The sequence below is a fragment of the Pseudomonas sp. MNR3A genome, assembly GCF_009650575.1.
Taxonomy (GTDB): Bacteria; Pseudomonadota; Gammaproteobacteria; order Pseudomonadales; family Pseudomonadaceae; genus Aquipseudomonas; species Aquipseudomonas machongensis.
On record NZ_VZZS01000019.1, the window covers coordinates 112788 to 168866 of the forward strand.

Annotated in this window: 54 protein-coding genes (2 of these 54 running past the window's edge); 15 read left to right on the plus strand and 39 right to left on the minus strand. The window is 63.5% G+C overall.

Going from position 1 to position 56079, the window contains the following annotated elements:
- Positions 1–1022 carry the 5' portion of an FMN-binding glutamate synthase family protein gene (locus F6X62_RS14995; RefSeq protein ID WP_125930579.1) on the minus strand. Its footprint begins 598 nt before the window's first position, so only the first 1022 of its 1620 coding nucleotides appear in the window; the start codon lies at positions 1020–1022; the stop codon falls past the left edge of the window.
- 184 nt (positions 1023–1206) lie between these two features.
- Here F6X62_RS14995 and F6X62_RS15000 point away from each other — a divergent pair, with 184 nt between their 5' ends.
- Positions 1207–1464, plus strand: coding sequence for a type B 50S ribosomal protein L31 (locus F6X62_RS15000; protein ID WP_054891864.1), 258 nt, complete (start codon positions 1207–1209; stop codon positions 1462–1464).
- A 6-nt stretch (positions 1465–1470) separates the two neighbouring features.
- Here F6X62_RS15000 and F6X62_RS15005 read toward each other — a convergent pair whose 3' ends face one another.
- A complete protein-coding gene (locus F6X62_RS15005) occupies positions 1471–5754 on the minus strand; it encodes a DEAD/DEAH box helicase (protein ID WP_153774002.1) in 4284 nt (1427 codons plus the stop codon).
- Positions 5755–5895: 141 nt separating this feature from the next.
- Between F6X62_RS15005 and F6X62_RS15010 the strand changes: the two genes are divergently transcribed.
- On the plus strand, positions 5896–6309 hold the full coding sequence (locus tag F6X62_RS15010) for an NUDIX domain-containing protein (RefSeq protein ID WP_054891811.1): 414 nt from the start codon (positions 5896–5898) through the stop codon (positions 6307–6309).
- Here the strand turns inward: F6X62_RS15010 and metR are convergent.
- A complete protein-coding gene (metR, locus tag F6X62_RS15015; RefSeq protein ID WP_054891810.1) occupies positions 6293–7210 on the minus strand; it encodes a transcriptional regulator MetR in 918 nt (305 codons plus the stop codon). The two genes, F6X62_RS15010 and metR, sit on opposite strands and share 17 nt — an antisense overlap.
- Before the next feature lie 197 nt (positions 7211–7407).
- On the opposite strand from metR, the gene F6X62_RS15020 reads away from it, so the two are divergent.
- Positions 7408–8403 carry an alpha/beta fold hydrolase gene (locus tag F6X62_RS15020; protein WP_054891809.1) on the plus strand — a complete coding sequence of 332 codons (996 nt, stop codon included), beginning with the start codon at positions 7408–7410 and terminating at the stop codon, positions 8401–8403.
- A gap of 21 nt (positions 8404–8424) precedes the next feature.
- On the opposite strand, the gene F6X62_RS15025 is transcribed toward F6X62_RS15020, so the two are convergent.
- The 10 genes from F6X62_RS15025 to F6X62_RS15070 all read right to left on the minus strand — a co-directional run bounded on the left by F6X62_RS15025 (position 8425) and on the right by F6X62_RS15070 (position 20493).
- Entirely contained in the window at positions 8425–9750 is a 1326-nt protein-coding gene (locus tag F6X62_RS15025; RefSeq protein WP_054891808.1) for a sigma-54 dependent transcriptional regulator, read from the minus strand.
- A gap of 13 nt (positions 9751–9763) precedes the next feature.
- The gene (locus F6X62_RS15030) at positions 9764–11668 is read right to left on the minus strand and encodes an ATP-binding protein (RefSeq protein ID WP_063543422.1); all 1905 of its coding nucleotides are present in this window, start codon (positions 11666–11668) and stop codon (positions 9764–9766) included.
- A gap of 60 nt (positions 11669–11728) precedes the next feature.
- Positions 11729–12463, minus strand: coding sequence for an amino acid ABC transporter ATP-binding protein (locus F6X62_RS15035; protein ID WP_065863099.1), 735 nt, complete (start codon positions 12461–12463; stop codon positions 11729–11731).
- Positions 12460–13131 carry an amino acid ABC transporter permease gene (locus F6X62_RS15040; protein WP_054891805.1) on the minus strand — a complete coding sequence of 224 codons (672 nt, stop codon included), beginning with the start codon at positions 13129–13131 and terminating at the stop codon, positions 12460–12462. The genes F6X62_RS15035 and F6X62_RS15040 overlap by 4 nt, the downstream gene beginning before the upstream one ends.
- Positions 13131–13877 (minus strand): amino acid ABC transporter permease, encoded by a 747-nt coding sequence (locus F6X62_RS15045; protein WP_054891804.1) that lies wholly within the window; start codon positions 13875–13877, stop codon positions 13131–13133. Before F6X62_RS15045 ends, F6X62_RS15040 begins: the two co-directional genes overlap by 1 nt.
- A 148-nt stretch (positions 13878–14025) precedes the next feature.
- Positions 14026–14943 carry a glutamate/aspartate ABC transporter substrate-binding protein gene (locus F6X62_RS15050; protein WP_054891803.1) on the minus strand — a complete coding sequence of 306 codons (918 nt, stop codon included), beginning with the start codon at positions 14941–14943 and terminating at the stop codon, positions 14026–14028.
- A 466-nt stretch (positions 14944–15409) separates the two neighbouring features.
- Positions 15410–16948 (minus strand): glycerol-3-phosphate dehydrogenase, encoded by a 1539-nt coding sequence (gene glpD / locus F6X62_RS15055; protein ID WP_153774003.1) that lies wholly within the window; start codon positions 16946–16948, stop codon positions 15410–15412.
- 201 nt (positions 16949–17149) lie between these two features.
- Positions 17150–17905: a DNA-binding transcriptional repressor GlpR gene (gene glpR, locus F6X62_RS15060; RefSeq protein ID WP_063543424.1), complete on the minus strand. Its 756-nt coding sequence runs from the start codon at positions 17903–17905 to the stop codon at positions 17150–17152.
- Positions 17906–18076: 171 nt separating this feature from the next.
- Positions 18077–19576 (minus strand): glycerol kinase GlpK, encoded by a 1500-nt coding sequence (glpK, locus tag F6X62_RS15065; protein WP_063543426.1) that lies wholly within the window; start codon positions 19574–19576, stop codon positions 18077–18079.
- Positions 19577–19641: 65 nt separating this feature from the next.
- A complete protein-coding gene (locus F6X62_RS15070) occupies positions 19642–20493 on the minus strand; it encodes an MIP/aquaporin family protein (protein ID WP_153774004.1) in 852 nt (283 codons plus the stop codon).
- Positions 20494–20798: 305 nt separating this feature from the next.
- On the opposite strand from F6X62_RS15070, the gene ybaK reads away from it, so the two are divergent.
- On the plus strand, positions 20799–21269 hold the full coding sequence (gene ybaK / locus F6X62_RS15075) for a Cys-tRNA(Pro) deacylase (protein ID WP_063543428.1): 471 nt from the start codon (positions 20799–20801) through the stop codon (positions 21267–21269).
- A 20-nt stretch (positions 21270–21289) separates the two neighbouring features.
- Here ybaK and F6X62_RS15080 read toward each other — a convergent pair whose 3' ends face one another.
- Together F6X62_RS15080 and argF are read right to left on the minus strand one after the other, a co-directional pair.
- Complete coding sequence (locus tag F6X62_RS15080) at positions 21290–22399, minus strand: ABC transporter ATP-binding protein (RefSeq protein ID WP_054891798.1); 1110 nt, start codon at positions 22397–22399, stop codon at positions 21290–21292.
- Complete coding sequence (gene argF, locus F6X62_RS15085; RefSeq protein WP_054891797.1) at positions 22396–23316, minus strand: ornithine carbamoyltransferase; 921 nt, start codon at positions 23314–23316, stop codon at positions 22396–22398. The genes F6X62_RS15080 and argF overlap by 4 nt, the downstream gene beginning before the upstream one ends.
- A gap of 365 nt (positions 23317–23681) precedes the next feature.
- Here argF and F6X62_RS15090 point away from each other — a divergent pair, with 365 nt between their 5' ends.
- Positions 23682–25790: a molybdopterin oxidoreductase family protein gene (locus F6X62_RS15090; RefSeq protein WP_153774005.1), complete on the plus strand. Its 2109-nt coding sequence runs from the start codon at positions 23682–23684 to the stop codon at positions 25788–25790.
- A 116-nt stretch (positions 25791–25906) separates the two neighbouring features.
- Complete coding sequence (gene grxD / locus F6X62_RS15095; RefSeq protein WP_039575941.1) at positions 25907–26242, plus strand: Grx4 family monothiol glutaredoxin; 336 nt, start codon at positions 25907–25909, stop codon at positions 26240–26242.
- 71 nt (positions 26243–26313) lie between these two features.
- On the opposite strand, the gene bfr is transcribed toward grxD, so the two are convergent.
- Both bfr and F6X62_RS15105 read right to left on the minus strand, forming a co-directional pair.
- Positions 26314–26787, minus strand: a complete 474-nt coding sequence (bfr, locus tag F6X62_RS15100; protein ID WP_054891795.1) for a bacterioferritin — start codon at positions 26785–26787, stop codon at positions 26314–26316.
- Positions 26788–26988: 201 nt separating this feature from the next.
- A complete protein-coding gene (locus F6X62_RS15105; RefSeq protein ID WP_082420909.1) occupies positions 26989–27210 on the minus strand; it encodes a bacterioferritin-associated ferredoxin in 222 nt (73 codons plus the stop codon).
- Positions 27211–27424: 214 nt separating this feature from the next.
- Between F6X62_RS15105 and F6X62_RS15110 the strand changes: the two genes are divergently transcribed.
- Positions 27425–28027 carry a peroxiredoxin gene (locus tag F6X62_RS15110; RefSeq protein WP_054891793.1) on the plus strand — a complete coding sequence of 201 codons (603 nt, stop codon included), beginning with the start codon at positions 27425–27427 and terminating at the stop codon, positions 28025–28027.
- A gap of 86 nt (positions 28028–28113) precedes the next feature.
- Here the strand turns inward: F6X62_RS15110 and rnt are convergent, their stop codons facing one another.
- Both rnt and pyrC read right to left on the minus strand, forming a co-directional pair.
- The gene (gene rnt, locus F6X62_RS15115) at positions 28114–28788 is read right to left on the minus strand and encodes a ribonuclease T (protein WP_054891792.1); all 675 of its coding nucleotides are present in this window, start codon (positions 28786–28788) and stop codon (positions 28114–28116) included.
- Positions 28785–29831 carry a dihydroorotase gene (pyrC, locus tag F6X62_RS15120; RefSeq protein WP_151925379.1) on the minus strand — a complete coding sequence of 349 codons (1047 nt, stop codon included), beginning with the start codon at positions 29829–29831 and terminating at the stop codon, positions 28785–28787. Before pyrC ends, rnt begins: the two co-directional genes overlap by 4 nt.
- 130 nt (positions 29832–29961) lie before the next feature.
- Here pyrC and F6X62_RS15125 point away from each other — a divergent pair, with 130 nt between their 5' ends.
- Both F6X62_RS15125 and F6X62_RS15130 read left to right on the plus strand, forming a co-directional pair.
- The gene (locus F6X62_RS15125; protein WP_153774006.1) at positions 29962–30933 is read left to right on the plus strand and encodes an OmpA family protein; all 972 of its coding nucleotides are present in this window, start codon (positions 29962–29964) and stop codon (positions 30931–30933) included.
- A 128-nt stretch (positions 30934–31061) separates the two neighbouring features.
- Positions 31062–32279 (plus strand): argininosuccinate synthase, encoded by a 1218-nt coding sequence (locus F6X62_RS15130; RefSeq protein WP_054891789.1) that lies wholly within the window; start codon positions 31062–31064, stop codon positions 32277–32279.
- Positions 32280–32339: 60 nt separating this feature from the next.
- On the opposite strand, the gene F6X62_RS15135 is transcribed toward F6X62_RS15130, so the two are convergent.
- Positions 32340–32765 carry a hypothetical protein gene (locus tag F6X62_RS15135; protein WP_153774007.1) on the minus strand — a complete coding sequence of 142 codons (426 nt, stop codon included), beginning with the start codon at positions 32763–32765 and terminating at the stop codon, positions 32340–32342.
- Positions 32766–33140: 375 nt separating this feature from the next.
- Between F6X62_RS15135 and F6X62_RS15140 the strand changes: the two genes are divergently transcribed.
- The gene (locus F6X62_RS15140) at positions 33141–33767 is read left to right on the plus strand and encodes a response regulator transcription factor (RefSeq protein ID WP_054925636.1); all 627 of its coding nucleotides are present in this window, start codon (positions 33141–33143) and stop codon (positions 33765–33767) included.
- A gap of 39 nt (positions 33768–33806) precedes the next feature.
- Here F6X62_RS15140 and F6X62_RS25210 read toward each other — a convergent pair whose 3' ends face one another.
- The 8 genes from F6X62_RS25210 to metG form a co-directional block, all read right to left on the minus strand.
- Positions 33807–33977 carry a PA3496 family putative envelope integrity protein gene (locus F6X62_RS25210; protein WP_054891786.1) on the minus strand — a complete coding sequence of 57 codons (171 nt, stop codon included), beginning with the start codon at positions 33975–33977 and terminating at the stop codon, positions 33807–33809.
- A gap of 104 nt (positions 33978–34081) precedes the next feature.
- Positions 34082–34720: an endonuclease III gene (gene nth, locus F6X62_RS15145; protein ID WP_153774008.1), complete on the minus strand. Its 639-nt coding sequence runs from the start codon at positions 34718–34720 to the stop codon at positions 34082–34084.
- Between the two features lie 4 nt (positions 34721–34724).
- Complete coding sequence (locus F6X62_RS15150) at positions 34725–35246, minus strand: Rnf-Nqr domain containing protein (protein ID WP_153774009.1); 522 nt, start codon at positions 35244–35246, stop codon at positions 34725–34727.
- Positions 35239–35841 (minus strand): RnfABCDGE type electron transport complex subunit G, encoded by a 603-nt coding sequence (locus F6X62_RS15155; protein ID WP_153774010.1) that lies wholly within the window; start codon positions 35839–35841, stop codon positions 35239–35241. Before F6X62_RS15155 ends, F6X62_RS15150 begins: the two co-directional genes overlap by 8 nt.
- Complete coding sequence (locus F6X62_RS15160) at positions 35838–36809, minus strand: RnfABCDGE type electron transport complex subunit D (protein WP_153774011.1); 972 nt, start codon at positions 36807–36809, stop codon at positions 35838–35840. The genes F6X62_RS15155 and F6X62_RS15160 overlap by 4 nt, the downstream gene beginning before the upstream one ends.
- A complete protein-coding gene (locus F6X62_RS15165) occupies positions 36796–37575 on the minus strand; it encodes an RnfABCDGE type electron transport complex subunit B (protein ID WP_153774012.1) in 780 nt (259 codons plus the stop codon). Before F6X62_RS15165 ends, F6X62_RS15160 begins: the two co-directional genes overlap by 14 nt.
- Positions 37572–38105 carry an Rnf-Nqr domain containing protein gene (locus F6X62_RS15170; RefSeq protein ID WP_153774013.1) on the minus strand — a complete coding sequence of 178 codons (534 nt, stop codon included), beginning with the start codon at positions 38103–38105 and terminating at the stop codon, positions 37572–37574. Before F6X62_RS15170 ends, F6X62_RS15165 begins: the two co-directional genes overlap by 4 nt.
- Positions 38106–38219: 114 nt before the next feature.
- Positions 38220–40259 carry a methionine--tRNA ligase gene (gene metG, locus F6X62_RS15175; protein WP_153774014.1) on the minus strand — a complete coding sequence of 680 codons (2040 nt, stop codon included), beginning with the start codon at positions 40257–40259 and terminating at the stop codon, positions 38220–38222.
- 160 nt (positions 40260–40419) lie between these two features.
- Here metG and apbC point away from each other — a divergent pair, with 160 nt between their 5' ends.
- Complete coding sequence (apbC, locus tag F6X62_RS15180) at positions 40420–41514, plus strand: iron-sulfur cluster carrier protein ApbC (protein WP_153774015.1); 1095 nt, start codon at positions 40420–40422, stop codon at positions 41512–41514.
- A gap of 129 nt (positions 41515–41643) precedes the next feature.
- On the opposite strand, the gene F6X62_RS15185 is transcribed toward apbC, so the two are convergent.
- Positions 41644–41853 (minus strand): cold-shock protein, encoded by a 210-nt coding sequence (locus F6X62_RS15185; RefSeq protein WP_003254922.1) that lies wholly within the window; start codon positions 41851–41853, stop codon positions 41644–41646.
- Between the two features lie 324 nt (positions 41854–42177).
- Between F6X62_RS15185 and dcd the strand changes: the two genes are divergently transcribed.
- Together dcd and F6X62_RS15195 are read left to right on the plus strand one after the other, a co-directional pair.
- Complete coding sequence (gene dcd, locus F6X62_RS15190; RefSeq protein ID WP_003258001.1) at positions 42178–42744, plus strand: dCTP deaminase; 567 nt, start codon at positions 42178–42180, stop codon at positions 42742–42744.
- Between the two features lie 96 nt (positions 42745–42840).
- Positions 42841–43077, plus strand: coding sequence for a hypothetical protein (locus F6X62_RS15195; protein ID WP_054891778.1), 237 nt, complete (start codon positions 42841–42843; stop codon positions 43075–43077).
- Here the strand turns inward: F6X62_RS15195 and pdeM are convergent, their stop codons facing one another.
- The 10 genes from pdeM to F6X62_RS15245 form a co-directional block, all read right to left on the minus strand.
- Complete coding sequence (pdeM, locus tag F6X62_RS15200; RefSeq protein ID WP_153774016.1) at positions 43078–43734, minus strand: ligase-associated DNA damage response endonuclease PdeM; 657 nt, start codon at positions 43732–43734, stop codon at positions 43078–43080.
- A 2-nt stretch (positions 43735–43736) separates the two neighbouring features.
- Positions 43737–46223, minus strand: a complete 2487-nt coding sequence (locus F6X62_RS15205; protein WP_153774017.1) for a ligase-associated DNA damage response DEXH box helicase — start codon at positions 46221–46223, stop codon at positions 43737–43739.
- A gap of 68 nt (positions 46224–46291) precedes the next feature.
- Positions 46292–47407, minus strand: coding sequence for a succinylglutamate desuccinylase/aspartoacylase family protein (locus F6X62_RS15210; protein ID WP_153774018.1), 1116 nt, complete (start codon positions 47405–47407; stop codon positions 46292–46294).
- A 93-nt stretch (positions 47408–47500) separates the two neighbouring features.
- Positions 47501–49165, minus strand: coding sequence for an ATP-dependent DNA ligase (locus F6X62_RS15215; protein ID WP_153774019.1), 1665 nt, complete (start codon positions 49163–49165; stop codon positions 47501–47503).
- Positions 49162–50178 carry a ligase-associated DNA damage response exonuclease gene (locus F6X62_RS15220; RefSeq protein ID WP_153774020.1) on the minus strand — a complete coding sequence of 339 codons (1017 nt, stop codon included), beginning with the start codon at positions 50176–50178 and terminating at the stop codon, positions 49162–49164. The genes F6X62_RS15215 and F6X62_RS15220 overlap by 4 nt, the downstream gene beginning before the upstream one ends.
- A 107-nt stretch (positions 50179–50285) precedes the next feature.
- Entirely contained in the window at positions 50286–52733 is a 2448-nt protein-coding gene (locus F6X62_RS15225; RefSeq protein WP_153774021.1) for a penicillin acylase family protein, read from the minus strand.
- Positions 52734–52835: 102 nt separating this feature from the next.
- Entirely contained in the window at positions 52836–53039 is a 204-nt protein-coding gene (locus F6X62_RS15230) for an SEC-C metal-binding domain-containing protein (protein ID WP_012313055.1), read from the minus strand.
- Positions 53040–53045: 6 nt separating this feature from the next.
- Positions 53046–53522: an LEA type 2 family protein gene (locus F6X62_RS15235; protein ID WP_153774046.1), complete on the minus strand. Its 477-nt coding sequence runs from the start codon at positions 53520–53522 to the stop codon at positions 53046–53048.
- Entirely contained in the window at positions 53522–54001 is a 480-nt protein-coding gene (locus F6X62_RS15240; RefSeq protein ID WP_063543470.1) for a YchJ family protein, read from the minus strand. The genes F6X62_RS15235 and F6X62_RS15240 overlap by 1 nt, the downstream gene beginning before the upstream one ends.
- 4 nt (positions 54002–54005) lie before the next feature.
- Positions 54006–54500, minus strand: coding sequence for a DUF6231 family protein (locus F6X62_RS15245; RefSeq protein ID WP_065863070.1), 495 nt, complete (start codon positions 54498–54500; stop codon positions 54006–54008).
- 160 nt (positions 54501–54660) lie between these two features.
- On the opposite strand from F6X62_RS15245, the gene F6X62_RS15250 reads away from it, so the two are divergent.
- Together F6X62_RS15250 and F6X62_RS15255 are read left to right on the plus strand one after the other, a co-directional pair.
- Positions 54661–55356, plus strand: coding sequence for an OmpA family protein (locus tag F6X62_RS15250; protein ID WP_054891768.1), 696 nt, complete (start codon positions 54661–54663; stop codon positions 55354–55356).
- Positions 55357–55413: 57 nt separating this feature from the next.
- Positions 55414–56079: the 5' portion of an OmpA family protein gene (locus F6X62_RS15255; protein ID WP_054891767.1), read on the plus strand. It continues 57 nt past the right edge of the window; 666 of the gene's 723 nt are visible here — the first part of the coding sequence; it begins with the start codon at positions 55414–55416; its stop codon lies beyond the right edge, outside the window.

The following is a 56079-nucleotide window of genomic DNA, read 5'->3' on the forward strand; positions in this document are numbered from 1 at the left end:
TCGACGACGATGAAGTCGGGCAGGATGCCGGTTTCCAGCATGGCCTTGGCGATGCCCATGAATTCCCACGGATGACCCAGGCAGAACTTGAAGCCTACCGGCTTGCCGCCGGACAGCTCACGCAACTGGGCGATGAACTGCATCATTTCGATGGGCGTGGAGAACGCGCTGTGGCGAGACGGCGAGATGCAGTCCTCGCCCATGACGATGCCGCGGGTGTCGGCGATTTCCTGGGTCACCTTGTGCTTGGGCAGGATGCCGCCATGGCCGGGTTTGGCGCCCTGGCTCATCTTGATTTCGATCATCCGCACCTGTGGGTTGGCGGCCTGCTCGGCGAAGCGCGCGGGGTCGAAGCGTCCGTCCGCGGTACGGCAGCCGAAGTAGCCGCTGCCCAGTTCCCAGACCAGGTCGCCACCGTGCTCGCGGTGGTAGGGGCTGATGCTGCCTTCGCCGGTGTCATGGGCGAAGTTGCCGAGCCGGGCACCTTCGTTGAGGGCACGGATGGCATTGGCACTGAGCGAACCGAAGCTCATGGCCGAGATGTTGAAGATCGATGCCGAGTAAGGCTGGCTGCACTGCGGGCCACCGACGGTGATGCGGAAACCTGTCGGGTCGGCCAGTGGCGCGGGGCGCATGGAGTGGCCGATGAACTCGAAACCCGACTCATACACGTCGATCAGGGTGCCGAAGGGTTTGTCGGAGGCTTCGTTCTTGGCGCGGGCGTACACCAGCGAGCGCTGGGCGCGGGAGAAGGGCAGGGCATCGCTGTCGGATTCGAGCAGGTACTGGCGGATCTCCGGGCGAATGCCTTCGACCAGGTAGCGAATGTTGCCCAGAATCGGGTAGTTGCGGCGTACCGCATGGCGTTTCTGCAGCAGGTCGAACAGGCCGATCAGGCTGAGCACGGCGGTGGTCAGGGTAAAGGGCCACAGCCATTCGTGGTGCAGGAAGGGAAGGCTGGCCAAGGTGAACAGCACGCAGGCGGCGAACACGGCGTAACGGCTGAGGAGTGACAGACTCATGCGAAAATCCTTGCGAATGCTTCGGTCAATCAGGCTCAGGGGCCTGGGCAAACCCCGACCATAGCCCGGTCGGGTGACAAATGGCCAGCGGACGAAAGGCGAGGGAAAATGAAATTTCGGGTATCGAAAATCATTCTCAATGTAGTATGTTATAAAGTATCAATTTATGACCGAGGTGATTTTCATGAAAGCAGGTATCCATCCCGAATATCGTCCCGTGCTGTTCCACGACACGGCGGCGGATGTGTTCTTTCTGATCGGATCGACCGTGGAAACTGATCGCACCCAGGTTCACAGCGACGGCCAGACCTACCCCTACGTGGCGCTGGATGTGTCCAGTGCATCGCACCCGGTTTACACCGGTCAGCAGCGCAAAACGACTGTCGAGGGGCGAGTGGCCGGGTTCAACAAGCGTTTTGCAGGGTTTGCCGCGAAGGTTTAGGTGCGCTCAGTTGTCGCGCAACAGGCGCTGGCGCCAGGTTTGCTGTTCCTCGGCCGGTCCCTCGATCAGAAACCGGTAGTTGCCCGCGATCCGCACTGCCACCGGCACGCCGTCGCGATACAGCAGGCGGTTGCCCCCCGCAGCCGGTAGCTTGCTACCAGGCAGCAGGGTGCCGACCAGGTTCAATGGATCGCTGGCGCTGATCACCACCAGCGCCCCGTCCACTTCCCGCCGCCGCACCTGGCGCAATAACCCCACGGCTTCGGGCAGGGCGAACTGTTCGCCGGCCAGCCCGGCAATGAACCGCCCGCCACGGATTTCCCCGCGTGCCTCCAGCCGGTGATAACAACGCAGGAGTTCGCGCCATGGCGGTAGTGCTGCGCTTTCGCGCTCCAGCAGGCGCCAGCAGATCACCCCATAACGACGCAACAGGCTGCGGGCTATATGTTCCAGGCGCTGGTCGCTGTCCTGTTCGCCAGTGCTGCGCCGCAGCAGCGCCCAGCGACCGGCCTGCACCATGCTGCTGGACAGCGGTGGATGACCGCGGCGGCTATTGCGTGACGAACGTTTGGCCGCCGGCGTTATCAGGCTGCGCAGACCGCTGAAGCTGTCGGCGCCCGCCAGCCCCGAGCCGACCAGTTCCTGCAGGGCGTTTTCCAGCTCGCTGGGCAGCAGGCGGGCTTGCTCGGCCAGCTCGTCGAAGAACAGCGCGCCATGGGCCTGCAAAGCCTGGTGCACGCGCTGTGCCCGTGCGCCGAGCGCCTCGGGCGACGGAATGCTGGCCAGGCTGCGCCACAGGGCGAGGCGTTCGCGCGGCAGAAGCACCAGCGGCGTGCTCGACAGGGTACTGCTCGACACAGTGGCGGCCAACCGCGTCCAGGCCCACTGGCCACTGCGACAGGCGTCGTCAAGCCAGTGCGGGCTGTAGTCCTTGATCCGCGCAGGCAACAGTTCCGCTTCCCAGGCCCCGGCGGCGCAGGGGAAGCCCTCGAGCTGTCCGAGCACCTGCGCTACCGCCTGCGGCCCGCGCAGGCGTTCCTCCTGGCTCAGGTGCTGCCAGTCGAACTGAAAACGCATGAAATCCTGCAGGCTGACCGGTTCGATCTCCCGGCGCAGGCGCTTGACGGTATAGCGGTGAATGCGTGCCAGCAGGTGACGCTCGCACCATTGCAGCGGCGGCTGACCTGGGCTGAAGTGCCCGCGCAAGACATAGCCTTCGCGCTCCAGCCGCGCCAACGCCTGTTCCACGTCGCTCTCGCCGCGGCTCAATGGCGTGGCGATCTGCGCCAGGGTGAGTGGGCCGAAGGCGCTCAGGCGGCCACGCAGCAGATCGCTCAAGGCGCTATCCGCATCGACGACCTGGTCGAAGCCGGGCAATGGCTGCAGGGCAGGGGCGAGCGAAGCGTCGGGGTACAGCGTGGTCATCGACCTCAGGCGCTCGCGAGCCAGCCACAGCGGCTGGCCGCAGGTGTCCAGACGGCAGGCACGGCCAGCGTCTGCCAACTGCCCGAGCAGGGCTGCCCAGCCATCGTTGGCTTGCACCTCGGCTTGCGTGATCGTGCCCAGGCTCATCAGCGCCTCGTGCATTTCGTCGAGGTTGAGCGGTCTTGGCCAGGCTTCATCCGCTACCGCACTGATCGCATCGGCATCCAGCGCGCCGAGGTCGTCGCCGCTGCGCACCTCGTTCCAGCGCCGGTTGAGCACCGCTTGGGTACGGCGCTCCTCCAGCGGTGCATCGTCGAGAAATGCATAGGGACGAGCATTGAGGATGGCCGCGGCCAGCGGTGAGGGGGCGGGCAGGTCGCGGCTGAGCAGGCGCACCTCGCCGCTTTCCATGCGCCGCAGCAGTGCCAGCCAGCCCTCGCTGTCCATGGCCTCGTGCAGACAATCGTCGAGGGTCTGTTGCACCAGCGGATGGTCGGGAATCTGGCGCTCGCCGACGATGTTTTCAAGGCAGGCGATCTGGTCGGGGAACACTGTGGCGACCAGGTCTTCGCTCTTCATCCGCTGGATCTGCGGCGCTACCTTGCGCCCTCCGATGAAGCGCGGCAGGGCCATCGCCACGGCCGCGTTCCAGCGCCAACGCACACCAAACAGCGGCGCGTCGAGCAGTGCCTGGACCAGCACCTGCTCGGCGGTGCGGCTCGACAGGTAGCGCCACACTTCATCGAGGTCGAAGCTGTGGCTGGTGGACAGCGACAGCACGATCGCATCTTCGCTGGCCGCCGCCTGCAATTCGAAATTGAAGGTGCGGCAGAAGCGTTTGCGCAGGGCCAGGCCCCAGGCGCGGTTGATGCGGCTGCCGTAGGGGGAGTGGATGATCAGTTGGGTGCCGCCGGACTCGTCGAAAAAGCGCTCCATCACCAGTGTCTGCTGCGACGGCAGGGCGCCCAGCACTTGCTGGGTACGGCCCAGGTAGTCGAGCAACTGGCTGGCGCTGTCGTCGTCCAGCACATAGTCGGCTTTCAGCCACTGCAGCACGCGGGACTGGTCGCCTGCATGCTGCTGCAGCTGCTCATCGAGACGTGCCTGCAGGCGCGCGACTGCGGTGGACAATTCGTCACTGCGCCCCGGCGCTTCACCGAGCCAGAAGGGGATGGTCGGCGGCAGGCCATGGGCATCCTCGACCCGTACCCGCCCGGGCTCCACGCGCAGGATGCGATAGGAAGCATTGCCCAGCTGGAAGATATCGCCGGCGATGCTTTCCACCGCGAAGTCTTCATTGACGCTGCCGATGTTCAGTGCCTGGGGTTCGAGCAGCACGCTGTAGTCGGCAGTCTCGGGGATGGTACCGCCGCTGGTCAGGGCAGTGAGCTGGCTGCCGCGACGTCCACGCAGGGTGCCATTCACTGCGTCGCGATGCAGGTAGGCGCTGCGTACACCCTGGCGGCCGTTGTAACCCTCGGCGAGCATCTGCAGCAGGGCCTGGTAATGCGCCTGGTCAAGCCCTGCATAGGGCATCGCGGCGCGCAGGCAGTCGAACAACGCCTGCTCTGGCCAAGGCTGGTTGCTGACTTCGGCGATGATCTGCTGGGCCAGTACATCCAGTGGCGCGTTGGGGATGTGCAGCAGGTCCAGCTCGCCCCGGCGCACGCAGTCGAGCAGGGCCACGCATTCGATCAGGTCGTCACGCGAGGTAGGGAACAGTCGGCCCTTGGGAATGCCATCGACCTGGTGCCCCGAGCGGCCGACGCGTTGCAGGAAGGCGGCAATGGAGCCGGGCGAGGCTATCTGGCACACCAGGTCGACGTCGCCGATATCGATGCCCAGCTCCAACGACGCGGTAGCTACCAGCATCCGCAGACCACCAGCCTTCAGGCGCTGTTCGGCTGACAGGCGATGCTCCTTGGCCAGGCTGCCATGGTGGGCGGCGACTGCGTCCTGGCCCAGGCGCTCGCTCAGGTGCCGGGTCAGGCGTTCGGCCAGGCGCCGGGTGTTGACGAACACCAGCGTGGTGCGGTGTTCGCGGGCCAGGGCGGCGAGTCGGTCGTAGAGCAGTTCCCAGACATCCGTGGCCATCACCGCGCCCAGCGGCACGCGCGGCACCTCGATGGCCAGGTCGCGCTCGCGGCTGTGGCCGACATCGACGATGGCGCAGGGCCGCTGATGCCCGACCAGGAACTGCGCCACCCGCTCGACCGGGCGCTGCGTGGCCGACAGGCCGATGCGGCGCAACGGTCGGCCGCACAGGGCTTGCAGGCGCTCCAGGGTCAGTGCCAGGTGGCAGCCGCGCTTGTTGCCGGCCAGGGCGTGGATCTCGTCGACGATCACCGTGTGCACCTGGTTCAGCCCGGCACGACCCGAGGCCGAACCGAGCAGTACGTACAGCGATTCAGGCGTTGTCACCAGGATGTGCGGTGCGCGTTTGCGCATGGCTGCGCGGTCTTTTTGCGGTGTATCGCCGGTGCGCACGGCGGTGGTGATGTGTGGTGCTTTCAGGCCCTGCTCGGCGAGTGCCTGAGCGATGCCTTCGAGAGGCGCCTGGAGATTGAGGCGAATGTCGTTGGACAACGCCTTGAGCGGTGAAACGTAGATCACCTGGGTTTGCGCGGGCAGCTCGCCGTCGTGCTCCAGACCTTGGCGAAACAGTTCGTCCAGCACTGCGAGAAAGGCGCTGAGGGTCTTGCCCGAGCCGGTCGGAGCGGCCAGCAGCATCGACTGGCCGGCGTGGATCAGCGGCCAGGCGCGGGCCTGGGCGTCGGTGACGGTGGCGAAGCGTTGCCGGAACCAGGTGCCGACGGCGGGGTGGAACAGGTCGAGCACCGGGTGCTGCTGTGCGGGCAGGTTCATGCAGTGTTTATGGCGTTTGGCGAGGTGGTTGGCAAGGGGCCGTTCGTCCGGCTTAGGGCGGAGTTGGCGTTTGCCCCGGTAAACCCGCTCAGAGCGCGCTGCATCAGGTATCCTCGCCAGCTTCTGTCCAGGAATGCCCCCATGACCAAGACTATCCACATCGCCGCCGCCCTGCTCATCGACCCGGCGGGCCGTACCCTGCTGGTACGCAAGCGCGGGACCCAGGCTTTCATGCAACCGGGTGGCAAGATCGATGCCGGTGAAACGCCGGTCCAGGCGCTGGTGCGCGAGCTGCACGAAGAGCTGGGCGTGCGCATCGACCCCGAGCAGGCCGTGCACCTTGGCCGTTTCAGCGCGCCGGCGGCCAACGAGCCAGGTTTTGAAGTACAGGCCGAGCTGTTTCGCGTCGAGTGCGCCGAGGCGGTGATCCCCGCCGCGGAAATCGAGGAAGTGCACTGGCTGGCGGCCGATCAGGCGCCAACCCTGGCACTGGCACCCTTGACCCGCGACCTGATCCTGCCGCTGTGGCGTGAAGGCATCAGCGCACCGCGCTGACACCGTCGAGGGTGGCGAACGAGGTATCCTTGGCGGTCAGCAGGAAATCACGCATGTACGGCGCATCGAGCATGTCGGTGCGCACTGCGGCATAGAGCGTGGCGAACAGGCCTTTCTCGCCCAGGCGCTTGCCCTTCACGTAGCCGCGCGAGCTGTACTCGTGCAATGCCCAGTGCGGCATGCCGCACACCCCGCGACCGCTGGCGACCAACTGCATCATCATCACTGTCAGCTCCGAGGTGCGCACCGCGGCCGGTTCGATATCGGCCGGCTCGAGGAAGCGGGTGAAGATGTCCAGGCGATCACGCTCCACCGGGTAGGTGATGAGGGTCTGGTCGGCCAGGTCGTCCGGAACGATGTAGGGCTTGCTCGCCAGCGCGTGCTGGTTTGCCACCGCAAGCATGGCTTCGTAGGTGAACAGCGGCACGTAGGTGATGCCAGCCAGGTCCAGCGGGTCGGAGGTCACCACCAGGTCGAGATCGCCCCGGGCCAGTGCAGGCAAGGGGGCGAAGGCAAAGCCCGAGGCCAGGTCCAGCTCCACCTCCGGCCAGGCATCGCGGAACTGGTCGATGGTCGGCATCAGCCACTGGAAGCAGCTGTGGCACTCGATGGCCATGTGCAGGCGGCCCGCGGTACCGCCGGCGAGACGGGCGATGTCGCGTTCGGCGCCACGCAGCAGCGGCAGGGTGGCGTCGGCCAGTTGCAGCAGGCGCAGGCCGGCACTGGTGAAGCGGATCGGCTTGGTCTTGCGCACGAACAGTTGCATCCCCAGGCGCTCTTCCAGCTCCTTGAACTGGTGCGACAGCGCCGACTGGGTCAGGTGCAGGCGCTCGGCGGCCTCCACCAGGCTGTCGGCTTCGCGCAGGGCATGAAGGGTTTTCAGGTGACGGATTTCCAGCACTTGCAACTCCGGGAGAAACACTTGGTAAAAGATCGATTGGGTTGAGTTTCTCTCATGTTGCTGTGTCTGTCGACAGCACCCTGCAGATGACCGTTCGGCGACATTAATCAAACTGTCACGCAACTGTGGCAGCGCCACCGAAGGGATTTCATCAGACTCGCGCTCTACTGGGGATTTGCATTCTGGTGTTTCCTTCCATGCGGGTTTTTCTGATCTTCTTTCTTTTGTTGTGCGGGGCACCGACAGGTTTCGCCGCCGGCCGGTGCGATGCCCATGTGCCGGTGCAGCGAGCCGAGCTGGGTGAGTTGAGCCTGGTCTACCAGAGCGTTGGTGCGCCGGGGGATCCGGCACTGCTGCTGGTCATGGGCCTGGGCGGGCAATTGATCCACTGGCCGGATGATGTGGTCGAGGCCTTGTGTCGCCAAGGTTTTCGGGTCATCCGGTATGACAACCGCGATGTTGGCCTGTCGCGCTGGAACCAGGCGCCGGCTTCGGCCAACCTCACCGTCGAGTTGCTGCGCTACAAGCTTGGCCTGCCAGTGGCGGCGCCCTACAGCCTGACTGACATGGCCGGTGACGGTCTGCACCTGATGGATGAGCTCGGGATCGAGCAGTTCCATGTGTTGGGGGTCAGCATGGGCGGGATGATCGCCCAGCACCTGGCTGCCATGGCGCCGCAGCGTGTGCGCAGCCTGACGCTGGTCATGTCCAGCTCCGGTGCCGAAGGCTTGCCGGCGCCGAATCCTGCGTTGGTGCAGTTGCTGGCGCGGCGTAGTGCACCGAGCCGTGAAGTGGCGCTGGAGCAGCAGGCCGACCTGCTGGCGGCTCTGGGCAGCCCGACGGTGCACGATGATCGCGCGGTGCTGTTGCAGCAGGCGGCGTTGGCCTATGACCGGGCGTTCAATCCGGAGGGGGTCAAGCGCCAGATCATGGCGATCCTGGCGGAGCCGAGCCGGGTGGCGCTGCTCAACCAGTTGCGTGTGCCTACGCTGGTCGTGCATGGCACGGCCGACCCGCTGCTCCCGGTGATGCATGGGGTGCACCTGGCGGCGCACATCCAGGGCAGCCAGTTACGCTTGATTCCGGGGTTGGCGCACCGCTTCCAGGAGCCGTTCAAGGCGCCGTTGCTCGCGGCGGTGCTGCCCTACCTGAAGGCGCATCGTCAGGATGCGACGCACCTGGCTGGGCTTTGAGTCGGGTGGCGCTGAGCCCTGTCAGCCCAACCCGTACTTCTTCACCTTGTCGAACAACGTCGTCTTGGCCATGCCCAGCTCCTGGCTGGCCTGGCTGAGGTTGCCGCCAGTGCGCTGCAAGGCATCACTGAGCAGGTTGCGTTCGAACGCCTCCACCGCCTCGGCAAAGCCCAGCCCCTGGCTCGCACTGCCACCGGCCTTCTTGAACGCCGGCAAGCCCAGCGCATAGCGCTCGGCGACGTTGCGCAGCTCGCGCACATTGCCCGGCCAGTCATGAGCCATGAGCCGCGACAATGTCTGGCTGTCCAGCTCGGGAACTTCGCGGTCGAAGCGTAGCGCCGATTGCTGCAGGAAATGCTCGAACAACTGCAGTACGTCCTCGCGGCGTTCGCGCAACGGCGGCAACTCGAGCGTAACCACGTTGAGGCGATAGTACAGGTCGCTGCGGAACTGCCCGGCCTGGCCCATGGCGTCCAGGTCCGACTTGGTGGCAGCGATCACCCGGCAGTCCACCGGGATGCTCTGGTTCGAGCCCAGGCGCTCGAGAGTGCGCTCCTGCAAGACGCGCAGCAGCTTGATCTGCAGGTTGATCGGCATGCTCTCGACTTCATCGAGGAACAGTGTCCCGCCATTGGCATGCTCGATCTTGCCGATCCGCCGTTTGCCTGCGCCGGTGAACGCGTTGGCTTCATGGCCGAAGATTTCGCTCTCGAACAGGTTTTCCGGCAGGCCGCCGCAGTTCAAGGCCACGAAGGGGGCTGTCTGGCGCCGGCTGAAATCGTGCAGGCAACGGGCGACCAGTTCCTTGCCTGTGCCGGTCTCGCCTTCGATCAGTACGTTGGCCGAGGTGTCGGCGACGTTGGCGATCAGTTCGCGCAGGTTCTGCATGGCAGGCGAGCGGCCGATGATCCGTCCTTCCAGCGAGCTGTGACCGGCCAGTTGCCGGCGCAGGGCGACCACTTCACGCGACAGGCCGCGTTGCTCCAGCGCCCGGCGTACCACATCCACCAGTCGCTCTGGCGAGAACGGCTTCTCCATGAAGTCGTAGGCGCCGTTGCGCATGGCGCCGACGGCCATGTCGATGTCGCCGTGGCCGGTGATCAGCACCACCGGCAGGCTGCGGTCGCGGGCCTTGAGGCGATTGAGCAGCTCCAGGCCGTCGATGCCCGGCAGGCGAATGTCGCTGACGACTATCCCGGCGAAATCGTCACCGATTCGCTCCAGGGCCTGTTCGGCGCTGCCGACGCCTTCGCAAGCGATATCCTCGAGCGCCAGCGCCTGCTGGCAACCGAGCAGCACGTGGGGGTCGTCTTCGACGATCAGGACAGTCAAGGGTGCTTGGTTCATGGGGACCCTTCGTTCATGGGGCATCGGCCGAGTCTGTGGGGGAGGTGACCAGGGGCAGGGTGAGGATGAAGGCTGTGCCGCCGCCAGCGGGATGCTCGACGCTCAAGGTGCCCTTGGCGGCTGTGGCGAGGCTGGCCGACAAGGTCAGGCCCAGGCCCAGGCCATGCTCGCCCGGTTTGGTGGTGAAGAACGGTTCGAACAGGTGCTTGCGGGCCTCGATGTCAATGCCGTGGCCGTTGTCGCGAACCCGCAGGCGGTATCTGTCGCCTGCCAGTTCGCCTTCCAGCCACAGCTGCGGCTGGGGTTGGGCGGTCATGGCGTCGAGGGCGTTGCCAAGCAGGTTGACCAGGATCTGTTCCAGGCGCGTCTGGTCGATCGCCAGCGGCTGGTCATCGAATTGGCGATGCAATTGCAGGTTGCACGCGCCGATGCGGTTGCCGAGTACCTGCAGGGACGCTTCCACCGCCTTGCCCAGCGAGGCGCGGCCGCTGTCCTCGCCACGCCGGGCGAAGGAGCGCAGGCTGGCGGTGATGCGCCCCATGCGGTCGATCAGGTCGTTCATGGTGCGCAGGTTGGTGCTGGCGGTCTCGAAGGCTCCGCGTTCGAGGAAGCGCACGGTATTGCCCGACAGGGTACGCAGTGCCGCCAGCGGCTGGTTCAGCTCATGGGCGATGCTGGTCGACATCTGCCCGATGGCTGCCAGCTTGCCGGCCTGGACCAACTCGTCCTGGGCATGGCGCAGGGTCTGCTCGGCGTGACGTCGTTCGCGGATCTGCCCCTTGAGTCGTTCGTTGCTGGCACGCAGGTCGGCGGTACGTTCGGTGATCCGCCGCTCCAGCAGGCTATTGGCTTCTTCCAAGGCTTCGCGGGCGGCCAGGCGCGTGGCGATCACCTTGCGCCGCTCGTTCCAGGCGATGCCGAGGATTGCCAGAAGGGCGAAGGCAACGCCGACCAGGATGCCCTGGACCATCGACTCGCGATGCAGATCCTGCAGCGGGGTGAGCAGGGTGAAGTGCCAGGGGGTGTCAGCCAGGCGCCGGGTCTGGGCCAGGTAGGCGACTTCACGCACTTTGCCCTGGGCGGTTTCGCTGTTGGCCGGGAAGGTCAGTTTTTCTACACCATCGCCCAGCGTCTCGCGGGCCAGCGGTTGCAGTTCGTTGAGTGGCCACCAGTAGTATTGCAGGCTGCGCGCCAGCTCTTCCTTGATCTGCGGGGTAAGCGGGCGCACCGACTTCAACCGCCGGGCGGGGTCGCTGGAAAGGATGATGATGCCGTTCTCGTCGCTGACGAATGCTTCGAGGCGGGCGCGTTGCCAGCGCTCTTCCAGGGTGTCCAGGCGGACCTTGATCACCGCGACGCCGATGATCTTGCCGTGCTCTTCCAGGCCATGGGCCAGATAGTAGCCGGCTTCCCCGGTGGTGCTGCCGATGCCGTAGAAACGCCCAGGCTGACCGCGCACGGCGTCCTGGAAATAGGCGCGGAAGGCCAGGTCTTCCCCCAGGAAGGAGTCGGCGTCGCGCCAGTTGCTGGTGGCCTGCACCCGGCCGCTGGTGTCCAGGACGTAGATCGCCCGGCTGCGGCTGCGGCGGTTCAGGCCTTCGAGGTATTCGTTGACGACCTGCCGCGAGCCGCCGTCAGGTTCGGCGAGCAGTTGCGAGACGCTGTCTTCGAGCTCCAGCAGACTCGGCAGGTAGGTGTACTTGCTGATTTCGCTTTCGACCGTGCGCGCGTGCAGCTCGAGCTGGCGCTCGCCGTTCTCGCTCAGGGCGCGGATGCCGTTGTTTTCGCTGATCATGTAGCCGACCAGGCCCAGACCGACCATCAGCAGGACGATCAGTGGTGGGAGGAACAGTTGGCGGATCAGGCGGGATTTCACGGCAGGCTTGGCAGGGCGAAGTAGCGAAGGATCGCATTTCATCACAGTGGCCTTGTCACGACCAGCGTCCGCTGCCCTGGCAGGCAGCGGACACCGGGATCATCAGTGCTGCAGGATCTTGCTGAGGAAGTGCTGGGTGCGTTCGTGGCGACCTTCGGGGTTGCCGAAGAAGTCTTCCTTCTGGCAGTCCTCGATGATGTTGCCCTTGTCCATGAAGATCACCCGGTTGGCGACCTTGCGGGCGAAGCCCATTTCGTGGGTCACGCACATCATGGTCATGCCCTCATGGGCGAGCTCGACCATCACGTCCAGTACTTCGTTGACCATTTCCGGGTCCAGTGCCGAGGTCGGTTCGTCGAACAGCATGACGATCGGGTCCATCGACAGGGCGCGGGCGATCGCCACGCGCTGCTGCTGGCCGCCGGAGAGCTGGCCGGGGTGTTTCTTGGCATGGGCGCCGAGGCCTACGCGCTCGAGCAAGGCCAGGCCTTTCTTGGTGGCTTCCGCCTCGCTGCGGCCGAGCACCTTGCGCTGGGCGATGGTCAGGTTTTCGGTGATCGACAGGTGCGGGAACAGCTCGAAGTGCTGGAATACCATGCCCACCCGCGAACGCAGTTTGGGCAGGTTGGTCTTCGGATCGGCGATCGAAGTGCCGTCGACCACGATGTCGCCCTTCTGGAACGGCTCCAGCGCGTTGACGCACTTGATCAGGGTGGACTTGCCCGAGCCGGATGGGCCGCAGACCACCACCACTTCACCTTTCTTGACCTCGGTGGTGCAATCGGTCAGCACCTGGAAGTCCCCGTACCACTTGTTGACGTTCTTGATGGAAATCATACGGCGATCCTTTTTTGCAGACGCTTGACCAACCAGGAAGCGGAGAAACTGATGAGGAAGTACACGACGCCGGCAAAGATCAGGAACTCGTGGGAGCGCCCGATGATGTCGCCGTTGGAGCGTGCCGAGTTGAGGAAGTCCACCAGGCCCACGGTGTAGACCAGCGAGGTGTCCTGGAACAGGATGATGCTCTGCTGCAGCAGCAGCGGGGTCATCTTGCGGAACGCCTGGGGCAGGATGATCAGGCGCATGCACTGGCCGTAGGTCATGCCCAGTGCCTGCGCGGCGCCCATCTGGCCCTTGGAGATCGACTGCACGCCGGCACGCACGATTTCGCAGAAGTAGGCCGCCTCGAACATCATGAAGGCCACGACGCAGGAGGTGAACGCGCCGATCGGGGTGTCTTCGCCGGTAATCCAGCGCAGGACGAAGGGCACGGCCAGGTAGAACCAGGTGATCACCAGCAGCAGCGGGATGGAGCGGAAGTAGTTGACGTAGGCGCCGGCGATATTGGCCAGCAGCTTGCTCGACGACAACCGCATCAGCGCCAGGACGGTCCCCAGCGCGATACCACCGACCACACCCATGACCATCAGTTGCAAGGTCATGACCATGCCGTCCCACAGGGCGGGCAGGGCAGGGATGATTTCGCTGAAATCCATGTCCATTACTTACCTCCCACGGAAATCAGGCCAGGCACGGCAACTTTCTTCTCGACCATGCGCATCAGCAGCATCAGGCCCATGTTCAGGGTGAAGTAGATCAGCGTGGCCAGGGTGAAGGCCTCGAACAGGTTGGCGGAGAACTCGGCGGTCTGCTTGGTCTGGGCCAGCAGCTCCATCAAGCCGATCAGCGACGCCACCGAGGAGTTCTTGAACACGTTCAGGAATTCGGAGGTGAGCGGCGGAATGATGATCCGGTAGGCCTGTGGCAGCAGCACGTTCATGTAGATCTGTGGCAGGCTGAAGCCCATCGCGCGCCCGGCAGACTCCTGTCCGCGGGGCAGGGCCTGGATACCGGTGCGCACTTGTTCGCAGACACGCGCGGCGGTGAACAGGCCAAGGCAGATGATCACGCTGATCAGTGCCGAGGTGGTCGGGTTGAGGTCCTGCTTGAACCACTCCTGCAGGCCCTCCGGAAGCAGGTCCGGTACCAGGAAGTACCAGATGAACAGCTGCACCAGCAGCGGTACGTTGCGGAACAGTTCCACGTAGGCGGTGGCGATGCCCGATACCAGACGGTTCGGCACGGTGCGCATGACGCCAAGCAGCGATCCCAGCAGCAAGGCGATGATCCAGGCGCAGATGGCGATGGCGATGGTCCAGCCCAGACCGGTGACGTACCAGTCCAGATAGATTTCGCTGCCCACGCCAGTGGACTTGAAGAACACGCCCCAGTCCCAGTTGTAATTCATCGGGATTTCCCCTCAGACGGTTGTTTCACGGGCACCTTTGAACTTCCAAGAGCGCTGGGCGCCCTCGGAAGTAAAGGTTAGACACTTATGCGTGGCCCGTCGGTTGGATTCGTGCTTGGTGGAGCACGCGGGCCATTTCAGCAGGGGATCAGGACTTGGTTTCGTCCGCAGCCTTGTCGGTAGGCTCTGCGATCAGCTTCTTCAGCTCTTCGCTCATCGGGAACTGCAGGTTCAGGCCTTTCGGTGGGATTGGCTGCTGGAACCACTTGTCGTAGCTCTTCTGCACGGCGCCCGACTTGTAGTAGGCGACGATGGCGTCATCGACCGCTTTCTTGAACTGCGCATCGTCCTTGCGCACCATGCAGCCGTAGATTTCGTACGATTGCGGGGTGCCGGTGATGACCCAGTCGGTCGGTTTCTTGGCCTTGGCCATTTCACCGGCCAGCAGGGCGTCGTCCATCATGAAGGCTACGGCGCGGCCGCTTTCGAGCATGTTGAAGGCTTCACCGTGATCCTTGGCGGAAATCACGTTCATCTTCATCTGCTTGTCAGCGTTCATGGCCTTGAGCAGGCGCTCGGAGGTGGTGCCGGCGGTGGTCACGACGTTCTTGCCGGCCAGGTCCGGGAAGTCTTTGTAGGAGGGTTGACCGTCCTTGACCTTGGTCAGCAGACGGGTGCCGACTTCGAAGATGCCAACCGAGAAGCCGACTTGCTGCTGGCGCTCGACGTTGTTGGTGGTGGAGCCGCACTCCAGGTCGACGGTGCCGTTCTGCACCAGCGGGATGCGGGTCTGGGAGGTGACGAGGTTGTACTTGACCTTGATGTCGGTGCCCAGTTGCTTCTTCAGGGCTTCGACCACAGCCAGCTGGACGTCGTGGGAGTAGCCCACGGGTGTAGTGCTGCCTGCCAGGTAGGAAAACGGAATGGAGGAGTCACGGTGGCCCAGGGTGATGGTGCCGGAATCCTTGATCTTCTTCAGGGTGCCGGTCAGCTCTTCGGCCATGACCGGCGAAGCGATGACGGCGGCGGCGATTGCAGCGCCCAGCAATTGACGAACGATACGCATCAAATTTTCCTCGACGTTTGTTTTTTTTATGGAGCCGTTGGCGGACTCTTCGTTCAACGAACACAACAAGAAGCGGTGTGCGTTCGGCTACCAAGTGTAGAGCATGACTCGTGCCAAGCTCCGACATTCATCATAACGCCGCGAATTTCCTGGGAATTAATCTTTTCTGACGAATTATTTCCAAGGGTGGGCGTGCGGGTTTCCGAATGACTGTTATGAAAGCGTTCGGAAATCCGAATGGGTGGGTGCCGGGTGTCATGACCATAGTGGTCAGGGTGAAAAGGGCACGTCACTACAGGTTCAGCGAAATAAGAGCGCGCGTCATACGCGCTTGGCTGACCTGGAGATTGAAGAAGGATACGAGGTGATCGACGAGTGGACGCTCGACCTGCGCATCAGGGCCCTGAAGGGTTTGCGCGCCTGCAAGGCAAGGGACGGGCTGGTGTTGCGCCAGCCCGTCAATGACTCAGGCCGCGCGGACCCGCGCCCGGTTCGAGGCGGCCTGCTGCAGGTAGTCGGCCAGAGCCTGTTGCTCGACAGCATTGGTGAACAGGCCCAGTTTGGTGCGGCGCCAGAGAATATCGTCCACGCTGACAGCCCATTCTGCAGCGCACAGGTAATCCACCTCGCGGCTGAACAAACCACCGCCGATCGACTGACCAAGGTCATCCGGCCCTTGTACACCTTCAAGCAGGCGCCAGACACGACTGCCGTAAGTCAGCACCCAGCGCTTGGCGATGTCCACCGGCAGCCAGCCGTGGCGCGCCAGAACGGCATCGACCAGGGCCTGCACGCTGGTCATGCCTTCGCCCCCTGGCAATGGCGCGCTGGCAGTCCAGCTGCCGCGCATCTGGGAGAAGAAAGGCTTGAGTTCGGTCATCGCTGATTCTGCAAGCTTGCGGTAGGTTGTCAGCTTGCCGCCGAACACCGAAAGCAGGGGCGCCTGCCCCTCGCTGGCGGACAACGCCAGGGTGTAGTCGCGGGTGACGGCAGAAGGGTTGTCCGACTCGTCGTTGCACAGCGGGCGTACGCCGGAGTAGGTGTGCTGGATGTCGGCGCGTGACAATTGATGATTGAAATGTTCGTTGACCACCTTGAGCAGGTAGTCGGTTTCCGCGTCGGTGATCGCCACCTTGGCCGGGTCGCCGCTGTATTCACGGTCGGTGGTGCCGATCAGGGTGAAGCGGTCCAGATAAGGGATGCAGAAGACGATGCGCTGGTCTTCGTTCTGCAGGATGTAGGCATGTTCGCCTTCGTACAGCCGCGGCACGATGAGATGGCTGCCCTGGATCAGGCGGATGCCGTAGGGCGCATCGAGCTTGAGGTCGTCCTTGATGAAGCTTGCCACCCAAGGACCGGCGGCATTGACCAGGGCGCGGGCGCGAATGGTCTGCAGGCTGCCGTCGGCATGCTGCAGCTCGACCTGCCACAGGCCATCGACGCGCTCGGCGCGCAGGCAGCGGGTACGGGTGTGCAGGTGGGCGCCTTTTTCACGTGCGGCCATGGCATTGAGCACTACCAGGCGAGCGTCATCGACTGCGCAATCGGCGTATTCGAAGCCGCGGGTGATCGTCGGCTTGAGCGGATAGCCCGCACCGAAACGCAGGCTGCGCGAGCCGCCCAGGCGCTTGCGCTTGCCCAGATGATCGTAGAGGAACAGGCCAGCGCGAATCATCCAGGCCGGACGCAGGTGGGGACGATGTGGCAACACGAAGCGCATGGGCTTGACGATGTGCGGCGCCTTGGCCAGCAGTACTTCGCGCTCCGCCAGGGCTTCACGTACCAGGCGGAATTCGTAGTGCTCCAGGTAGCGCAGGCCACCATGGATCAGCTTGCTGCTCGCCGAGGAGGTGTGCTGGGCAAGGTCGTCCTTCTCGCACAGGAAGACCTTCAGGCCACGCCCGGCAGCATCGGCGGCGATACCGACGCCATTGATGCCACCGCCGATCACGGCGAGGTCATAGCAGTCGGCGAGGGGCGGCTGGGGCTGGACGGGCTGGGACACGGGCAAGGCCTCCTGAGGGCGGTTCACAGCGAATGTGAACATCTATGTTCGTTTCCGAAAATAGTAGCGCAACAAAAAGGCCATCGCCAGTCGCTGATCATAGAAAATACTGATCAGATGGCAATAAAGTGAACATTATTGAACATTTTATGGCGCTGTTTCACCGGTGGCTCGCCACCGGTGAGGTTCAGCGCTGCGCGCTCAGACCACTTCCAGGCGGATCTTGTACTGGTTCAGCAGTTGCGTGAGCGTGGGGGTGGGATGCTGGTCGGTCACCAGACAGTCGATCAGGTTGATCGAGCCCAGGCGCACCATGGCGTTGCGCCCGAACTTGCTGGAGTCTGCGGCGAGGATGACCTGTCGGGCATTGGCGATGATGGCCTGGGATACCCGTACTTCCTGATAGTCGAAGTCCAACAGGCTGCCGTCTTCATCGATGCCACTGATGCCGACCAGGGCGAAATCGACCTTGAACTGGCTGATGAAGTCGACGCTGGCCTGCCCCACGACACCGCCATCGCGGCGAACCGTACCGCCTGCCACCAGGACTTCGAAGTCATCCTTGGCACTGAGGATCGACGCCACGTGCAGGTTGTTGGTGATGACCTTCAGGTGGCTGTGGTTGAGCAGGGCGCGGGCGATGGATTCGGTGGTGGTACCGATATTGATGAACAACGAGGCGTGATCGGGGATCTGCCGTGCGACGGCCTCGGCGATGCGTTGTTTCTCGTCGCGCATCTGGTCGGCGCGCATGGCGTAGGCGGTGTTCTCGACGCTCGAGTCATAGGCGGCACCACCATGATAGCGGCGCAACAGGTTGACCTCGGCGAGCTGGTTGATGTCACGACGGATGGTCTGGGGCGTGACGACGAACAACTGCGCCATTTCCTCGATACTGACGTAGCCGCGTTCGCGCACCAGTTCGAGGATTTGTTGTTGGCGAGGGGGCAGATTCATGGGCGGTCCTTTGGGGCTGCCGGACAAATGCTGCAATGATGCCGTAGGAAGGGGATGACGACCAGTAGACTGTCGTCGCTAGCCTGAGACCGGTGCTTCTGTGGAAGCGGCCTTGCGCCGTGAGCGGGCGCGCAAGGCCGTTGCTGAACGGGATTGGGTGGGCTGATGCGGTCAGCCTTCGTGATCTTCCCAATCGCGGGTGCGCTCGATGGCTTTCTTCCACCCCGCGTACAGCTTTTCTTTCTGCGTATCATCCAGTTGCGGGCTGAACTCGCGCTCGATGATCGCCTTGTCACGCAACTCGTCGAGGCTGCTCCAGAAGCCACAGGCCAGGCCTGCCAGGTAGGCGGCGCCGAGGGCCGTGGTTTCGCGCATTTTCGGACGCTCCACGCAGGTGCCGAGAATGTCGGCCTGGAACTGCATGAGGAAGTTGTTGGCCACTGCACCGCCATCAACCCGCAGCTCCGAGAGTCGCTGGCCGCAGTCGTGCTGCATGGCGTCGAGCACATCGCGGGTCTGGTAGGCGATCGATTCCAGGGCGGCACGGATGATGTGGTCGACCTTGACGCCACGGGTCAGGCCGAACAGGGCGCCGCGGGCGTACGGGTCCCAGTAGGGTGCGCCGAGGCCGGTGAAGGCCGGTACCAGGTAGACGCCATTGCTGTCCTTCACCTTGCTGGCGAAGTACTCGGTGTCGAGCGCGTCATTGACGATCTTCAGCTCGTCGCGCAGCCACTGGACCGTTGAACCACCGTTGAACACTGCGCCTTCGAGGGCGTAGGCCACTTCGCCGCGAGGGCCGCAGGCAATGGTGGTGAGCAGGCCGTGGGACGAGGTGACGGCCTTGTCGCCGGTGTTCATCAGCAGGAAGCAGCCGGTGCCATAGGTGTTCTTGGCCTGGCCCGGCTCCACGCACATCTGGCCGAACAGCGCCGACTGCTGGTCGCCGGCGATACCGGCGATGGCGATACCGCTCTTGGTGTGGCCGTAGACCTCCGAGGACGGGCGCACCTGGGGCAGCATCTGCCGCGGGATGCCGAGAATGTCCAGCAGCTTGTCATCCCATTGCAGGGTGTGAATGTTGAACATCAGCGTGCGTGAGGCATTGGTGTAGTCGGTGACGTGCACCTTGCCGCCAGAGAATTTCCAGATCAGCCAGCTGTCGACGGTGCCGAACAACAGTTCGCCACGTTCGGCGCGCTCGCGGGCACCTTCGACGTTGTCGAGGATCCACTTGAGCTTGGTGCCGGAGAAGTACGGGTCGGTGACCAGGCCGGTGGTTTCGCGGATGTACTGTTCGTGGCCGTCACGCTTGAGCTGGGCACAGATCTCGGTGCTGCGACGGCACTGCCAGACGATGGCGTTGTACACCGGGCGACCGGTTTCCTTGTCCCACACCACGGTGGTTTCACGCTGGTTGGTGATACCGATCGCCGCCACCTGGGCGTGGCTCAGACCTGCCTGCGCCAGGGCCTCGACCATGGTCGCGCTCTGCGTGGCGAAGATCTCCATCGGATCGTGTTCGACCCAGCCGGCCTGCGGATAGTGTTGGGCGAACTCGCGCTGGGAGGTGCCGACCACATTGGCGTCGCGGTCGAAGATGATCGCCCGCGAACTGGTGGTGCCCTGGTCCAGGGCGATGATGTAGTTCTTATCCTGGGTGTCTGTCATGGTCGTTGCCTTGCACGAAAAGGGAGTGAGTCAGCGCGCGCGGGCGAGATCCCGCAGCGCCAGTCTCAGGAAGTTTGAGTATCGCCCTGGGTAGCAGCATCTGTCTTTGGATTCGCGGCGTCGGCCGTCGGCAGGTTGCGGGCGATCAGGACGCGATAGCCCGCGGCCCCTAGGCACGCGCCAAGGATCGGTGCGAACACCGGAACCAGGAAGTAGGGAATGTCCCGTCCACCAGTGAAGGCAATTTCGCCCCAACCCGCCAGGAATGTCATGAGTTTGGGCCCGAAATCCCGGGCGGGGTTCATCGCAAAGCCGGTGAGCGGCCCCATGGCGCTACCGATCACCGCAATCAGCAGGCCGATCAGCAGCGGTGCGGTGGCGCCACGCGGCAGGCCGTTGTTGTCATCGGTGAGGGCCATGATCACGGCCATGAGGATTGCTGTGATCACCAGTTCGACCAGAAATGCCTGGCCGATGGACAGCGATGGATGCGCATAGGTGGAGAACACCGACGCCAGCTCGAGGCTGGCCTGGCTGCCCCTGACCATGCCATGCGCCTGTTCGAAATCGAAGAAAAGCGTGCTGTACAGGGTGTAGACCAGTGCCGCACCGCAGAAGGCGCCACAGACCTGGGCGAGCATATAGAAAGGCAGTTTGCGCCTGTCGAAACCGGCGAACAGGGTGAGTGCGATGCTGACTGCCGGGTTCAGGTGCGCACCGGAAACGCCGGCGCTGAGGTAGATCGCCATGCTGACGCCGACGCCCCAGATGATGCTGATTTCCCAGAGTCCGAAGCTGGCACCCGCGACCTTGAGCGCGGCCACGCAACCGGTACCGAAGAAGATGAGCAACGCAGTCCCCAGGAACTCGGCCATGCACTGGCCGGAAAGCGTTGGTTGTCGTAGAGCTGTCGTCATGTAGGACCTTCGGTTCTTGTTGTTGTGAGGCGCAGGACGCCCGGCTGTCGACGCCGGTTGTCCATCCCCATGAACGACCGGCGAGTGTACGAATGTGCACTGTTTATGTGCGTGTTTTCTTCAGAAACGAAAAAATATAGACAAGAAACGCTGATGTCAAAGGTCGAAAGTGAACCATCGGCCACATTTTGACCCGCGAACATGATCCTGCCTGCACAGGTCCGGTGCACGCCCCGACGTGCGCTGGCTGGCCTCCGGGATTTCCCCTAAAGTAGCCGGCACGCCGTCATCGACTGGAGCTGTACATGACCCCCGCACTCGACCTGCTGAAGAAGGCGCGCGCCGAACATCGCGTGCTCAGCTACGAACACGATCCCAAATCCGCCTCCTATGGCCTGGAAGCCGCCGAGAAGCTCGGGCTCGATCCGCAGCGGGTATTCAAGACACTACTGGCCAGCAGCGAGAAAGGTGAGTTGCTGGTGGCAGTGGTGCCGGTGATCGGCACGCTCGACCTCAAGGCGCTCGCCCAGGCTGCCGGGGTCAAGAAGTGCGAGATGGCCGACCCTGCCGCAGCCCAGCGGGCCACGGGATATCTGGTCGGTGGTATCAGCCCTCTGGGGCAGAAGAAGCGCCTGCGCACCTTCATCGATGAGTCGGCGCAGCAGTTCGACAGCATTCATGTCAGCGCCGGACGGCGCGGGCTGGAAGTGGAGCTGGCAGCAGCAGTGCTGGCCGAGCATACCCAGGGCAGGTTTGCCGGGATCGGCAGAGGCTGAGGGCGCGCAGCAGAGCGCCTTCAGGTCGCCGAACTGTAGCGGCGTACGCCGTTCTCCTGGGCCTGCAATTGCGCCGCGACACTGCCCGGTACGGCGAACAGCACCAGATGGTCAGCCGCGACGGCGATGCCTACGTCCTGGCCGATCTGGTGATCGACATGACTGGGGAAAATCGCCTCCAGTTGGCTACCGGTGGGCAGTTCCAGACGATAGAGCGTCGAGGCGCCCAGGAAGCTCTTGCCATTGATGCGCGCGCGCAGCGTGCTGTCCGGTGCGTGCACGATGTCGTCCGGGCGCAGCAGGACGTCCACCGAACTGCCTACAGGCATCAAGTAGGCGCGATTGCCGCGCAGTTCACCGAGCTCGGTGTTCACCGCTTCCGGGCTGCTCATCTGGCCGCGGATGAAGTAGCCCTGGCCGATGAAACTGGCCACGAACGGCGTCTGGGGCTCGTGATAGAGGTTGTAGGGCGTATCCCATTGTTCCAGGCGGCCTTCCTTGAACACGCCGACATGATCGCTGACGGCGAAGGCTTCTTCCTGGTCGTGGGTGACCAGTATTGCGCTGGTGCCACGGCTCTTGAGAATGTCGCGCACTTCGTGGCTCAGGCGTCGGCGCAGCTCCACGTCGAGGTTGGAGAACGGCTCGTCGAGCAGCAGCAACTGCGGCTCTGGCGCCAGTGCGCGGGCCAGTGCGACGCGCTGCTGCTGGCCGCCGGAAAGTTCGTGGGGGTAGCGTGCGCCCAGGCCGCCGAGCTTGACCAGCTCGAGCATTTCATTGACCACTTCGCCTTGGCGTGGATGTTTGCCGATGCCGAAAGCGATGTTCTGTGCCACGGTCAGGTGCGGGAACAGCGCGTAGTCCTGGAACACCATGCCGATCCGGCGTTTTTCCGGGGCGAGGGTGAAGCCTGCACGGGAGATGACATCTCCGGCCAGCTGGATCTCGCCGTCATGCACCGGCTCGAAGCCGGCGATGGCGCGCAGGGTGGTGGTTTTGCCGCAACCCGATGAACCCAGCAGGCAACCGATGTCGCCTGCGTTCAGGTGCAGATTGAGGTTCTGGACGATGCGCTGCTCGCCATAGCCGCAGGCGAGGTTGCGCAGGTTGAGCAGCAGGGGTTGACTCATGCGTGGTGGTAAGCCGGTTCTACAAGGAATTCAAGAAGAGCCTTCTGTGCATGCAGGCGGTTCTCGGCCTGGTCCCAGGCGACCGAACGTGGGTCGTCCAGCAGGTCCTGGCTGATCTCCTCACCGCGGTGAGCGGGCAGGCAGTGCATGAACAGGGCGTCGGGTGCCGCCAGGTCGAGCAACTCGCGGGTGACCTGGTAAGGCGCGAAATGCGCCAGGCGCCGTGCAGTTTCCTCTTCCTGGCCCATGGAAGTCCAGACATCCGTGGTCACCAGGTGCGCGCCGCGTACCGCTTCCTTCGGATCACGGATGATCCGTACGTGCTCGCCACCGAGCTCGAGGAAGCGTGGATCGGGCTCGTAGCCCTCCGGGCAAGCGATGTGCAGCTGGAAATCGAACTGGCGGGCAGCCTCGATGTAGGAGTTGCACATATTGAAGCCATCACCGATCCAGGCCACGGTCTTGCCCTGGATCGAGCCACGGTGCTCGACGAAGGTCTGCATGTCCGCCAGCAGTTGGCAGGGGTGCGATTCGTCGGACAGACCGTTGATCAACGGCACCTTCGAGTGCGCAGCGAATTCGGTCAGCGTGCTGTGGGCATGGGTGCGGATCATCACCGCGTCGACCATGCTCGAGAGCACGATGGCGCTGTCGCTGATCGGCTCGCCGCGACCCAGCTGGGTGTCGCGCGGGGACAGGAAGATCGCCTGGCCGCCAAGCTGGATCATGCCCGCTTCGAACGATACGCGGGTGCGGGTCGAGGACTTCTCGAAGATCATCCCCAGTACGCGGTTCTTCAGGGGTTCGAAGAGCACGCCTCGCTTGCGCAGGTCCTTCAGCTCGATGCCTCGACGGATCACGCCGAGCAATTCGTCAGCGGTGAAATCCAGCAGGGAGAGAAAGTGCCTGGTGCTCATGATTGACTACCTTATCTGCAACGTTTTGCAGGTCGACCGTATGGTTTTTTTTGACAACGGGAGTGACCTGCGGCGTAAGCCGCACGGGGCGGACGGAATAGGGAAAGGCGCAATACTATAATTAAATGTCGCCTGAAACCAAGAGGGGAAACAGCGGGGCTGTTTCAAAGGGTGTCGTAAACCCTTGTGGAAGGTCTGTTTTTTATTTTCTACAGAGGTTGTACACGGCTTGGCGGGGCTTTGGCAAACGCCGTGTCGCGAATCGTGTGCCTGATGACGCCCGATTCACGTGACTAAGCGGCGTGGCATCGGTGGGCGGTCGGGGGCATAGTCAGCGCTTCCAGAACAACAAGGCAGAGGCGGCCATGACCAAGACCCTGCATCACCGTGCTTGTCACCTGTGCGAGGCAATCTGCGGGCTCAATATCGAAGTCAGCCATGCGCCTGACGGGCGGGCGTCGATCAGCGCGATCAAGGGCGATCCGCAGGACCCGTTCAGCCGTGGGCACATCTGTCCGAAGGCGGTGGCGCTGCAGGACATCCAGGAAGACCCTGACCGCTTGCGCCAGCCTCATCGGCGCGTGGGGGAGCGCTGGGAGCCGATCACCTGGGAAGAGGCCTTCGCGCTGGCTGCGGAACGCTTGTGGAGTATCCAGCAGGCGCATGGGCGCAATGCCGTGGCGGTCTACCAGGGCAATCCCAGCGTGCACAATTACGGGCTGATGACTCACAGCAACTACTTTCTGGGGCTGCTCAAGACGCGCAACCGGTTTTCCGCCACATCCGTCGACCAGTTGCCCCAGCACCTGACCAGCCACCTGATGTATGGCCATGGCCTGCTGCTGCCGATCCCGGATATCGACCACACCGATTTCATGCTCATCCTTGGCGGCAATCCATTGGCGTCCAATGGCAGCATCATGACCGTGCCGGACGTGGAAAAGCGCTTGAAGGCGCTGCATGCGCGCGGCGGACGACTCGTGGTGATCGACCCCCGACGCAGTGAAACGGCGGCGATGGCCGACCAGCACCTGTTCATCCGTCCTGGCGGTGATGCCGCGCTGCTGTGTGGTCTGCTCAATACCTTGTTCAGCGAAAACCTGGCGCGAGGCTCGCACCTGCCGGTCAATGGGCTTGAGCAGGTGCGCGAGGCGATCGCGCCCTTCACGGCGCAGGCCATGAGTCCGCTTTGCGGCATCGAGGCGGGTCAGATTCGCCAGTTGGCGCGAGATTTCGCCGCGGCCGGCAGTGCCGTGTGCTACGGGCGCATGGGCGTCTCCACCCAGACCTTCGGCACGCTTTGCCATTGGTTGGTGCAACTGATCAACCTGGTCACCGGCAACCTCGACCGCCAAGGTGGTGCACTGTGCACCGAGCCTGCGGTTGACCTGGTCGCCAGCACCTCGGGCGGTCATTTCAACCAGTGGCAGAGTCGGGTTTCGGGCCTCCCGGAGTACGGCGGGGAGCTGCCGGTTGCAGCGTTGGCCGAGGAAGTGCTGACACCCGGCGAAGGGCAGGTGAGGGCGCTGGTGACCGTCGCCGGCAACCCGGTGTTGTCCACTCCCAATGGTCGCCAGCTCGATGGGGCTCTTGCGGGCCTTGAGTTCATGCTCAGCATCGACCTGTACATCAATGAAACCACTCGCCACGCAGACCTGATCCTGCCCTCCACGTCCGCACTGGAAAACGATCACTACGACAGCACCTTCAACCTGCTGGCAGTGCGTAACGTCACCCGCTTCAATCGGGCTATCCTGGCCAAGCCTGAGGGGGCGCTGCATGATTGGGAGATCTTTGTCGGGCTGGCCCGGGCGTTCGCCGAGCGTGCGGCGCTCGAGCTCAAGCCGACCCTGCCTCCAGCGCAGATGATCGATCTGGCGCTGCGCAAGGGGCCGCGTGGCGAGGCGTCGTCCTGGAGGCTGTCACTGCAGGTGTTGGACGAGCATCCCCATGGCCTTGATCTGGGGCCGTTGCAGCCGAACCTCGCAACCCGCTTGCGCACTCCGGCCCAGGCGGTGGAGGCCGCACCGCAGGTGCTGCTCGACGATCTGCAGCGCCTGGCCCGGCAGGTGCCGATGGAGCCCGACCAGTTGCTGCTGATCGGGCGCCGGCATGTGCGCAGCAACAATTCCTGGATGCACAACTACCATCGCCTGGTCAAAGGCAAGCCCCGCCACCAGTTGCTGATGCATCCGCAGGACTTGCAGCAGCGCCAGCTGGAGGACGGGCAGTGGGTGAGGGTTCGCTCGCGTACCGGTAGTCTGGAGGTGCAGGTGCTTGCCAGTGAGGAGGTAATGCCGGGAGTGGTCAGCCTGCCACATGGCTACGGGCACGGTCGCCAGGGGGTACGTTTGCAGATCGCCCACGCCCAACCGGGAGTGAGCGCCAATGACCTGACCGATGAATTGCTGCGCGACGCGTTGTCGGGCAATGCCGCGCTCAATGGTGTGCCGGTGCAGGTGGAGGCGGCTTGATTGCGTAATGGACCTGCTCAACGCTCCAGGTCCATTACCAAGCACGACACTCGGCTTTCCGATACAATGCCTCACCGTGCCGACGACCGTGTCGGAAAGTTCAGCCGAGGTGCTCCATGGATATCATCGAAACAATCAAAGAGCAGATTGCCAACAACACCATTCTGCTTTACATGAAAGGCTCGCCGAATGCCCCGCAGTGCGGCTTCTCGGCCCGTGCTTCGCAGGCTGTGATGGGTTGTGGCGAGAAATTCGCCTACGTCGACATTCTGCAGAACCCGGAAATTCGCGCCAACCTGCCCAAGTATGCCAACTGGCCAACCTTCCCTCAGCTGTGGGTGGGTGGTGAGCTGGTTGGTGGCAGCGACATCGTGCTGGAGATGTTCGAGAAGGGTGAGCTGCAGACCCTGATCAAGGACGCAGCCGCCAAGGCCAAGGCTTCCGAAGCCTGATCCAGGTTTTTCGCCGGCATGAAAAAGCCCCGCCTAGGCGGGGCTTTTTCATGGGTGCTATCCAGGGAGGCTTATTCTTCGCCCATCTGCGACTGCAGGTAGTTCTCGATGCCGATCTTGTCGATCAGGCCCAACTGGGTTTCCAGCCAGTCGATGTGCTCTTCCTCGGACTCCAGGATGTCTTCGAGCAATTCGCGCGAGCCGAAGTCGCCGACCGTTTCGCAGTGCGCGATGGCGGCTTTCAGGTCAACCAGGCCTTTCTGCTCGATCTTCAGGTCGCACTCGAGCATTTCCTTGGTGTGCTCGCCGATCAACAGCTTGCCCAGGTCTTGCACGTTGGGGATGCCTTCGAGGAAGAGAATACGCTTGATCAGTTTGTCAGCGTGCTTCATCTCGTCGATGGATTCCTTGTACTCGTGCTTGCCGAGCTTGTTCAGGCCCCAATCTTCGTACATGCGTGCGTGCAGGAAGTACTGGTTGATCGCGACCAGCTCGTTTCCGAGGATCTTGTTGAGATGCTGGATGACGCTTACGTCGCCTTTCATGATCGGGTTCCTGCCCTGTAGAAGTGTGCCAATGCAGGAAGTTTGAGCCCGACAACTTCACGTGTCAAACCTAAGTTCTTGAATAATAAGTGAAAATTAATAGGAATAAGAATGTTTGTGAACCGCGTTCGAAGGCTAACTTATTGAATTACAGGCATAAAAAAACCGGACGCGAGGTCCGGTTCTTCGAAATCGGTTGTTTCAGGCGGCGTTAAATTCTACCGGGTAAGGCAGGACGGCCTGTTGGCTGAGCTGGAGATCGGTCAATGTTTCGCGGACCACCTGCTTGGCGAGACACGCACACTTGCCGCACTGGCTGGCGACGTTGGTGGCGGCACGGACTTCCTTGTAGCTGCAGCATCCTTCGTAGATCGCATCACGGATCTGTCCATCGGTCACGCCGACGCAGAGACATACATACATAAGGTCAGACCATCGCTGGTTGAGTCGATGGAGTGGAGCTTAATGGTAATGAGAATGCTTGTCAAAGCACTTGAAGAAAGCTTCATCTTCCCGCGACCGATGGTTCGATTCGGTCTGTCACGATAAGCCGTGTATGATGGTCGGCCTTTGTTGGATGCCGGGCGTGCAAGCCTCGCCCGGGCAACGGTTTTTCACCATCATCAGGAGATAACGAATGAGCGTGCTCGTTGGTAAACAAGCCCCGGACTTCACCGTTCCAGCCGTGCTGGGCAACGGCGAGATCGTCGACAGCTTCAACCTGGCTTCGGCCATCAAGGGCAAGTACGGCCTGGTGTTCTTCTACCCGCTGGACTTCACCTTCGTCTGCCCGTCCGAGCTGATCGCCCTGGACAACCGCATTCCTGACTTCGAAGCCCGTGGCGTGGAAGTGATCGGCGTTTCGATCGACTCGCACTTCACCCACAACGCCTGGCGTAACACCCCGGTCAACAACGGCGGTATCGGTCAGGTCAAGTACACCCTGGCTGCCGACATCACTCACGAAATCTGCAAGGCCTACGACGTCGAGTCCGAAGGCGGCGTAGCTTTCCGTGGCGCCTTCCTGATCGACAAGAACGGCGTTGTCCGTTCGCAGATCGTCAACGACCTGCCACTGGGCCGCAACATGGACGAGCTGCTGCGTCTGGTCGACGCCCTGCAATTCCACGAAGAGCACGGCGAAGTCTGCCCGGCCAACTGGAAGAAAGGCGACAAGGGCATGAACGCTTCGCCAGAAGGTGTTGCGGCGTACCTGAGCGAGAACGCTGGCAAGCTGTAATCGCCACGCGCAAAAAAAACCGGCCCATGTGGCCGGTTTTTTTGTGTCTGGTATCCAAGGAGCGCTGTGCACTCCCGGATTTCGACTCAGTCGTTGAAGTCGCGCCAGCCGCCCATCTCTTTCCAGCGGTTGACGATCCCGCAGAACAGCTCGGCGGTCTTCTCGGTGTCGTAACGTGCCGAATGCGCCTCGCGCCCATCGAAGTCGATGTCGGCACTCTGGCAGGCCCGAGCCAGTACGGTCTGGCCATAGGCCAGGCCGGCCAGCGTCGCGGTGTCGAAGCTGGAGAACGGGTGGAAGGGGTTGCGCTTGAGATCGTTGCGCGCCACCGCCGCGTTGAGGAAGCCCAGGTCGAAGCTGCTGTTGTGGCCAACCAGGATCGCCCGCTTGCAACCATTGGCTTTCAGCGCTTTGCGCACGCCGCGGAAGATATCGGTGAGCGCGCTTTCTTCGCTCACGGCCATGCGTAGCGGGTGGTCCAGCTTGATGCCGGTGAACTCCAGCGCCGCCGCTTCGATATTCGCGCCTTCGAAAGGCTCGACACGGTAGAAGTAGGTGTGTTCCGGGAAGAGGAAGCCCTTCTCGTCCATACCGATGGTGACGGCGGCGATTTCCAGCAGCGCGTCGGTGGCACTGTTGAAACCGCCGGTCTCGACGTCTACTACCACGGGCAGGTAGCCGCGGAAACGCTCGGCCATCGGGTGGCGCGAGCTGCTGCTTACCTGACCGTCCTGGTCGTCATCGTAAAGGTCTTCGCTCACGCGTTGTCCTCCAGCAGGCGCCAGCGCAGCGTTTCGCCAGCGCGCAGCGGAACCACGGTGGTGTCGCCGAACGGCAGGCTCGCCGGGGCGGTCCAGTCCTCGCGCACCAGGGTGATGGTGTCGGTGTTTGCCGGCAGGCCATAGAACGCCGGGCCGTGCAGGCTGGCGAAACCTTCCAGTTTGTCCAGGGCATTACGCTGTTCGAAGGCTTCGGCGTACAGCTCGATGGCCGCGTAGGCGGTGTAGCAGCCGGCGCAGCCGCAGGCCGCTTCCTTGGCGTGCTTGGCGTGTGGCGCCGAATCGGTGCCGAGGAAGAATTTCGGGTTGCCGCTGGTGGCCGCGTCAAGCAATGCCACCTGGTGGGTGTTGCGCTTGAGGATCGGCAGGCAATAGAAGTGTGGGCGGATACCGCCGACCAGCATGTGGTTGCGGTTGTACAGCAAATGCTGGGCGGTGATGGTGGCGCCGACGTTGGCGGGCGCCTCGGTGACGAACTGCGCGGCATCGCTGGTGGTGATGTGCTCGAACACCACCTTGAGCGTCGGGAAACGTTCGACCAGGCGACGCATGTGCTCGTCGATGAAGCGCTTTTCGCGATCGAACACGTCGATCTCCGAGCGCGTCACTTCACCGTGGACCAGCAGCGGCAGGCCGACTTCGGCCATTGCTTCGATCGCCGGGAAAATATTGTCGATGCTGGTCACGCCCGAGTCGGAGTTGGTCGTGGCACCGGCCGGGTAGAGCTTGGCGGCGTAGACGATGCCGCTGGCCTTGGCTGCACGAATGTCCTCGGGGCTGGTACGGTCGGTCAGGTACAGCACCATCAGCGGCTCGAAGCGGCTGCCCGTCGGACGGGCGGCGAGGATGCGCTGGCGGTAGGCGTCGGCTTCGGTGGCGTTGCGTACCGGCGGAACCAGGTTGGGCATGATGATGGCGCGGGCAAAGGTGCGCGCCACGTCGCCGACGGTATGTTGCAGCACAGCACCATCGCGCAGATGGATGTGCCAGTCGTCGGGACGCAGGAGGGTCAGGCGATCGGACATTGGGGTTTCCAGGCGGTTCGAACTCAGGCGTCAATGCTACCGGAAAACCCAGTGGGCAGCACGGCTATCAAGTTTTCCGACGAGCGTCCGATAGCCTGCAGGTAAGCCGTCAGAATCTGTGGAGCCGCCCGTGCGCCAGCGTTACCTACTCCTGTTCAGCCTGTGTGCCAGCCTGCCGGCCGGAGCACTTACCTTCCAGACCCGCATGGAGAACATTGCCTGGAAGGTCGAGGGCGACCAGTTCGAGTGCCGGCTGATCCAGCCGATCGACGGTTTTGGCAGCGGTGAGTTCGTGCGTCGTGCAGGTGAGCAGCCGGTCTTCCAGCTGCGGTCGGACAGCAATGCACTGGGCGCAGGATCGGCAACGCTGCTGGCCGCCGCTGCCCCTTGGCAGCCCGGGCGTGGCGACATCAACTTGGGGGCGGTGCGCATGGGCCGCAATGGCGTGCTGTTCAGCACTTCGCAGGGCCAGGCCAGCCGCTTGATCAATGGTCTGCTGGACGGTCGCAGCACCGTGGTGCGCAACTACGCCGGCGAGGGCGGTCGGCCGATGGAGGTGCATGTGCTGCCGGTGAGTTTCGCCAAGGCCTATAGCGACTACCAATTGTGTGCCGCCAAACTCCTGCCGATGAACTATGACCAGATTCGCCAGACGCAGGTGCCGTTCCCCGGCACCGGCTTCGATCTGGACAGTGCGGCGCGCGCGCGCCTGGACGTGATACTCGATTATCTGAAGGCCGACCCATCGGTCAATCACATCGAGCTTGATGGGCACTCCGACAACAGCGGTAACCGCCTGACCAATCGCGACGCTTCGCGCCGTCGCGCGCTGGCGGTGGCTGAATACCTCAAGGCCCACGGTGTGCCGGAAGAGCAGATCACCGTACGTTTCCATGGCGAGCGCTACCCGCTGGCCAAAAACAATACAGCCGCCAACCGCGCCCGCAACCGCCGGGTCAACATCCAGCTCGACCGTGTAACGCCGATCGAGAAACCTACAGAAAAGCCTCGCGATGCAACACCTGCCGCCCCGGCGCAGCCGGCGGCCGCTACGCCGGCCAGCGTGCCTGCGGCATTGCCGGCGGGTGCGAAGAAAGTCTGACTGCGACCACGGGTCGCGCTCACGACATTTCCTGTCGCTTTGTCATCACAAGCTGTCGCGCCACTGTAAATTCCCCCGCGAGATCGGTAGAATCGACGGCTTTCCGTACAACCCCGTGGAGTGATGGCATGGCGGACGTAAAAAAGGTCGTACTGGCGTATTCCGGCGGCCTTGATACTTCGGTGATTCTCAAGTGGCTGCAAGACACCTACAACTGTGAAGTGGTGACCTTCACCGCAGATCTTGGCCAGGGTGAAGAGGTCGAGCCGGCCCGTGCCAAGGCACAGGCAATGGGCGTCAAGGAAATCTACATCGACGACCTGCGCGAAGAGTTCGTGCGAGATTTCGTCTTCCCGATGTTCCGCGCCAACACCGTGTATGAAGGCGAGTACCTGCTGGGTACCTCCATCGCCCGTCCGCTGATCGCCAAGCGCCTGATCGAAATCGCCAACGAAACCGGCGCTGACGCCATTTCCCACGGCGCCACCGGCAAGGGTAACGACCAAGTGCGCTTCGAGCTGGGTGCCTACGCGCTCAAGCCAGGTGTCAAGGTCATCGCACCATGGCGTGAGTGGGACCTGCTGTCCCGCGAAAAACTCATGGACTACGCCGAGAAGCACGGCATCCCGATCGAGCGTCACGGCAAGAAGAAGTCGCCGTACTCGATGGACGCCAACCTGCTGCACATCTCCTACGAAGGCGGTGTCCTGGAAGATACCTGGACCGAGCACGAGGAAGACATGTGGCGTTGGAGCGTCTCTCCGGAGAACGCCCCTGACCAGGCCACCTACATCGAGCTGACCTACCGCAATGGTGACATCGTCGCCATCGACGGCGTCGAGAAGACCCCGGCCACCGTGCTGGCAGACCTCAACCGCATCGGCGGCGCCAACGGCATCGGTCGCCTGGACATCGTCGAGAACCGCTACGTCGGCATGAAGTCGCGCGGCTGCTACGAGACGCCTGGCGGCACCATCATGCTGCGTGCTCACCGCGCCATCGAGTCCATCACGCTGGACCGCGAAGTCGCTCACCTCAAAGATGAGCTGATGCCCAAGTACGCCAGCCTGATCTACACCGGCTACTGGTGGAGCCCCGAGCGTCTGATGCTGCAGCAGATGATCGATGCTTCGCAGACCAATGTGAACGGTGTCGTGCGCCTGAAGCTGTACAAGGGCAATGTCACCGTGGTGGGTCGCAAGTCGGATGACTCGCTGTTCGACGCCAACATCGCGACCTTCGAGGAAGACGGCGGCGCCTACAACCAGGCCGATGCTGCCGGCTTCATCAAGCTCAACGCACTGCGCATGCGCATTGCCGCCAACAAGGGCCGTTCGTTGCTCTGAGTTTTGGCAGGTTGTAAAAACCCGGCCCTTGTTGGCCGGGTTTTTTTTGCCCTTCTGTATCTACAGCGCAATCTTTTCTCCTTTCTTGATGGCACGCACCGACAGTTGGATGCAGGAGTGGGCGCTCAGGTTATAGAGCGTCCAGCGCCGTTCGTGCTGTGGGGGTTTAATCAGCTCGGGCAGGATCTCGGTTTCGATGGTCTGGCGCACATCCGACCCGAACAGCGTGGCTGCTTCACCCTCGCCATGATCGTCGGCTGACCGGTGAACGGCTCTGTGTTCCGGCGTGTAGAGCGATTCGTAGTTGAAGTTGAGGGTCAGGAAGAACAGTACTGTCAGAAAGAACGGAAACCCTATTAGAAACCAGGTGTACATCATCTGGCTCTCTGGGTTCAGAAACGGTAGCGAGGCGATCGCCGATGCTTCGATGACGCTGGCGAAGATGGCGATAATTCCCAAGGGGGTGATCTTTGCGGGATTATTCATGGCATTCGATCTCCTGGTGTCAGCGCATCTGTATCGCTTCTGGCTCCCTGTGAAAACGTCTGCTCTTTCCTCATCAGGAAAGAACACCGGTTTGCTGGCAGGGCAATAAATGTTTCTTTATCAGAAGATCGAAATGTCCCACCGCTTTGAGGCGTTATCCCCACCTGTCGCTTTTCCTGTTCATGCTAGTTTTCACGAGCATGTTGCCGAATGGATAGACATCGATTCGTGCTGCGCAATGGGTGTAGGAAGTTTCTATTAACGATGTAAGTTTCATCTTTGAGTGCTCTCTATCAGGGAATGGCTGCGCCATTACGCTATTGGCTCGGTTATCTTGGCGTGTCAAAACTAGAATAATGGATCAATGGATATCCCATGAATAAAGTACTTATCGTGGATGATCATCCGGTCATTCGCTTGGCCGTACGTATGTTGATGGAGCGGCATGGATATGAAGTGGTGGCGGAAACGGACAATGGGGTGGATGCGCTGCAACTGACCCGAGAGTGTCTGCCGGATATCGTCGTGCTCGATATCGGTATACCCAAACTCGACGGCCTCGAAGTGATCGCGCGGATGACCGCTGCAAGTCCGGGCAGCAAGGTATTGGTACTGACATCGCAGGCACCGGGGCATTTCTCCATGCGTTGCATGCAGGCCGGGGCTGCAGGTTATGTGTGCAAACAGCAGGAGTTGACCGAGCTGCTCAGTGCAATCAAGGCCGTGCTGTCGGGTTACAGCTACTTTCCCAACCAGGCGTTGCACAAGACCCGCAGCGGTGTCACTGGCGGCAGTGAGACGGAGATGGTCGAACGCCTCTCGGGGCGTGAAATGATGGTATTGCAACAGTTGGCAAGGGGGCGCACGAACAAGGAAATCGCTGACAGCATGTTTCTCAGCAACAAAACTGTCAGCACCTACAAGACCCGACTGCTACTCAAGCTCAATGCCCGGTCATTGGTCGATCTGATCGAGCTGGCCCAGCGTCATGGCTTGGCCTGAAACAGAAAAGCCTCCTTTGCGGGAGGCTTTTTCGCGGCGCTACAGATCGTAATCGAAATCAGCCAGCTGCCTTTGCAGGCGCCGTTCTTCCAACAGATTGTCGATGGTGCGGCGTTTGCTGAGGTTGGTCTTCGCGGTTTCTACCTGGGGTTCGTCTTCGTCCTGCGCAGGGAAATCATCTTCGATCAGCTCGTCTTTATCGGTGCTCATGTGTCACTCCAAGCCAAAGGGCCATTGGCCGTCCTTATAGCGAGAATCACGGAGTCGGTAAAAAAGATTTTTTCAATCGAATTGGTTGGTTTTTCGCTATTGCCTCAATCGTCAGAGGTCTTGTCCCTGTACTCGCACAAGTCTTCGATCCTGCAGCTGCCGCAGCGTGGCTTGCGTGCCTGGCAGACGTAGCGCCCGTGGAGAATGAGCCAGTGGTGGGCGTCGAGCAGGTAATCCTTTGGTACGAATTTCATCAGCTTCTTCTCGACGTCCAGTACCGTCTTGCCCGGCGCGATGCCGGTGCGATTGCTGACGCGGAAGATGTGCGTATCGACCGCCATGGCCAGTTGGCCAAAGGCGGTATTGAGCACCACGTTCGCAGTCTTGCGACCGACGCCGGGCAATGCCTCTAGTGCTTCGCGCGTTTGCGGGACTTCGCTGCCGTGTTGCTCTATCAGCAAGCGGCAGGTCTCGATGACGTTCTTCGCCTTGCTGTTGTAAAGGCCGATGGTCTTGATGTATTCGCTCAAACCCTCGACCCCCAGGGCATAAATAGCCTCGGGTGTATTGGCGATAGGGTAGAGCCGCGCGGTCGCCTTGTTGACGCCGACATCCGTCGCCTGCGCGGAAAGGATGACGGCAATCAGCAGTTCGAAGGGCGTGGTATAGGCCAATTCGGTTTTTGGTTCAGGATTGTCTTCGTGCAGCCTGCGGAAGATCTCCAGGCGTTTGGCGGCATTCATGGGGTCAAAGCGTTCCTTGACGGCTTGAGGTGGCAGGGGCCGGACGCAGGCGATTGTACAAGGCCAGCAGCAGGCCGAGCAGTATCAATGCGCCGGGTGTCAAAACCGCCAGGTGGATGCCGGCACTCTGTCCCAGCCATTGGCGGCAGGCACCCAATATCAGGTACAGGCCCAGCAGGCCCAGCAGGTGCCGGATGAGCGCCGGCCAGCGCCCAGTGCGCGGTGCCAGAGTATCCACAGCGAGGCAGTGCAGGCTCAGCAGGGCAGGATAATGGCCCAGGCTCAGCGCCAGCGGGAGCGCCCAGGCGTTCAGGCCCAATTGCAGGCAGCTCGCCAGGGCGGCGGCGAGTATCAGGCTGGCGATGATCCGCGGGGCACCGATCATGCGGCGCAGAGGTCGCATCAGCGCTTGGTGGCCGAGTACCAGCAACAGGGTCGACAATCCGATTGCCAGCGCGTTCGCCAGCGTCTGGGTGGCGCCGAGCAAAGGGGCCAGGGCACTGCCCAGCAGCCAGAACCTATTCATCGGTGGTGTGCTCCAACAGACTGCTGCGATGTGCATCGAAGTAGCGCAGGGCATCCTGCAAGGCCGCCATCACTGCGCGTGAGGTGACGGTGGCGCCGGCCAACTGGTCGAAGTCGCCTTGATCGCGTTTCACCGCCCAGTTGGCCTCTGCGCCTTGCCGGTCGAATTGCTCAATCCAGTGGCTCGCAGGGTCGCCTAGTTGCCCGCCGAGCCCCGGGCTTTCTTCCTGTGTCAGCACCCGTGTCGCGATCAGGCGGCCATTGGGATCGATGGCGATCGACAGCATGATGGGGCCAGCATATCCCTGGGTCTGGCTGCGTAGCACGATGGCACTGGTAGTGCCGACCAGGGTTGCGCGGTAGCCGCCCAGTAGCCGGCTGTGCTGCAGTTCAGTGTTGGTAATGGGTAGAGGCGCTTGCAGTGGATCGTTGTCGTACCGCTGTGGGGGCAGCACCGCCAGCCATTGTTGTTCTTGCAGCTCTCGTGCGGCATCGGCAATGGGCGCAGATGTCCACTGCCGCCAGACCAGGGTGGCGGCGACGGCCAGGACGGCGACCAAGGCAAGGTAGAGCAGGTCGCGCAGCCTCGCGTTCATGATGTGAGGGCCTGGCGCCGGGCTGCAAGGCGATCGAGCGCCGGTGCTCCCAGGTTCATCAGCAGTACGGCGAAAGCCGTGCCGTCGGGGTAGCTGCCCCAGGTGCGTATCAAGTAGATCAGCAGCCCGCAGCCGATGCCGAACAATAGGCGGGCTAGCGGCAGGCGAGGGCCGGACACCGGTTCTGTGGCGATGAAGAAGGCCGCCAGCATGGTCGATCCGCTGAACAGGTGCAGCAACGGTGAGCCGTGAGAGTCCGACCCCGAGCCGTTCCAGCACAGCAGGCTGACGACCAGTAGCGCACCCACTAGCCCCGCTGGGGCATGCCAGCTGAACACGCGGCGCTGCAGGAGAAAGATGCCGCCCAGCAAGAATGCCAGGTTCAGCCATTCGCTGGTGCGCCCACCGAGGTTACCGAAGCTGGGGTTGCTGGCGAACAGCTCGTCGACGGTCAGGCTGCGGTTGTGGCGCAGCACGTCGAGTACCGTGGGGCCGGCCCAGGCATCGATCTGCGTGCCGTCGCCGAATACCAGGCCCAGGCTGTCTGCCAGTTGGAGGTTGCCCGTCGGCCAGTGGGTCATTTGCAGCGGGAAGCTCAGCAGCACGAAGGCGTATCCCAGCATGGCCGGGTTGAACGGATTGCGGCCGACGCCGCCGAATGCGTGCTTGCCCAGGGGGATCGCCACCAGCACCGCGGTCATCGGCAGCCACCAGGGAGCCAGGGTGGGCAGGGCGATCGCCAGCAGCACGGCGCTGACCAGAGCGCTGCCGTCGCTGAGGAAAGGACGTATTGGCTGGCCACGCAGATACAGCGATACCGCCTCGCAGGTCAGTGCCGTTGCGCTGCACAACAACAGGTTGAACAGCACGCCCCACCCCTGCAACCAGAGCAGGCATAGCAGGCCAGGGACACAGGCCAGCAGCACCTGGCCCATGGCATTGCGCTGGCGGCTGTCAGGCGTCTGCATGGCCCGGTCCGACCAGTAGCGCATCGAGCTGTTGCTGCGCCTTCTGCGCTGCCGCCTCCAGTCGCTGGACCTGCGCATGCTGTGCCTGGTCCACTGTCGCGCCCAGGGCGCCACGCGCGGCGTTCAGCTGAGCACGGCTCATGGCCGCAGCGATCTTGGCCCGTTTCAGCGCGCTCTCCTGATCAGCCCCTTGCATGCCGGTGATGCGCTGAACTCGGGTTTGGCGCTCGGCCTGGCGGCGCGCTTCTTCGCGCTGCAGGCGTACGGTTCGTTGTTCGTGGCGCAATCGCGCCTGATTGCGACGATGGCTGCGAGCGACCAAATGCTCGGCGGTCTGCGCCAGTCCACCGACGATCGGCACCAAGTTGTCCGGCAGTGGCTGCAGCTCGATGCAGTCGACCGGGCAGGGCGCCAGGCACAGGTCGCAGCCGGTGCATTCGCTGGCGATCACGGTATGCATCAGCTTGCTGGCACCAACGATGGCATCTACCGGGCAGACCTGGATGCACTTGGTGCAGCCGATGCACTCGGCTTCGCGGATGAAAGCGACCTGCGCTGGCGCCGCGCGGCGCTCGGGGGCCGGAGCGATCACTGGCACCTGCAGCAGTTGGGCCAGGGCGGCGATGGTTTCGCTGCCGCCAGGCGGGCATTTGTTGATCGCTTCGCCCGCCGCCAGGCCTTCTGCGTAAGGTCGACAGCCTGCGTGATCGCATTTGCCACACTGGGTCTGCGGTAGCAGGGCGTCGATGCGGTGAATCAGGTTCATTGTGTGAACAGTCCGTTGAGGCCAGAAAAGGCCATGGCCATGACTCCAGCACTGATCAGCTCGATCGGCAGGCCGCGAAAAGCGCGGGGCATGTCAGGATGATCGAGACGTTGGCGCAGGTCGTCGAACAATGCCAGTGCCAGCCAGAACCCCATTCCCAGGGCCAGCGCCCAGGCGCCAGTAGCGGCTGGGCTGGATTGCGATGTGGCCAAGTGCAACAGCAAGCCTAGCACCGCGACATTGCCCAGCAGCAGCGGCGCCAGGTTCTGTACCGGCCAATGAGGGCGCAGGCGCGCCAGCGCCGTCGGGACGCCCCACGCCAGCAGCGCCAGCAATGGCAACGCCAGCAACAGCTGCAGCCCTGCCAGCTGCGGCTGGCGCAGCACCAGGGCTGCGGGCACCATCAACAGCATCGACAGTGCGCTGCACAGACCGAGCAGGTGCAGGCGTGCACGGTCGGGCGTGCCGCTGTGCAGGATCAGGTGATTGACCAGCGCGGCGCTGACCAGAACCAGGACGAAATCGCTCATGGAGGTGCCGAGGGCCGGGGATGGAACGATTATCCGGCAGGGAGCAGGCATTGGAAATGCCCAAAGAGGAGGCAAGCCAGGGGATCGCAGGACGACCCCCTGGGCAAGAGGGTCTTACTTGATACGCTGACCTGGCTTGGCGCCGCTGTCCGGGCTCAGCAGGTAGATCTCTTCACCGCCAGGGCCGGCGGCCATGACCATGCCTTCGGAAACACCAAAGCGCATTTTCCGAGGTTTGAGGTTGGCTACCATCATGGTCAGTCGGCCTTCGAGCTTCGATGGGTCCGGGTAGGCCGACTTGATGCCGGAGAACACGTTGCGACGCTCGTCGCCGATGTCGAGGGTGAGTTGCAGCAGCTTGTCAGCACCGGCTACGGCCTCGGCCTTGACGATCAGCGCCACGCGCAGGTCGACGGCGGCGAAGGTGTCGAACTCGATCTCGGCCGACAGCGGGTCCTTGTCCAGCTCGCCGTTGCCGGCCGGCGCCTTGCCTTCGGCGGCCAGCAGGTCTTCCTTGCTGGCGGCGACCATGGCTTCGACTTTGGCCGGCTCGATGCGGCTCATCAGGGCCTTGAACGGGTTCAGCTTGTGGTTTTCCAGGCGCGACTGCAGGTCGTTCCACTCAAGCGGTGCGACGTTGAGGAAGGCCTCGGCGTCGGCGGCCAGCACTGGAAGTACCGGCTTGAGGAAGATCACCAGTTGGCGGAACAGGTTGATGCCCTGGGCGCAGATGGCCTGGACTTCATCCTGCTTGCCTTCCTGCTTGGCCAGCGACCACGGTGCCTTGTCGGCGATCCAGGCGTTGGCGCGGTCGGCCAGGGCCATGATTTCGCGCATGGCACGGCCAAAGTCACGGGCCTCGTAGGCATCGGCAATCGAGGGTGCGGCGGCCAGGAAGGCTTCGGTCAGCTCCGGTGCGGCGTCGCCAGCAACCATTACGCCTTCATTGCCCTTGTGGATGAAGCCTGCGCAGCGGCTGGCAATGTTGACTACCTTGCCGACCAGGTCGGAGTTGACCTTCTGCACGAAGTCCTCGAGGTTCAAGTCGAGATCGTCGACCCCGCGGCCCAGCTTGGCTGCGTAGTAGTAACGCAGGTACTCGGGCTGCAGGTGGTCGAGGTAGGTGCGCGCCTTGATGAAGGTGCCGCGAGACTTGGACATCTTCGCGCCGTTGACGGTCAGGTAGCCGTGCACGTTGACGGCAGTCGGCTTGCGGAAACCTGCACCTTCGAGCATGGCGGGCCAGAAGAGAGCGTGGAAGTTGACGATGTCCTTGCCGATGAAGTGATACAGCTCGGCTTTGGAGTCTGCGTTCCAGAACGCGTCGAAGTCCAGCTCCGGGCGGCGATCACAGAGGTTCTTGAAGCTCGCCATGTAGCCGATCGGCGCATCCAGCCAGACATAGAAGTACTTGCCCGGCTCGCCCGGAATCTCGAAGCCGAAGTACGGCGCGTCACGGGAAATGTCCCACTCCTGCAGACCGGAATCCAGCCACTCGGCGAGTTTGTTGGCGACCGCGTCCTGCAAGGTGCCACTGCGTGTCCACTGCTGCAGCATGGCCTGGAAGTCGGGCAGCTTGAAGAAGAAGTGCTGGGAGTCGCGCAGTACTGGCGTGGCACCGGAAATCGCCGACTTGGGGTTCTTCAGCTCGGTGGGGGCGTAGGTGGCACCGCACTTCTCGCAGTTGTCGCCGTACTGGTCCTCGGTCCCGCACTTGGGGCAGGTGCCCTTGATGAAGCGGTCGGCCAGGAACATGCCCTTCTCGGGGTCGTAGTACTGGGTCACGGAGCGATTGGCGATGTGCCCGGCTTCACGCAGGCGCGTGTAGATCAGGCTCGACAGCTCGCGGTTCTCTTCGCTGTGGGTGGAGTGGAAGTTATCGAACTCGACCAGGAAGTCGGCGAAGTCACTGCTGTGCTCGGCCTGGACGTTGGCGATCAACTGCTCGGGCGTGATGCCTTCTTTCTCTGCGCGCAGCATGATCGCCGAACCGTGGGCGTCGTCGGCGCAGACATAGATGCACTGGTTGCCACGCAGTTTCTGGAAGCGTACCCACATGTCCGTCTGGATGTACTCAAGCATATGGCCGAGATGGATGGATCCATTGGCATAGGGCAGGGCGCTGGTGACGAGAATCTGGCGTGGCTCGGACATGGTGGCTCGGCTACTTATCTGGCGACGGGTAAAAATTGAGGATGATCGGCCACTATAAAGGGCTGGGAAATATATTTCACCCCGCACACGCATCTGCTGACGGTTGACGGGTTAGCATAGGCGCCTGATTCACTTTTTTCGGAATGCCACGGGAGTCTCCATGAGTGCCGTCACACGTGCCGCCATTGAAGGCGTGCTTCGCCAGTACACCGACCCCTACCTGAACCAGGACCCGGTCAGCGCCGGTTGCGTGCGGGCGATCGACATTCAAGGTGGGCAGGTCAGTGTGCAGTTGCAGCTGGGCTATGCCGCTGCACTGTTTCGCAACGGCTGGGCTCAGGTATTGCAAACGGCGATCGAGAACCTCGAAGGCGTGACGTCGGCGCAGGTGAGCATCGATACGCTGATCACCACGCACAAGGCCCAGGCCCAGGTGCCTGCGCTGGCCAATGTGAAGAATGTCATTGCCGTGGCTTCGGGCAAGGGCGGCGTCGGCAAGTCGACCACTGCCGCCAACCTGGCCTTGGCCCTGGCTCGCGAGGGCGCGAGGGTCGGTATTCTCGATGCGGACATCTACGGCCCAAGCCAGGGTGTGATGTTCGGGATCCCCGAAGGCACCCGCCCGCAGATTCGCGAGCAGAAGTGGTTCGTGCCGATCAAGGCCCATGGCGTCGAGGTGATGTCGATGGCGTTCCTGACCGACGACAACACACCGATGGTCTGGCGTGGCCCGATGGTTTCCGGCGCCTTGCTGCAACTGGTGACCCAGACCGCCTGGGACGACCTCGACTACCTGGTGATCGACATGCCGCCGGGCACTGGCGACATTCAACTGACCCTGGCGCAGAAAGTGCCGGTAGCCGGTTCCGTGATCGTCACCACCCCGCAGGACCTGGCGCTGCTGGATGCGAAGAAGGGTGTCGAGATGTTCCGCAAGGTCAACATCCCGGTCCTCGGTGTGGTGGAGAACATGGCGGTGCACATCTGCTCGAACTGCGGTCATGCCGAGCACCTGTTCGGTGAAGGTGGCGGTGAGAAGCTGGCGGCGCAGTATGGTGTCGAGTTGCTGGCGTCGTTGCCGCTGTCGATGCTGATTCGCGAGCAGGCAGACAGCGGCAAGCCGACAGCGATCGCCGAGCCGGAAAGCCAGATTGCCATGGTCTACCAGGAGCTGGCCCGTCAGGTGGGGGCTCGGATCGTGCTACAGGAAGCGGCGGCGCCGGCAATGCCGAGCATTACCATCAGCGAAGATTGATCCGCCGGCTTACGCAAGCCCAGCAGGAGCGGCACAAGCCGTTCCTGCTGGGCTTGCGTCGTTTTGCGCAGGCACAAAAAAACCCGCCGGAAGGCGGGTTTTTTTTGAAAGCGAGGAAGCTAAATCGACTTAGGCGATTTGAACTTCTTCAGCCTGCATGCCTTTCTGGCCGCGGGTAGCGACGAAAGTAACAGCCTGGCCTTCTTTCAGGGTTTTGAAGCCGTCAGCCTGGATGGCTTTGAAGTGTACGAACAGGTCGTCACCCGACTGAGGAGTGATGAAGCCGTAGCCCTTCTCATCGTTGAACCACTTAACAACACCGGATTGGCGATTGGACATGTGTCTGTCTCCTTGGACAAAGTAGATTTCGGCTCAGGAATTGCCCTGGCCGGGACTGAGTGCAAAGAGAGCGGAAAATTCAGCGATGGGCCGATCAGGATCGTGCATCAAACAGATTCTCGGTGTCACGTGCAGCACAGTGGCGCCACCTTACCCCACTTTCCGCAAGCTGCCAATGGCCAACAGCGGCTTTGATGAAATTCGGATCGGCGGGCGGCCAGCCCCCGTCCGACGCGGGATAGGGGCAGGGAACTTTAACGCGCGCGCCAGGACCGGTAAGATGCGCATCTCGTTTTTTCACCTCGTACTTCAGGACATCCCGCCATGAGCATCAAATCGGACAAGTGGATTCGCCGCATGGCGCAGGAACACGGCATGATCGAGCCGTTCGTCGAGCGCCAGGTGCGTGGCGAACAGGACAGCCGGGTGATCTCCTTCGGTGTCTCCAGCTATGGCTACGACGTACGTTGCGCCGATGAATTCAAGGTGTTCACCAACATCAATTCGGCCACCGTCGATCCGAAGAACTTCGATGCCGGCAGCTTCGTCGACATCAAGAGCGACGTCTGCATCATCCCGCCGAACTCCTTCGCCCTGGCCCGTACTGTCGAGTACTTCCGCATTCCGCGCGATGTCCTGACCATCTGCCTGGGCAAGAGCACTTATGCCCGCTGCGGCATCATCGTCAACGTCACCCCCCTGGAGCCGGAGTGGGAGGGGCACGTCACCCTGGAGTTCTCCAACACCACCACACTGCCGGCCAAGATCTACGCCAACGAAGGCGTGGCCCAGATGTTGTTCCTGCAATCCGATGAAGAGTGCGAGGTGTCGTACAAGGATCGCGGCGGCAAATACCAGGGCCAGCGCGGCGTCACGCTGCCACGTACCTGAGCCGACGAGCTGGGGGAATTAGTTCCCCTTTTGCCACTCCAACGAGGTAAGTCCCCGGCGTGCATGACGTACGCCGGCCCTCGTCAGGAGCAGCCCATGAAACTCGATCCTGCAATCAGCGCGAAGCTGGCCGTCCTGCAGCCGAACCAGATCGGCATGATGGCCTGGACTCTGCTCGCGCACCCGCATCCGCCGACGGATCTGCACGCCGGTGGCGTCCCGCACCAGCCTGATCCCGATACCCCGCAACCCCCCGAGCCTGGCGAGCACCCGCCGATGGAGCCGGGCGAGCCGACCTTGCCCGACGAGCCGCCTCCAGCGCCAGTCGCCTGATCAGGCCGGGACTGCCCAGACCCGTTGATCGCCCACGACGAACAGGCGGGCGCCGGGCTCTGGTTGCACCGTCCAACCGCCGGTGAATTCGCCGAACGCCGGCAGCAGGCTGACCTTTGCGTGGAACATGAAGCACGCCAGGCGCAGGCGTTGGCGGCCACGACCGCGCAGGACGCACGCCGGATGGACATGGCCTGCGATCACCGGATGCTCAGGGTGAGCGCCGGTCTCGTGCTGTAGCGCGAATGGCGGCAGTAGCAAAGGCTCGTCGACAACTTCAATGGCGAGCTCCTGCGGCGGATCGCCAGCATGACGGTCGTGATTGCCTCGCACCAGGACCACCCGTAACCCTGGGTGCCGTTCTCGCCATGCAGCTACACGGGCCAGGGTGGCAGGGGCTCGCGCAGTACGTGCGTGGAGAAAGTCGCCGAGCACGATCAACTGCTGGCAATCGTAATGCTGCAAGAGCGTGTCCAGGCGATCCAGGGTTGCCTGGGTAGTCCCGCGTGGCACCGGTTGGTGCAGGGCGCGGTAGCTGGCGGCCTTGCCAATGTGCAGGTCGGCAACCAGAAGCGCGCGCCGGGCTGGCCAGTAGAGCGCTTTTTCAGGTAACAGCCACAGCGTTTCGCCGCAATGTTCGATCACCAGGTGGTGCACGTTCAGGATTTCCTCCGTTCAGTTCCCGCAAGGTCGCTCATGGTTCGGCTCGCCGCCTTTTCGAGATCCGCCACCATCCGGGCGATGCGGTCTGCCAGTTTTTCCGTGCTCAGGGTTTCGCGCATGCCCTCGACCAATAGGGCGAAGGCCAGCGGCCCGGGCCGGCGCAATGCGTGCAGATCGAGGCGCAATCCTGACATTTTCTGCAACTGCTGATGCAGGCGCTCGATCTCCAGCTCCTCACGCAGCACCTCGTCGCGCGCCTGGCCGAGCAGCAGATTGCCAGCGTCATGCTTGCGAAACACCTCGTAGAACAGACCACTGGAGGCCTGGAGCTGGCGCGTGCTTTTCTGCGCGGCGGGATAGCCGCCGAATACAAGCCCGGCGATCTGGGCAATTTCGCGAAAGCGCCGCAGCGCCATCTCGCCAGCATTCAGACTGGCCAGTACATCTTCCAGCAAATTGTCTGCAGCCAGTGCAGCGGGCAAGTGCGCGGCCCAGTCCACAGGGCTTGCTGCGAGCAGTTCGAAGCCGTAGTCATTGACCGCGATCGATACCGACAGCGGCTGCACGCGGCTGACCCGCCAGGCGATCAGGTTGGCAAGGCCCAGATTGGCCATGCGCCCGGCGAAGGGATAGAGAAACAGGTGCCAGCCCTGGCGCGAGTGCAGGGTTTCGCCCAGCAATGTGCGCTGGGTGGGCAGGGCCGACCAGCTCGCCTGAAGTGTCAGCAGGGGGCGAACGGCGTGCATTTCTGCGCCTTCGTAGCGGCCGTGGGCTGCTGCATCCAGACGCTCGACCAGCGCTTGCGCCAGCTCGCTCGACAGCGGCATGCGTCCGCCATTCCAGCGTGCTACCGCCGCCTTGCGCGCGGTGCTGCGGCGCACGTAGGCGGTCATGTTCTCGACCCTTACCAGCTCCAGGATACGTCCGCCGAACAACAGCGCGTCACCGGGCTTGAGACGGGCAATGAAAGATTCCTCCACGCTGCCCAGCGACTTGCCACCGCCCCCTTTGCTCCAGTACTTCAACTGCAGGCTGGCGTCGCTGACGATGGTGCCGATGCCCAGACGATGACGCCGGGCGAGGCGCTCGCTGGCCACGCGCCAGATGCCATCGGGGTGCGCTGCGACGCGCTGGTAGTCCGGGTAGGCGGTGAGCGAGCTGCCGCCATTGCGCACAAATGACAGTGCCCATTGCCACTGGCTTTCTTCGAGATCGCGAAAGGCCCAGGTGCTGCGAACCTCCTCGAACAGTTCGGCCGGTCGGAAACCACTGCCCAGCGCCATGCTGACCAGATGCTGGACCAGCACGTCCATGCTCAGGCGCGGCGAATAGCGTGCCTCGATATGCCCGGAAGCCAGCGCCTGGCGTGCCGCCGCCGCTTCCACCAGTTCAAGGCTGTGGGTCGGTACCAGGGTCACCCGTGAGGTACGCCCAGGTGCGTGCCCAGAGCGGCCTGCACGTTGCAGCAAGCGGGCGATGCCTTTGGCCGAGCCGATCTGCAGGACGCGTTCGACGGGCAGGAAATCCACACCCAGGTCGAGGCTTGAGGTGCAGATCACCGCCTTCAGCGTGCCCTGCTTGAGGCTGCGCTCGACCCAGTCACGGGCGTGCCGGGCAAGCGATGCGTGGTGCAGGGCGATCAGTCCCGCCCACTCGGGATGCGCCTCGAGCAGGGCCTGGTACCAGAGTTCGGCCTGGGCGCGGGTGTTGGTGAACACCAGGCTGCTGGCGCTGGCCTCGATCTCGGCGCTGACCTGAGGGAGCATCTTCAGCCCCATGTGCCCGGCCCAGGGGAAGCGTTCGATCGCGCTCGGCACCAGGGTGTCGACCAGGATGCGCTTGTCCTGACGGCCCTGAACCAGTCGCCCGCCGGCAGGCAGCAAGACTTCAAGGGCGTGCGGCAGGTTGCCCAGGGTGGCCGAAAGCCCCCACACCACCAGTTGCGGCTGCCAGCGCCGCAGCCGGGCCAGGGCCAGTTGCAACTGCACGCCGCGCTTGTTGCCGAGCAGTTCGTGCCATTCATCGACCACCACCAGGCGCAGGCTGGCGAAGTCGGCGGCAGCCTGTTCGCGGGTCAGCAGCAGGGTGAGGCTTTCGGGAGTGGTGACCAGCGTGCTGGGCAGGCGCCGGGCCTGGCGTGCACGTTCGGCACTGGTGGTGTCACCGCTGCGTACGCCGATGGTCCAGTTCAGCCCCAACTCATCCAGCGGTGCTTGCAGCGCGCGCGCGGTATCGCTGGCCAGGGCGCGCATCGGTGTGATCCACAGCACTTGGAGTGGCGCCGGTCGGCGTGCGTCGTGCAACTGTGCGAAAGCGCGCAGGGCGCCGAGCCAGACGGCGTAGGTCTTGCCGCTGCCGGTGCTGGCGTGCAGCAGGCCCGACTCGCCGCGCTGGATCGCCGCCCAGACGCTGCGCTGGAAGGCGAACGGCTTCCAGTTGCGGGAGGCGAACCAGGTGCTGGCGAGGTCGGAAGGGGATGGCATCGGCGGCCGGTCTCGTCGAAGGCTGTGCTTCTACAGACCGGCCGCAAGGTGCTTTGGTTTGATCGGGATCAGTTGGCCAGCAGATAGCCGCTGCGGCAGACCTTTTCCCCTGCTACATGGGCGATCACCATACCGGTGGTGGCCATGCGCCGGACGCTGCGGGCGTAGAGCAGCCCGCCCTGGACGTTGCGGATCGGCGTCACCCGGTCGCTGAGCGGATCGATGACCTCGGCGATCAGTTGCCCAGGCTCCAGGTACTGTCCCGGTTTTGCGTGGAACACCAGCAGGCCGCCCAGCGGTGCGATCAATGGCTCCACGGCAGCCAGCGGGGTGGCGGGCTGGCGCAGCGGCGGCAATGCCGCGGGCTGACCTTCGATCACCCCGCAGTGGGTGAGGAAGTCGAGGATTGCCTGGCAGTCCTGGCTTGCCAGCTCGTGGTTGACATCGGCCTGGCCACGCAGCTCGACGGTCACCGAGAAGCTGCCCATGGGGATCGGGAAACGCTTGGCAAAACGCTGCTGCAGTTGCCACCACACCAGGCTGAAGCACTCGTCGAACGACTGCCCGCCGGAGTCGGTGGCCAGCAGGCTGGCCTGGGCGCCGAGATAGCGCGCCAGCGGCTCGACCTGGGGCCAGGCTTCGGGCGTGGTGTAGAGGTGTTCGACGGCTTCGAAGTCGCAGTGCAGGTCCAGCACCATGTCGGCGTCGCAGGCCAGGCGCTGCAAGGCCAGGCGCTGGGATTGCAGGGGGGTGACGGCGGGGTGGCTGTCGAGCCCGCGGCGCAGGTATTCCCGGATCAGCGCGAGGTTGTGTGCCGGGTCTTGCGTGAGGTGGCTTTCGATCTGGTCACCGATACTGTCGGACAGGTCGACGAAGTTGCGATTGAAGTTTTCCCCGCTCTGCAGTTCGAAGCGCCCCAGCGGTGCGTCCAGCAGCACCTGTTCCAGACCCACCGGATTGGCCACCGGCACCAGCACCACTTCGCGGCGCAGCAGACCTTGCTGGTGCAGTTCGTTCAGGCGCCGCTTGAGGTGCCAGGCCACCAGCATGCCGGGCAATTCGTCGGCGTGCAGCGAGGCCTGGATGTACACCTTGCCGCCACCGCGTGGGCCGAAGTGAAAGCTGTGCAACTGGCGGCAGATGCCGGGTACGGGGGACAGCAGTTCGTGGGTCGAGTGGTGCATGGGGGTCCTGGTCTGCGCTGGGCGTTGAACATGGGCGACTGGAAATAGAAGCACAAACCAGGGCTTTGTGCATGCTGGTGTGCGTAGATGCAGCTATACAGGGCCCAGCAAGCTCTGCAGGGTTGCCAGGTCGTCGGCCTCCTCGACCGGCTTGTCCAGCCTCCAGCGCAGCATGCGCGGGAAGCGTACGGCGATGCCGCTCTTGTGACGCTTGGACAGGGCGATGCCTTCGAAACCCAACTCGAAGACCAGCGTCGGGGTGACGCTGCGTACCGGGCCGAAGGTTTCCACAGTGGTCTTGCGGATGATCGCATCGACCTTGCGCATCTCTTCGTCGCTCAAGCCTGAATAGGCTTTGGCGAAGGGCACCAGGTTGCGTTGCGCTGTTCCTGGAGGCGCATCCCAGACGGCGAAGGTGTAGTCGCTATAAAGGCTGGCGCGTCGGCCATGGCCGCGCTGGGCGTAGATCAGCACGGCGTCGACGCTGAACGGGTCGACCTTCCATTTCCACCACAGGCCCAGGTCCTTGGTGCGGCCGACGCCGTACAGGGCATCGCGCCGCTTCAGCATGAGCCCTTCCACCCCCAGGTTGCGCGACTGCTCACGTTGCTCGGCCAGGGCTATCCAGTTCGGTGCCTGCACCAGGGGTGAAAGCAGCACGGGGGCCAAGGGGTACTCGACCAGCACGCGTTCCAGTTGCCCCCGGCGCTCGTGCTGTGGGCGGTTTCGCCAGTCCTCGCCGTGCCATTCCAGCAGATCGTAGGCTTGCAGCACCACCGGTGCATCGGCCAGCAGTTTGCGGCCCAGGGTCTTGCGGCCCAGCCGCTGCTGGAGCAGGGCAAAGGGCTGCACTGCCAGACTGTCGTCGCAGGCGCCGGGCTTCCATACCAGAATCTCGCCATCGAGCACGGTGCCATCAGGCAATGTCTCTGTCAGGCTGTGCAACTCGGGAAAACGCTCGGTGACCAGTTCCTCGCCCCGTGACCAGATCCACAGCTGGCCCTCGCGCTTGACCACCTGGGCGCGGATGCCATCCCACTTCCATTCTGCCTGCCAGTCATCGACCGGGCCGAGCAGTGTCTCGAACTGTTCCAGTGGCGCCTGCAGGGCGTGGGCGAGAAAGAACGGATAGGGCTGGCCGCCGCGCTGGGCGTGTTCGTCGTCGGACTCGGGGGCAATCAGCTTCAGGTAGCTTTCAGCAACGGGGCGATGAGCCAGGTCGGTGTAGCCGACCAGGCGCTGGGCCACACGCTTGGCATCCAGCCCCGACAACTGCGCCAACGCACGGGTGACCAGCAGCTTGGAGACGCCGACACGGAAGCTGCCGGTGATCAACTTCAGGCATAGCATCAGGCTGGGGCGGTCCAGCCTCTCCCAGAGTGTCGGCAAGCGCTGGCGCACCTCATCCGCCGGTTGCCCGCGCAAGGGCAGCAGGTGCTGCTCGACCCACACGGCCAGGCCCTCGTCGGTATCGTGTCGGTGCTGGGGCAACAGCAGGGAAATGGTCTCGGCCAGGTCGCCGACAGCCTGGTAGCTCTCTTCGAACAGCCAGTCGGGCAGGTCTGCCAACTGCGTGGCCAGCTCACGTAGCAGACGGGTCGGCACCAGTTGGCGCGGGCGGCCTCCGGCCAGGAAGTACACCGCCCAGGCCGCATCGGCGGCGGGAGCCTCGGCGAAATAGTCGCGCAGGGCCTGCAGCTTGGCGTTGCTCGAAGTGGTGGCGTCCAGGCGCAGGTAGAGTTCGGCGAAGGCCTTCATGTGGCGCTCTCCGGCGCGGGCGTGTCGTCTTCCTCGCCGTACTCGGTGGCGAAGGCTCGGGCGTCCAGGCCCTGTTCGCACAGGTAGCGCACCAGCACGTTGACCGAGCCATGGGTGACCATGACCCGTTCCGCACCGGTTTCGCCGATCGCCCACAGCAGCCCAGGCCAGTCGGCATGGTCGGAAAGTACGAAGCCGCGATCGACGCCACGCCGGCGCCGGGTGCCACGCAGCAGCATCCAGCCACTGGCGAAGGCATCGCTGTAGTCGCCGAAACGGCGCATCCAGCTACTGCCACCTGCAGAGGGTGGTGCCAGCACCAGTGCTTGGCGCAGGCGTGGATCGTTGCGTGGCAGATCTCCAGCGTACAGGGTCTCCGGCAGGGCGATCCCGGCTTCGCGATACACGCGGTTGAGCGGCTCGACCGCGCCGTGCACCACGATCGGCCCTATATCTGCGTCCAGCCCGTGGAGAATGCGCTGGGCTTTGCCGAAGGCGTAGCAGAACAGCACGCTGGCCTTGCCCAGGTCACGATTGGCACGCCACCAGGCATTGATGCCTTCGAACACCTCGGCCTGCGAGGGCCAGCGATAGATCGGCAGGCCGAAGGTGGATTCGGTGATGAAGGTGTGGCAGCGCACCGGCTCGAACGGCGCGCAGGTTCCGTCTGGCTCAACCTTGTAGTCGCCCGAGGCGACCCACACCTGGCCCTGGTGTTCAAGGCGCACCTGGGCCGAGCCGAGCACGTGGCCGGCAGGGTGGAAGCTCAAGGTGATGCCGTGATGCTGGAGGCGTTCTCCATAAGGGAGGGTTTGCAAGTCGATGTCCTGGCCAAGACGGCTGCGCAGGATACCGGCGCCGGGTTCGGCACACAGGTAGTGGCCGTTGCCGGTGCGCGCATGATCGCCGTGGCCATGGGTGATCACCGCACGGTCCACCGGGCGCCAGGGGTCGATGTAGAAGTCCCCGGGCGGGCAGTACAGCCCTTCGGGGCGGGCAATGACGAGGTCCATGGCGTTCGCGCTGGCTGAGGTTACAAGTTAGGAGCGCAGCGCTGGCCAGGAAGTTCGGATGACGTGGTGCTGACGAGCGGCCCGGACGAGCCGCTCGGGGTTGCCGCCTACTTGCCCGGCACCAGCGTCAGGCGCTGGCTGCCATAGGCGCGGGCAAAGTTCTGCGGTTGCACGGGCAGGCTCATGAAGCGCCCCTTGAACCAGGCGTCCAGGCCGTCACTGTAGTGAGGGCTGGCCGGGTTGCCGGACTGGCCGCTGCTGGTCAGGATCTGCAGCGGTTCGGCCTGGCCGAAGTCGACGACCATGCGTGCGGAGGCTGGCAGGCTGGTTTCGAAACCGTTGCCCCAGGCGTAAGGGGTCAGGACCAGGGTGCTGAAGTCACCGCCGGTGGCCATCGGCGCGCGGCTGACGGTATCGCCGAGCCCGTGGTAATTCGCTGCTGGCCAGCGGTACTGGTGCAGCTTGCCCCATTGCCAGGCACGCCGGTCGGCGCCCATCTGCGCGACACCGGCATCCACCGCGCCGGCCAGGCTGCGGGCGAGGATGGTCGGTTTGTCTTCTTTCTGCGGCGTGTTGCGGTCATCCCAGAACGGACTGTCTTCGCGACCAAGCAGGTGGTCGGCCTGGGCCGAGTACGACAGCCGGGCGTTGCTGACAAACGCTTGCCAGGCCGGGCTGGACTCGGGGCCAAGCTCGTCGAGGAAGGTCTGGCGGGTGACGGCCTGGAGGAACAGTTCGTACAGCGCCGCATCGGCCGAGACTGGGCTCAGGCGGCCATCGAAAGCCTTGAGCCGGGTCAGGGCTTCACGGGCCTTGTCGCGCTGCTCGGCGGGCAGGGCATCGATGGCCTGTTTGAGCGGCTGGGCCATGCCCGGGGCGTCGAACATGCGCTTGAGCTTGTCGGCCAGCAGGGTGACCTGGTCGTTCTGCAAGGCCATCAGGCTGCGGCTGTCATGACGCCCGTTACCGGCCAACTGGCCCAGGCGCTCCGCGCGTTCGGGGTAGTACCAGGTGCTGGACAGCTGCATGCCGTAGCCCTTGGGCAGGCTGCGCTGGTTGGCATGGCCGATCCAGCCGCTGGGCGGGTCCTGGTCGTAGGGGTGGAGCATCGCATCGGCGAAACCATCCCAGTCGAAGCGTCCGTCCCAGCCCGGCGAAGGCAGCAGGCCCTGGCCTTCGCGGCGATTGGGGTAACGGCCACTGACCTGCCAGCCAATGTGCTCGGGCTCGGCGAAGACGAAGTTCAGCGCAGCGGCGCCGATTTCGCGGGTGCTGTCGAAGGCGCGTTCGAGGTTGCTGGCGCGGGTCAGGTCGAACAGCGCATCGAGGCTCTTGTCGTCCTTGAGCTGCGGCAGGTGCAGGGCCAGGCCATAGCCGTTGCCGGGCTGGCCGAGCAGGGTGCCATGGCGGGTGTCGTACAGCACTTCGCGCACCGGGCGCTGGCCGCGCACGAAGAAGGTTTCGTTACGCGCGCGGGCCGGCTGCCACTTGCCGTCGGCCAGGTAGGTGAGTTGACTGCCCTGGCGGCGCAGTTGCTCAAGGAACAGGTCCTGGTTGTCGGCCATCACCGCGCTGCTGCTCCAGGCCAGCTTGCCGTTGTAGCCGGCCAGCACGATCGGCAGGCCGGGTAGCGACAGGCCGGCGACCTGGTACTTGCCGGTGTGGATCTGTACCGGACTCAGCGCCCAGGCGGCGCGGCTGTCGCTGGCCAGCAGGCTCTTGCCGCTGCGGCTGCGCAGGGGGCCCAGGGCCAGGTTCGAGGAACCGGGGCTGCCCAGCAAGTCGAGGTCGGCGAGCTTCTGGCTGGCGGCAGCGACGTCGTTCAGGCCGGGGATCTGGCTGGCCAGGTTGATGCCCTTGAGCTTGTCGGTCTCGCCCTCGGCCAGAGGCTCGTCGGGTGCACCTGGCAGCAGCCAGGCGAGCTTGTCGCTGCCGACCTTCTGCGCCAGGGTCAGGGCCGAGAGTTCCTCCTGCAGGTTCACCGATTGGCTGAAGGCGTAGAGACTGAAGATCAGCGCCGAGTCTTCGGGCTTCCAGTATTCGGGGCGATAGCCGCTGCGGGCGAGTTCGGCCGGCAGCTTGTCGCGGTAGCGGAACAGATAGGCGTTGACCCCGCGGGCATAGACCTCGAAGAAGCGCTTCAGGCGCGGCGAGGCGTCGGCATACAGCTGGCCGGCGCTCTGCTTGAGGTTGGCGGCGCGCATCAGGCGGTCGATGTCCAGGGCTTCGGAGCCAGCGATCTCGGCCAGTCGCCCCTGGGCGAGCAGGCGCATGGCGACCATCTGTTCGATGCGGTCGCCAGCATGGACGTAGCCGAGGCTGAACAGCGCATCGTGGAAACTGCTGCTCTCGATCAACGGTGCGCCCATGGCGTTGCGTCGGACCGAGACGTTCTGCGCCAGGCCTTTGAGTGGCTGGACGCCGGTGGTCGGTGGCACGCTGTCCTGGTAGCCGCCCATCTGGCAGCCGGCGAGCCCGAGCATGCCGAGCATGCCGAGCAGCACTGCGCTGGTGCCGAACCGAGGGCGGAAGGGAGGAAACACGGGGGCGGCCATGACGAAGGCTCCTGGGGGGCGTGGCGGGGTCGGAAAGGCGCTAAAGGTAGGGCGGCGCGCGTCGGGCTGCAAGCGGCAAACGCAGCGCCACCCGGAGCCGTGTTACGCGCCGTGGCACTTCTTGAATTTCTTCTCGCTGCCGCACGGGCATGGATCGTTGCGTCCGACGTCCTTCAGGGCGTTGCGCACCGGTTCCTGGTGGCCGTGGTTGCAGTGGGGGCCGTGCACATGGCCGTGGTCATGATCATGGTGATGATCGTGACCGTGGTTGCAGTCGGGGCCATGGACATGGGGTTGCTGGGTCATTGCGGGTTACTCCGGTTGAAGATCGCCGGGGATTATCTCACCACTGCGCGACAAGTGCAGGTCCCGTCGACTGATCAGGCCGGTATTGAGTTCGCCTTGCAGGGTGTAGTGCAGCGGATTGCCGCTTTTCAGCAGTTTGGCGAGGGGCTTGAGGTGCTGCCACAGGTTGGTGCGCGCGGTGATCTTGAAGGTACGCCGGGCATGTCCGCCGACACTGCGCCAGACACTGGTCTCGTCCTGCACCAGCAGCAGGTCATTGAGCCGGATTGCGTACGACAGGCTGCGGATGAACAGGCGGCTGTCGTTGGGGTTGTCGATACGCAGGTGCAGGATGAACTCCTGCTGGTGCAGACGCGCCTTGACGGTTTCCACCCTGACCAGGTGCACCTCCGGCTCGCGCCAGTCGTGGCCGCCCCATCCCGCACAGCCCCCCAGCAGGGCCAGGGTGAGACCAAGCAGGAGCAGGCGGGCCAGGGCATTCATCATCGGTTACCGAGGTAGCTGGCGCAGCATTTCTTGAACTTCTGCCCGCTGGCGCAGGGGCAGGGGTCGTTGCGCCCCGCCTTGAGCTCGACGGTCGGGTCGATGAAGTACCAGCGCCCGGCGTTCTGCACGAAAGCCGAGCGCTCGCGGTGCTGGTGGTCACCCTGCTGGTCGTGCCAGCGTGCCGTGAAGGTGACGAACGCATGTTCCGGTTGCCCCCCCAGGACCTGCGCACTTTCCACCTCCAACCCCAACCAGGTGCTCTGTGCACTCCAGGCGGCAATGCCGGCGCGGTCCAGCCCGGCCTGCTGGGCGGGAAGCGTGGTGGCTACCAGGTAATCCACCAGCCCCAGCACATAGGCGCTGTAGCGCGAGCGCATCAGCGTCTGGGCATCCGGTGCCGGGGTGCCGGCATGGTAGTGCCCGCAGCATGCGTCGAGAAGATTGCCGCTGCCACAGGGGCAGACCGAGACACTCATGAAATCACCACCAGTACTTGCCAAAGTTTTGCGGATTCGCCCAGAACTTGGCATTGAGCCAGTCCGGGACCTGCTTGTAGTCATGTAGATCATAGGTGAACAGGCTCAGTACCTGCTCGTCGCGACGGAATTTCTCGCTGGCTGACAGCGCCAGGGCGAAGAAATCGGTGTCCTGCCAGCCACAGGCGGCCAGGTCGGCCAGCACCGCGACCTTGCTGGCATTCAGATTGCGGATGCCGCCGAGCAGTTCCAGCCCGCTGCGCTTGGGCAAGTGCTCGAGGCAATCGACCAGCACCGCGAGGTCGAAGCGTTGCGCCGCCAGGTCGGCAGGCAACGGACCGGGCGCAGCCACCGACAGTTGCACCGTCGGATGGGCTGCGGCGAAGGCCTCCAGGGCCGGGAAACGTGTGCCGACCAACAGCAGGCGCGCGGGTGCGAAGCGCTCGAGAAGGGCCGCCAGGGCCTGTTGGGGGGTACGCTGGGAAAAACCGTCGGTCATTGCCAATCCTCGTTCAGGTCGCTCAAGACTAGCGGTCCCAGCCCCGACGGCAAAGAGGCGCAGCATCGCGTCGTGGCTAATTGCTGGCAGAGAGGGAATAGGCGGTCTTTACTCCCAGAGCATCGGTTCTGCACCGATCCCCCTAGGAGAAGCAACGAAAATGAGCATAGTACGCACAGCGATACCCCTGGTTCTGCTCACCAGTGTGTTGACTGGTTGTGCAGGTTTGCAAAAAACCGACTGGCCGAAGTGTGCTGCCGTCGGGGGCGTGGGTGGCGCAGCCCTGGGCGCCATCGAAAGCTCCAGCTGGGCCGGCTGGGGCGCGTTGCTCGGCGGTGGCCTGGCGGCGGGCTACTGCTGGGCCCATGGCGATGGCGACGAAGATGGCGATGGCGTGCCCGACAGCCGCGACAAGTGCCCAGGCACCCCGCGTGGCGTGCAGGTCGATGCCAACGGCTGCCCACCCGAGCCGGTCGCCGTGGTCGAGGAAGTCGTCGTGGTCGAGAAGGAGGAAGTCATCGTCATCCGTGACGTGCACTTCGAGTTCGATTCCGCGCGCCTGACCGCAACCGACAAGGAGCGCCTGAACACCATCGCCACGCGCCTGAAGCAGGAGGCACCCAGCGCTCGCCTGAGCGTGACCGGCCATACCGACAGCGTCGGCTCCGACAGCTACAACCAGAAGCTCTCCGAGCGTCGTGCCCATTCAGTGACCGACTATCTGGTGACCAGCGGCGTACCGCGCAGCAGCTTCGTTTCGGTAGTGGGAGCTGGCGAGACCCAGCCTGTGGCCGACAACGCCACGGCCGATGGCCGCGCCATGAACCGCCGCACCGAGATCAAGATCCAGCGCTGACCGCCCGCGCCCACGTCTTTAGCCGTGGCGTGGGCGCATTCACCGGGGACCTGACCCATGAATACCTTGTCGAAGACGGCTGTGTCGCTGCTGCTGGCCTCCAGCCTGCTGAACGGGTGCGCCACCCACAGTGATGGCAGCGCCCCCCTGAATCAACGGACCTGGCCGGTCTGCAGCCTGCTCGGCGGGCTGGTCGGTGGCGGTCTGGGCGCGATCGAAAGCTCCAGCTGGGCGACCGGTGCCGGTGTTGCCGGAGCCATCGCCGGTGGCCTGATCTGTTACGCCCAGGATGGTGACGAAGATGGCGATGGTGTGTTCGACCGTCGTGATCGCTGCCCGGACACCCCCAAAGGTACGGCAGTCGACCACATGGGCTGCCCGCTCCCGCAGTATCCGCCTTCGACGCCCAAACCTGAGGCCCCAGCACCTGCGCCTGAGGTGATCACCCTCGACGATCAGGGCCAGGTACTGTTTGCGTTCGACTCCGCACAGCTGTCGGCCCCAGCCCAACAGCGCCTGCAAGCGCTGTTGCCGAAACTTGGCGACCCCAGCGTGACGGCCATCAGGGTGATCGGACATACCGATAGCGTAGGCGCCGACCACTATAACCAGGGCCTGTCCGAACGCCGCGCCGCCAGTGTTGCGCAGTACCTGATCGGGCAAGGACTGTCGCCGGCCAAGGTGACCAGTCAAGGTCGCGGTGAAAGCGAGCCGGTGGCCGAC

Bases quoted from the DNA above. Each gene is read 5' to 3' on its own strand.
- F6X62_RS15000 (WP_054891864.1), top strand. From the start codon at position 1,207: ATGAAAGCAGGTATCCATCCCGAATATCGTCCCGTGCTGTTCCACGAC.
- F6X62_RS15005 (WP_153774002.1), bottom strand. From the start codon at position 5,754: ATGAACCTGCCCGCACAGCAGCACCCGGTGCTCGACCTGTTCCACCCC.
- F6X62_RS15010 (WP_054891811.1), top strand. From the start codon at position 5,896: ATGACCAAGACTATCCACATCGCCGCCGCCCTGCTCATCGACCCGGCG.
- F6X62_RS15020 (WP_054891809.1), top strand. From the start codon at position 7,408: ATGCGGGTTTTTCTGATCTTCTTTCTTTTGTTGTGCGGGGCACCGACA.
- F6X62_RS15025 (WP_054891808.1), bottom strand. From the start codon at position 9,750: ATGAACCAAGCACCCTTGACTGTCCTGATCGTCGAAGACGACCCCCAC.
- F6X62_RS15030 (WP_063543422.1), bottom strand. From the start codon at position 11,668: ATGAAATGCGATCCTTCGCTACTTCGCCCTGCCAAGCCTGCCGTGAAA.
- F6X62_RS15035 (WP_065863099.1), bottom strand. From the start codon at position 12,463: ATGATTTCCATCAAGAACGTCAACAAGTGGTACGGGGACTTCCAGGTG.
- F6X62_RS15040 (WP_054891805.1), bottom strand. From the start codon at position 13,131: ATGGACATGGATTTCAGCGAAATCATCCCTGCCCTGCCCGCCCTGTGG.
- F6X62_RS15045 (WP_054891804.1), bottom strand. From the start codon at position 13,877: ATGAATTACAACTGGGACTGGGGCGTGTTCTTCAAGTCCACTGGCGTG.
- F6X62_RS15050 (WP_054891803.1), bottom strand. From the start codon at position 14,943: ATGCGTATCGTTCGTCAATTGCTGGGCGCTGCAATCGCCGCCGCCGTC.
- glpR (WP_063543424.1), bottom strand. From the start codon at position 17,905: ATGAATCTGCCCCCTCGCCAACAACAAATCCTCGAACTGGTGCGCGAA.
- glpK (WP_063543426.1), bottom strand. From the start codon at position 19,576: ATGACAGACACCCAGGATAAGAACTACATCATCGCCCTGGACCAGGGC.
- F6X62_RS15070 (WP_153774004.1), bottom strand. From the start codon at position 20,493: ATGACGACAGCTCTACGACAACCAACGCTTTCCGGCCAGTGCATGGCC.
- ybaK (WP_063543428.1), top strand. From the start codon at position 20,799: ATGACCCCCGCACTCGACCTGCTGAAGAAGGCGCGCGCCGAACATCGC.
- F6X62_RS15080 (WP_054891798.1), bottom strand. From the start codon at position 22,399: ATGAGTCAACCCCTGCTGCTCAACCTGCGCAACCTCGCCTGCGGCTAT.
- argF (WP_054891797.1), bottom strand. From the start codon at position 23,316: ATGAGCACCAGGCACTTTCTCTCCCTGCTGGATTTCACCGCTGACGAA.
- F6X62_RS15090 (WP_153774005.1), top strand. From the start codon at position 23,682: ATGACCAAGACCCTGCATCACCGTGCTTGTCACCTGTGCGAGGCAATC.
- grxD (WP_039575941.1), top strand. From the start codon at position 25,907: ATGGATATCATCGAAACAATCAAAGAGCAGATTGCCAACAACACCATT.
- bfr (WP_054891795.1), bottom strand. From the start codon at position 26,787: ATGAAAGGCGACGTAAGCGTCATCCAGCATCTCAACAAGATCCTCGGA.
- F6X62_RS15105 (WP_082420909.1), bottom strand. From the start codon at position 27,210: ATGTATGTATGTCTCTGCGTCGGCGTGACCGATGGACAGATCCGTGAT.
- F6X62_RS15110 (WP_054891793.1), top strand. From the start codon at position 27,425: ATGAGCGTGCTCGTTGGTAAACAAGCCCCGGACTTCACCGTTCCAGCC.
- pyrC (WP_151925379.1), bottom strand. From the start codon at position 29,831: ATGTCCGATCGCCTGACCCTCCTGCGTCCCGACGACTGGCACATCCAT.
- F6X62_RS15130 (WP_054891789.1), top strand. From the start codon at position 31,062: ATGGCGGACGTAAAAAAGGTCGTACTGGCGTATTCCGGCGGCCTTGAT.
- F6X62_RS15135 (WP_153774007.1), bottom strand. From the start codon at position 32,765: ATGAATAATCCCGCAAAGATCACCCCCTTGGGAATTATCGCCATCTTC.
- F6X62_RS15140 (WP_054925636.1), top strand. From the start codon at position 33,141: ATGAATAAAGTACTTATCGTGGATGATCATCCGGTCATTCGCTTGGCC.
- F6X62_RS25210 (WP_054891786.1), bottom strand. From the start codon at position 33,977: ATGAGCACCGATAAAGACGAGCTGATCGAAGATGATTTCCCTGCGCAG.
- nth (WP_153774008.1), bottom strand. From the start codon at position 34,720: ATGAATGCCGCCAAACGCCTGGAGATCTTCCGCAGGCTGCACGAAGAC.
- F6X62_RS15150 (WP_153774009.1), bottom strand. From the start codon at position 35,246: ATGAATAGGTTCTGGCTGCTGGGCAGTGCCCTGGCCCCTTTGCTCGGC.
- F6X62_RS15155 (WP_153774010.1), bottom strand. From the start codon at position 35,841: ATGAACGCGAGGCTGCGCGACCTGCTCTACCTTGCCTTGGTCGCCGTC.
- F6X62_RS15160 (WP_153774011.1), bottom strand. From the start codon at position 36,809: ATGCAGACGCCTGACAGCCGCCAGCGCAATGCCATGGGCCAGGTGCTG.
- F6X62_RS15165 (WP_153774012.1), bottom strand. From the start codon at position 37,575: ATGAACCTGATTCACCGCATCGACGCCCTGCTACCGCAGACCCAGTGT.
- F6X62_RS15170 (WP_153774013.1), bottom strand. From the start codon at position 38,105: ATGAGCGATTTCGTCCTGGTTCTGGTCAGCGCCGCGCTGGTCAATCAC.
- metG (WP_153774014.1), bottom strand. From the start codon at position 40,259: ATGTCCGAGCCACGCCAGATTCTCGTCACCAGCGCCCTGCCCTATGCC.
- apbC (WP_153774015.1), top strand. From the start codon at position 40,420: ATGAGTGCCGTCACACGTGCCGCCATTGAAGGCGTGCTTCGCCAGTAC.
- F6X62_RS15185 (WP_003254922.1), bottom strand. From the start codon at position 41,853: ATGTCCAATCGCCAATCCGGTGTTGTTAAGTGGTTCAACGATGAGAAG.
- dcd (WP_003258001.1), top strand. From the start codon at position 42,178: ATGAGCATCAAATCGGACAAGTGGATTCGCCGCATGGCGCAGGAACAC.
- F6X62_RS15195 (WP_054891778.1), top strand. From the start codon at position 42,841: ATGAAACTCGATCCTGCAATCAGCGCGAAGCTGGCCGTCCTGCAGCCG.
- F6X62_RS15205 (WP_153774017.1), bottom strand. From the start codon at position 46,223: ATGCCATCCCCTTCCGACCTCGCCAGCACCTGGTTCGCCTCCCGCAAC.
- F6X62_RS15210 (WP_153774018.1), bottom strand. From the start codon at position 47,407: ATGCACCACTCGACCCACGAACTGCTGTCCCCCGTACCCGGCATCTGC.
- F6X62_RS15215 (WP_153774019.1), bottom strand. From the start codon at position 49,165: ATGAAGGCCTTCGCCGAACTCTACCTGCGCCTGGACGCCACCACTTCG.
- F6X62_RS15220 (WP_153774020.1), bottom strand. From the start codon at position 50,178: ATGGACCTCGTCATTGCCCGCCCCGAAGGGCTGTACTGCCCGCCCGGG.
- F6X62_RS15225 (WP_153774021.1), bottom strand. From the start codon at position 52,733: ATGGCCGCCCCCGTGTTTCCTCCCTTCCGCCCTCGGTTCGGCACCAGC.
- F6X62_RS15230 (WP_012313055.1), bottom strand. From the start codon at position 53,039: ATGACCCAGCAACCCCATGTCCATGGCCCCGACTGCAACCACGGTCAC.
- F6X62_RS15235 (WP_153774046.1), bottom strand. From the start codon at position 53,522: ATGAATGCCCTGGCCCGCCTGCTCCTGCTTGGTCTCACCCTGGCCCTG.
- F6X62_RS15240 (WP_063543470.1), bottom strand. From the start codon at position 54,001: ATGAGTGTCTCGGTCTGCCCCTGTGGCAGCGGCAATCTTCTCGACGCA.
- F6X62_RS15245 (WP_065863070.1), bottom strand. From the start codon at position 54,500: ATGACCGACGGTTTTTCCCAGCGTACCCCCCAACAGGCCCTGGCGGCC.
- F6X62_RS15250 (WP_054891768.1), top strand. From the start codon at position 54,661: ATGAGCATAGTACGCACAGCGATACCCCTGGTTCTGCTCACCAGTGTG.